Origin of the sequence: Exiguobacterium sp. s6 (genome assembly GCF_018618155.1) — a bacterium.
In the GTDB taxonomy this organism is placed as follows: Bacteria; Bacillota; Bacilli; order Exiguobacteriales; family Exiguobacteriaceae; genus Exiguobacterium; species Exiguobacterium mexicanum_A.
Genome location: NZ_JACSLN010000001.1, coordinates 1,658,937 through 1,716,607, shown reverse-complemented (window position 1 = coordinate 1,716,607; position 57,671 = coordinate 1,658,937). Strand labels below are relative to the sequence as shown.

The following is a 57,671-nucleotide window of genomic DNA, read 5'->3' as shown; positions in this document are numbered from 1 at the left end:
TTCGTCGAATCATCCCACCAATCGGCGGGATGCTCGATATCTCCCCAATCGTCGCTTTATTTGTGCTACGGATGGCACAATTTGGAGTGCGAGCGATTTTCGGTATTTAAATGAGCGTCTTCGATCATTATCGTCCGAATGAGCGCCCGTTTGTCGAGCAAGTGCTCGATTGGGTTCAACAAGTCGAGGACAACTATGTGTTTAAAGTGACGGACTTTTTAGATCCACGCGAGCAACAAATCGTCCGGCAACTCGTCGGGAAGCAGCTCGCGATTTATGAGGACGGCGGATTTGAAGGCGCGGAACGGCGTCGACTCATCCTCGCTCCGGACTATTACGAGCTCGACCCGAACGATTTTGATATCGCGATTCGTCAAATCGACTATCCAACCAAATTTGTCGAATTGACGCATCGTCAAGTGACGGGTACGCTCTTGAACGCTGGTTTGAAGCGTCAAAAATTCGGAGATGTCGTCCTTGACGACGGCGTCGCCCAATTCGCGACGACGCGTGAGGCGGTCGGGTTCATCGAGATGAACGTCGACCGGGTCGGCAAGGCCCGGATTCGCATCTCAGAGGTACCGCCCGAGTCCGTGCTCGTCGTGCCCGAAGTCAAATGGAGCGACGAGTTCGGAATCGTCTCATCGCTCCGGTTTGACACGGTCGTCAGCGAAGTGCTCGGATTATCAAGGCAAAAAGCGCAGGCGCTCGTCAAACATGGAGACTGCAAAGTGAATCATAAACCGATTGACGATGCGAGCTTCATCCTTGAACCAGACGATTTGGTCTCAATCCGAGGGTATGGCCGTGTCAAATTGACGGCGATTCTCGGCTCGACGAAACGTGAGAAAATAAAAATCCAGTATGGCATCATACGTTGAACTTAGGAGGAAAGTCGAATGGCGTTGACACCGATTGATATTCATAATAAAGAGTTCTCGACTCGTTTTCGCGGGTACGATATCGATGAGGTCAATGAATTTCTAGATCAAATCATCAAAGAGTTTGAGCTATTGATTCGTGAGAATAGAAGGTACGAAGAACTCGTCAACGATATGCAAGCCCGTATCGACTACTTCTCCTCGATGGAAGACACGTTGAACAAATCGATTATCGTCGCCCAAGAGGCTGCCGAAGAAGTGAAGACGAACGCGGCGAAAGAAGCGAGTCTCATTTTGAAGCAGGCCGAACGCGAGGCGCTCGCCCGTGAGGAAGAAGCGTCACGTAAAGAACAGCTCGCTGAGCGCGAAGTCATTCAAATGCTCAAAAAAGTCGAGTTGTACCGGACCCGCTTCCGCGTCCTCGTCGATGCTCAGATGGAGCTGTTGAACAGCACGGAATGGGACACGATTGTCGGGGAGCCGCCGGTCCAGACGGTTCTTGACGATACGACCGAACTTGCGTATAATGACGACGAAGTCATACCAACCAAACATCACGGATAATACACAATACGTCGATTAGGACACGTCGATAAAGTCATACCTACGAAGCGACTTAGGGAAGGTGCAAGCCTAAGAGAAAGACTTTATCGGTATCCCCTATGAGTGTCGGGCTGAAGTTAGTAAGCGCGACCGCCTGACCTCGTTATCGGTTACCAAGAGCGGTCTCGGGGTTTTCCCTGAGATTAGTAGGGTGGTACCGCGAGTCGACTAACTCGTCCCTATTAGGGGCGGGTTTTTTTGTTGTCAAAAAAAGATGCAGGAGGAGTTTCAATGAACTACAAAGACACACTATTGATGCCTGAAACAGAATTCGCGATGCGCGGAAATCTGCCGAAACGCGAGCCAGCAATGCACGAGGCTTGGGAACAGATGGACCTATATAACCGCGTCCAAGAAAAAAATGCCGGAAAGCCACAATACATCCTGCACGACGGACCTCCGTATGCGAACGGCGACATCCATATGGGCCATGCGCTCAACAAAGTATTGAAAGACATCATCGTCCGCTTCAAATCATTGAACGGCTACCAGTCACCGATGATCCCGGGCTGGGACACACACGGTCTCCCAATCGAGAACGCGCTTCAAAAAGCAGGCGTCAATCGTAAAGAGATGACCGTCGCCGAATTCCGCGAGAAGTGTGCGGCGTACGCGATGGAACAAGTGAACTCGCAACGCGAGCAGTTCAAACGTCTCGGACTGATGGCTGATTTTGACAACCCATACATCACGCTATTGCCGGAATATGAGGCGGCTCAAATCCGCTTGTTCGGGACGATGGCCGAAAAAGGTTACATCTATAAAGGGAAGAAACCGGTCTACTGGTCACCGTCTTCTGAATCGGCGCTCGCCGAGGCAGAAATCGAATACTATGACAAGAAGTCACCGGCGATCTACGTGGCGTTCCAAGTCGTCGACGGCAAAGACGTCTTAGCGACAACGGACCACTTCGTCATCTGGACGACGACACCATGGACGATCCCGGCCAACCTTGGGATCGCGGTCAGCGACGAGTTGACGTACACGCGCATCGAGCACGACGGCAAAGGGTACATCGTTGCCGAAACGCTCGTCGAAGACGTGACGACGGCACTCGGCTGGACGGATTACACGGTGAGCGGTTCTTGGAACGGGCGCGAGTTCGAACACATGACGGCTCAGCATCCGCTTTATGACCGGACATCGCTCGTCATGATCGGCGATCACGTCACGGCTGACGCGACAGGTCTCGTCCATACAGCACCAGGTCACGGGGAAGACGATTACCGTGTCGGACAAGCTTACGGACTCGACGTCCTCTGCCCGGTCGACGACCGTGGTTATATGACAGAGGAGGCGCCAGGTTTCGAAGGTTTGTTCTATGAAGACGCGAACAAACAAATCGGCATGAAGCTTGAAGAGAACGGCTACCTCCTCAACCTGAAATTCATCAAGCACTCGTACCCGCACGACTGGCGTACGAAAAAACCGGTCATCTTCCGCGCCACACCACAATGGTTCGCGTCAATCAAAGATTTCCGTGCCGACATGCTTCGTGAAATCGAAGAAGTGAACTGGGTACCGGAGTGGGGCATGACGCGCCTTTACAACATGGTCCGTGACCGTGGGGACTGGGTCATCAGCCGTCAACGGGCATGGGGCGTCCCGATTCCGATCTTCTACGCCGAGGACGGCACGGAGATCATCACGAACGAGACAATCGACCACATCGCCAACTTGTTCCATGAGCACGGCTCGAACGTCTGGTATGAGCGTGAAGCGAAAGACTTGTTGCCAGAAGGCTTCACACACCCGAACAGCCCGAACGGCGAGTTCCGGAAAGAACTCGACATCATGGACGTCTGGTTTGACTCAGGTTCGTCTCATGCGGGCGTACTCGAACAGCGCGATAACTTGCGCCGTCCGGCCGACTTGTACCTTGAAGGCTCGGACCAATACCGCGGCTGGTTCAACTCGTCACTCTCGACGGCAGTCGCGACGACGGGCAAAGCGCCGTATCGCAACGTGCTCAGCCACGGCTTCGTCCTCGACGGCGACGGCCGCAAGATGTCGAAGTCACTCGGCAACACGATCGCACCGAACGATCTCGTCAAACAATACGGAGCGGAAATCGTCCGTCTTTGGGTATCGTCGGTCGACTATCAGTCGGATGTCCGCGCATCGCACGATAACTTCAAACAAGTGTCGGAAGTCTACCGGAAGATCCGCAACACGTTGCGCTTCTTGCTCGGTAACTTGAACGGGTTCGACCCATCGATGCGTGTCGCCTTCGAAGACATGCCGGAAGCGGACCGCTTCATGGCGACAAAACTCAAGCAACTTCAGACGAAAGTCGTCAAAGCGTACGACACGTTCGATTTCATGGCTGTCTATCACTTGAGCCATAACTTCTGTGTCAACGAATTGTCGTCGTTCTATCTCGACTTCACGAAAGATATTCTGTATATCGAACGTGAAGACGACGCACGTCGTCGTGCCGTTCAAACGGTCATGTATGATACGGTCGTCACGCTCACGAAATTGCTCGCACCAATCCTCCCGCACACAGCGGACGAAGTGTGGCAAGAAGTGCCGGCGAAGACAGCTGATAGCGTCTTCTTGACAGACCTTGAGGCAGTGGCACCGCTCACAGAAGATGAGACGGCATTGCTTGCTAAATGGTCGAAGTTCCTCACGTTCCGTGACGACGTCTTGAAAGCGATCGAGATCGCCCGTGGCGAGAAGTTGATCGGTAAACCGCTCGAAGCGAAACTACAAGTCGCGCCAAAAGGTGAGACGAAACAGTTGCTCGAGACGATCGATAACGTTCGTCAGTTGCTTCAAGTGTCGCAACTCGATTACGTCGAATCGGCCGATGTCGATTATGCGACGGCCGAAATCAGCGTCATGAAGGCTGACGGTGCCGCTTGTGCCCGTTGCTGGACATACTCGACCGAGCTCGGTCAAAATGCTGAACATCCAGAGCTTTGCCCGCGTTGTACTGAAGTCATCGCATAAGCCGGACCGGAGTGGCGATCGTCCACTCCGGTTTCTTATGACTTGAAAGGAGAATCTGATGAAACGTTATTACGGATTAGCACTTTTCCTCATCTTGCTCGACCAAGTAACGAAATGGATTGTCGTCCAGACGATGACGATTGGGCAGTCAATCGAGCTCATCCCAGAATTGCTCTACTTGACGTCTTACCGCAATAAAGGCGCGGCCTGGGGCATGCTCGAAGGGCAGATGGTGTTCTTCTTCATCGTCACCGCGGTCGTCGTCGTCGGCTTGATTTATTTCTTGCATAAAGAAGTGAACGGGTTTGATTTGCTCGGTTATAGCGTCGGGTTACTGCTCGCCGGTGCGATCGGGAACTTCATCGACCGTCTGTTCCGTGGTGAAGTCGTCGATTTCGTCGACACGTATCCGTTCGGCTACAACTTCCCAATCTTTAACGTCGCCGATATGGCGCTCACGTTCGGGGTCATCTTCATGATCATCGGCGTCTTGTTCGAAGAAAAATTAAACAAAGAAAGGGGACAATCGTAATGGAAACTTACACATTTGTCGCCGAAGAAAAGGCACGTATCGACAAATGGATGAGCGAACAAAGTGACTGGTCACGTTCGCAAATCCAAGACTGGATCAAGGCGGGGGACCTCCTCGTCAACGGCCAGGTCGTCAAGCCGAACTATAAACTGCAAGAAGGCGACGAAATCGTCGTGACGGTCCCGGAGGCCGTCGAACTCGAAGTGTTGCCAGAGAATATCAAGCTCGACGTCGTTTATGAGGACGAGGATGTCATCGTCGTCAACAAGGCACGCGGCATGGTCGTCCATCCGGCGGCTGGTCATACGTCAGGCACGCTCGTCAACGCACTCCTCTATCACTGTGACGATTTGTCAGGCATTAACGGTGTCAAACGACCAGGCATCGTCCACCGCATCGATAAAGACACGACCGGTCTCCTCATGGTCGCGAAAAACGATGTGGCCCACGAATCGCTCGCGAGCCAGTTGAAGGATCGTAAAATCAAGCGTGAATATATCGCTCTCGTCCACGGCGAAGTTGCCCATGAGCTCGGGACGATCGAGGCGCCAATCGGGCGTGACACGAACGACCGTCAGCGGATGACAGTGACGGACAAGAACGCGAAAGAAGCGATCACGCACTTCCGTCTGCTCGAGCGGTATAAAGACTTCACACTCGTCGAGTGTAAGCTCGAGACGGGACGGACACATCAAATCCGCGTTCATATGCGTTATATCGGCCATCCTCTCGCTGGTGACCCGAAATATGGTCCGCGTCGCACGATTCAATTGAACGGACAAGCGCTCCATGCGGCGACGCTCGGCTTCTATCATCCACGCACGGACGAATGGCTCGAATTCGAGGCGCCGCTCCCGGCCGACTTCGAAGCGGAACTTGCAAAATTGGACAAAATCGAGAAAACGCGTTGACTTTCAACCGATTCCGATTTATAGTCTAGGAAGCATAACACCTTTAAACCCAGTCCAGAGAGGCTGTGAAAGGATTGTGGCCGCGGCCACGACACGTCGATTATTTGAGGCAGAGGTCTGCCCTCACATATGAAGACTTCCTTTTCCAGCCGGATGAGGAAGTCTTCTTTTTTGTATAATTTGAGAGAGGGGGGAAACGTTTGAAACGTTCTACCATATTGGATGAAGCGGCCATCCGCCGTGCACTTACCCGAATCGCTCACGAAATCATCGAGCGCAACAAAGGAACGGACAACGTCGTGCTCGTCGGGATTAAAACCCGAGGCGAGACGCTCGCCGACCGACTCGCCCGCCGCATCGAAGAAATCGAAGGCAAACCGATCGCGCTCGGTAACTTAGACATCACGCTGTACCGGGATGACCTGTCTAAGAAGTCACTCGACCCGGAAGTGAAAGCGACTGAACTGCCACACGACATCAACGGCAAGACGGTCGTCTTGATTGACGATGTCCTCTACACGGGCCGGACAGTGCGAGCCGCCATGGACGCACTCGTCGACCACGGTCGCCCGGATTACATCCAGCTCGCTGTCTTGATCGACCGGGGACACCGCGAGCTACCGATTCGCCCCGACTTCGTCGGCAAGAACGTCCCGACCTCGAAGTCAGAACAAGTCGTCGTCCGACTCAGTGAAGTCGACACGACAGACGAAGTGTTTATCAAACAGCAATAATCCAAAACCTTTAAGGTGGTCCAGAGAGGCCAGGAAGGAGAACCACATATGAAACCCATCCTCAACATCCACGAGCGTCCCGCTCACTTACCGCAATGGCTGCTCTTCAGCCTGCAGCACGTCTTCGCCATGTTCGGAGCGACGATTTTAGTCCCGATTTTGACGGGCCTAAGCACGTCCGTCGCCCTCGTCGCTTCCGGTGTGGCCACGCTCTCATTCCTAGCGATTACCCGCTTCAAAGTCCCGACCTATCTCGGGTCAAGTTTCGCCTACATCGCCCCGATCATCGCCGTCAGCCAGCAATGGGGTGTCGAAGCCGCCTTGTTCGGTGGCATCATCGCCGGATCGGTTTACGGTGTCGTCTCGCTCATCATCTATAAGACAGGTGTGAACTGGTTGCTGCGCCTCTTGCCGCCAGTCGTCGTCGGTCCGGTCATCATGGTCATCGGCTTATCGCTCGCACCGGTCGCCATCGACATGTCGATGAACAAAGACGGTGCCTACAATGGAACGTTCATCACCGTCGCGCTTCTCACGCTCGGCATCACGATGTTTGCTATGACGACGCTCAAAGGAGTATGGGGCGCCGTACCGATCTTGTTCGGTATCATCGGTGGTTACATCATCGCTGCTCTGTTCGGCATCATCGACTACTCGGCGCTCGGTCAAGCGAGCTTGTTCCAACTGCCTGACTTCACGATGGTGTTCGTCGACTACATGCCGATGTGGCAAGTCGGAGCACTGCTCGCCATCGTCCCGGTCGCGCTCGTCACGATGACGGAACATATCGGCGACCAAATGGTCACGTCAAAAATCATCGGACGCGAAACGATGAAAGATCCAGGTCTCCATCGGACACTCCTCGGCGACGGGGTCGGGAAAGCGGTCGCCTCGGCGCTCGGTGGTCCACCGTGTACGACTTACGGTGAGAACAACGGGGTCATGGCCATCACGAAAGTGTACAGTGTCTACGTCATCGCCGGAGCAGCGCTCATGGCTATCAGCTTTGGTTTCCTTGGTCACGTCGAAGCGTTCATCTCGACGATCCCGAACCCGGTCAAAGGCGGCATCTCGATCCTCTTGTTCGGAGTCATCGCTTCGAACGGTCTGCGGACGATGGTCGAAAGCAACGTCGACCTCGCTGAGAAACGCAATCTCATCATCGCCTCAGTCATCCTCGTCATCGGACTTGGTGGGGCCATGGTCCAACTTGGAAGCTTCCCGGTTCAAGGGATGGCACTCGCCACAGTCGTCGGGATTCTCTTGAACGCCTTCTTGCCAAAAGAAGAAGCGGTCGACGAAGCTGCTGCCGAAACAACTGAAGATACACGACAAGCAAGTAACTTTTAATTCGATCCCGTGAGGTCGGCAAAGTGAAGGCTCGTTTATTTGGGTGTAGTCTACCCAAATGAAGGCGTCCCTTCACGTAGGTGAAGAGACGCCTTTTCTCTTTGCCTTCACACAAAAGGAGGAGACGAACATGAACTTAATCAAACAACAACCGAAGCATTTTGTCAGTCTGGATACGCTCTCGCTCGACGAGATCATGGGATTGATCGAGGAGTCGCTACGCTACAAACAAGGGGACATGCCACCCTTGTTCGACGGCAAGACGGTCGCGAACTTGTTCTTTGAAAACTCGACGCGAACGAAAAATTCGTTTCAAATGGCCGAACGGCACTTGAAAGTGCAAGAGATTCCGTTCGACGTGGCGACGTCATCGGTGACGAAAGGCGAGACGCTGTACGACACGTGCAAGACGCTCGAGGCAATCGGGGTCGATGCCCTCGTCATCCGCCATCCGGAGTCGGGCTATTACCATGAACTCGTTGAAAAGTTGAACATCCCGGTGTTGAACGGCGGTGACGGGAGCGGGGAGCACCCCTCGCAGTCACTGTTAGACCTCGTCACAATCTTTGAAGAGTTCAAGACGTTCGAAGGGTTGAACATCGCCATCTGCGGCGACCTCGTCCATAGCCGCGTCGCACGTTCGAACGCAAGCGTATTGAAACGCCTGGGGGCGAACGTCGTCGGCTGCAGCCCCGCCTCTTGGTGGGACGAGTCGATGGGGCTCGAGCATCGGGACCTCGACGATGTGTTAGCGGACTGTGACGTCGTCATGCTGCTCCGCGTCCAGCACGAACGCCACATCATGGGCGACATCTTCTCGAAGGAAGATTATCATGCGCGCTACGGGTTGACGCCCGAACGCGTCGACCGAATGAAAGGACGAGCGATCATCATGCATCCGGCACCGGTCAACCGTGACGTCGAGATCGCTGGCAGTTTGATTGAACATCCGAAGTCGAGGATCTTTCCACAGATGACGAACGGCGTTTACGCCCGGATGGCCATTTTAAATCGAGCATTAGGGGGACAATTATGATACTTCAACACGCAACTTGGTATGACGGGAACACGAAACGGACGACGAATCTATTGATCGAGGACGGCGAAATCCGCTCGATCGACTATGACGGCACGACCGAAGGACATGAAGTGATCGATGCGACAGGGAAGCTCCTCATTCCGGGGCTCGTCGATGTCCACGTTCATTTGCGCGAGCCGGGCGGGGAGAAGAAAGAGACGATCAAAACGGGGACCGAGGCGGCTGCGGCCGGCGGGTTCACCACAATCTGCGCCATGCCGAACACACGTCCCGTCCCGGACGACCGGGCGACGATGGACCAGCTCCTGGCTAAAATCGAGCAAGACGCAAGCGTACGCGTCCTTCCATACGCCGCCATCACGAAACGACAGCTCGGCACCGACCAAGTCGACATGGCTTCGCTCGCAGATGCGTTCGCGTTCACCGATGACGGCGTCGGCGTCCAATCGGCGGCGATGATGCGTGAGGCGATGCGGGAAGCGAAACGTCTCGATAAGGCGGTCGTCGCCCACTGCGAGGACAATACGCTCAAGGCCGGTTCGGTCCATGAAGGCCGGTTCAGTGAAGAACACGGCATCCAAGGTATCCCGAGCCTCGCCGAAAGCATCCATATCGCCCGTGACGTCTTGATTGCCGAAGAGACGGGCTGTCACTATCACGTCTGCCACGTCTCGTCACGACAGTCGGTACGTGTCATCCGCGACGCCAAACGAGCCGGCATCCGGGTGACGGCCGAAGTGACACCGCATCACCTCGTCCTCTGTGAAGACGATATCCCGGGCCTCGACCCGAACTTTAAAATGAATCCGCCGCTCCGGAGCCGTGACGACCGTGAGGCGCTCCTTGAAGGCTTGTTCGACGGGACGATTGATATGATCGCGACGGACCACGCCCCGCACACGGCCGAAGAAAAAGCGGCCGGCATGGAACGGGCCCCGTTTGGCATCACCGGATTCGAGACAGCGTTCCCGCTCTTGTACACGACGTTCGTCAAGACGGGTCAGATGGAAGAAGCGGCGCTCATCGACTGGATGACGAAACGTCCGAGCGACGTGTTCGGCTTACCGTACGGTGTGATTGAAGTCGGACGGGCGGCAGACTTTGCCCTCATCGATACGGAGACGGAGCAAGTGGTCGATCCGACGACATTCCGCTCGAAAGGAAAAAACACACCGTTCGCGGGGATGAAACTGGTAGGCTGGCCGGTCATGACGATCGCGGCTGGAAAAATCGTATATAAGGGGAGATTCGATGAAACGAACATTATGGCTTGAGGACGGCACTTCATTTGTAGGAACAGCATTCGGTGCAGACGTCGAGACGATCGGGGAAGTCGTCTTTCAGACCGGGATGACCGGGTATCAGGAGATGTTGTCGGACCCATCGTACTGCGACCAGCTCATCGTGCTGACGAACCCGTTGATCGGCAATTACGGCGTCAACCGGGAAGATTTTGAGACGACTGTGCCGATGGCGAAAGGACTCATCGTGAAAGAAGTGTGCGATTTGCCTTCAAACTTCCGGTCGACCGCAACGCTCAGCGATACGCTTTTCCGCTTCAATATCCCAGGTCTAGCAGGGGTCGACACGCGGATGTTGACGCGTCATCTCCGCTCACGTGGAGTCATGCGCGGCGTCATGGTCGATGGGGAATCGACGTGGGCATCGGTCCAGGATCGCTTTGACGTCCTTCTTCCGACCGATCAAGTCGAGCGCGTCTCGACAAAGCGGGCGTATGTCAGCACGGGCCGCGGGCCGCGTATCGCCCTGATCGACTTCGGTGCGAAGCTCGGCATCATGCGTGAACTCGTGAAGCGCGACTGTGAAGTCGTCGTCTTGCCGCACGACGTGACGGCCGACGAAGTGATGCGCTATGAACCGGACGGCGTCATGCTGTCGAACGGACCGGGGGACCCGAAAGACGTCCCGACGGCGTTGCCGCTCATCGAGCGCCTCATGCCGACACTCCCGATCTTCGGGATCTGTCTCGGCCATCAGTTGATCGCACTCGCGAGCGGGGCCAATACGTTCAAACTCCCGTTCGGCCATCGCGGCGCCAACCATCCGGTGCTCGAACTTGAGACCGGCGCGGTGACGATCACATCCCAAAACCACGGCTACGCGGTCGATGAGGCATCACTCGCGACGACCGGACTCGTCGTCACGCATCGCGCCGTCAACGATGGCACGGTCGAAGGGGTGAAGCACTTGCATCATCCGACGTTCTCGGTCCAATACCATCCGGAAGCGGCACCGGGTCCATATGACGCCAACGACTTATTTGACCGCTTCATGCAGATCGTCCAAGAAAACAAACAGAAAGTAGGAATTTGACATGCCAAAACGACCAGATATTCAGAAAATCCTTGTAATCGGATCCGGCCCGATCGTCATCGGACAGGCGGCAGAATTTGACTATGCTGGTACCCAGGCGTGTCTCGCCTTGAAAGAAGAAGGATACGAGGTCATCCTCGTCAACTCGAACCCGGCCACGATCATGACCGACCCGACGACGGCGGACCGCGTCTACATCGAACCGCTCGAACCGGAGTTCGTCGAGCGGATCATCCGTCAAGAACGTCCGGACGCGCTCCTCGCCACACTCGGCGGGCAGACCGGCCTCAACTTGGCGATGGAACTCGACCGCCGCGGCGTGCTTGAAGATTGCGGCGTCGAATTGCTCGGGACGAAATTATCGGCCATCGAACAGGCTGAGGACCGGGAACAGTTCCGCGACCTCATGTATAAACTCGGGCACGGGGTCCCGGAAAGCGAGATCGTGCAGTCACTCGAGTCGGCTTGGGGCTTTGCGGAACGAATCGGCTACCCGATCATCATCCGTCCGGCGTACACACTCGGAGGAACCGGTGGCGGGATCGCCCATGACCGGAATGAATTTGAGCAGTTCGTCGAATCGGGGCTGAAAGCGAGCCCGGTGACACAAGTGTTACTCGAAAAATCGATCGCTGGCATGAAAGAAGTCGAGTATGAAGTGATGCGCGATTCGAGCGACCAAGCAATCATCGTCTGTGCGATGGAAAACTTTGATCCGGTCGGGGTCCATACGGGCGACTCGATCGTCTTCGCACCGACACAGACACTGTCTGACCGCGACTATCAGATGCTTCGAAGCGTCTCACTCGACATCATCCGCGCCCTCGGCATCGAAGGCGGATGTAACATCCAATTCGCCCTCGACCCGGACAGCTTCACGTATTACGTCATCGAGGTCAATCCGCGTGTCTCGCGCAGTTCGGCGCTCGCCTCGAAAGCGACGGGGTACCCGATCGCCAAGCTGGCTGCGAAAGTGGCGGTCGGATACAAGTTGTCAGAACTGAAGAACCCGGTGACGAAGACGAGTTACGCCTCGTTCGAACCGGCGCTCGACTATGTCGTCGCCAAAATCCCGCGCTTCGCCTTCGATAAGTTCGAGACGGCTGATCGTCGCCTCGGCACGCAGATGAAAGCGACCGGGGAAGTGATGGCGATCGGCCGTAATTTGGAAGAAGCACTCTTGAAGGCCGTCCGTTCGCTCGAACTCGGGACAGAAGACTTGGCGGTGCCACGCCTCGCGCAACTCAGCACCGCGGAGCTCGACCACGAGCTGACGACACCGACGGATGAGCGGTTGTGGATGCTCTATGAGGCGCTCCGCCGCGGCTACTCGACAGAACAGTTGCATGAGCTGACAAAAATCGATCGTTTCTTCTTATCGAAACTCGCTCGGATTTGGCAACAAGAAGAGACGCTTCAGCATGAGCCGCTTTCGAAAGAACGCCTCATCGAGACGAAACGTCTCGGCTTCAGCGATAAGATGATCGCCCGAATCACGAATGAGACTGTGGAGACGGTGACATCGCTTCGGAACGACTGGGGCATCCGTCCGGTGTATAAGATGGTCGACACGTGTGCGGCCGAGTTCGCTTCGGAGACGCCATACTTTTATGGGACGTACGAAGTCGAGAACGAGGCCGTGAAGACGGACAAATCATCGATTCTCGTCCTCGGTTCGGGACCGATCCGGATCGGGCAAGGTGTCGAATTCGACTACGCGACCGTCCACTCGATTCAGACGATCCGTGACGCAGGCTACGAAGCGATCATCATCAACAATAACCCGGAGACGGTGTCGACCGACTTCTCAATCTCGGACCGGCTCTACTTCGAACCGCTCACGACCGAAGACGTGCTCGAGGTCATCCGCAACGAACAGCCGCTCGGCGTCATCGTCCAGTTCGGCGGCCAGACGGCGATCAACTTGGCGGCCTCGCTCGAAGCGGAAGGGGTCCAAATTTTAGGGACGTCGCTGGAAGATATCGACCGCGCCGAAGACCGGAAAGCGTTCGAAGCGACGCTTTCGGCCGAACGACTCGCCCAACCGCCGGGCAAGACGGCGGTCACGGTCGAAGAGGCCGTCGCTTGCGCCGATATGCTCGGTTATCCGGTACTCGTCCGTCCGTCATATGTGCTCGGAGGCCGGGCGATGGAAATCGTTTATGAGCGCTCGGAGCTCGAACGGTATATGCGCCACGCCGTCGTCGCCTCGAAAGACCGTCCCGTCCTCATCGACCGCTACTTGACGGGCATCGAGATTGAAGTCGATGCCATCTGTGACGGGACCGACGTCTATATCCCGGGCATCATGGAACATATCGAACGGGCCGGGGTCCACTCGGGTGACTCGATCGCCGTGTATCCGCCGCAACGATTGAGTGAGGCATTGAAAGAAAAAGTCGTCGACTACACGATTAAACTCGCCAAGGCGTTCCGAATCAAAGGGTTGCTCAATATCCAGTTCGTCTACGCGGACGATTTATACGTCATCGAGGTCAATCCGCGGGCGAGCCGGACCGTCCCATTCATCTCGAAAGTGACGGGCCTGCCGATCGCGCGCATCGCCACGCAGACGATTCTCGGGACGAGTCTTAAAGATTTAGGGTTAGGGACCGGCCTGCATCCAGAAGCGGACGCGATTTCGGTCAAAGTGCCAGTGTTCAGTTTCGCGAAATTAAAAGAAGTCGATCCGTCGCTCGGGCCGGAAATGAAATCGACCGGTGAAGTCATGGCGACAGACCGTACGCTCGAAAAAGCACTGTATAAAGGGCTCGTCGCCGCCGGCATGACGATCGCCTTGAAAGGGAATGTCCTATTGACGGTCGCCGACCAAGACAAGGAAGAGGCGCTCGACATCGCCCGCCGTTTCAATCGACTCGGATTCCGCCTGATGGCCACGTCCGGTACGGCGCAGGCGCTCTCAGCAGACGGCCTACCGGTCCATCCGGTCGGGAAGATCAATGAGTCTGGTGAGACGATGCTGAGCGTCATCGAACGAGGAGAAGTCGACATCGTCTTGAACACGACGACGCGTGACGCCCTCGCGACGAAAGACGGGTTCATCATCCGTCGGGCCGCGGCCGAGCAAGGCGTGCTCTGCCTGACGTCGCTCGATACGGTCAAGGCGCTGCTCCAAGTCATCGAGAGCCTGTCGTTCCAAACAACGAGTTTGCCGGCGTTCACGACATTCGGGGTGACCGTATGAGACAACTCGCGACCATTTTATCGAACCGATTGATCGCGACAGCGACGATGGAGATGAAAGTCGAAATCGCACCGCAAGAAGTCGCGCCGGGCACGTTCTTTCACGTGAAGACGTCAGAGCTGTTGCGCCGGCCGCTCTCGGTCGCGAACGTCGAAGGCAACGTCGTCACGTTCCTGTATAAAGTCATCGGCAGCGGGACGGCAGATTTGGCCGCTCGTCGGACGGGAGACGTCTTGGACGTCCTCGGACCGCTCGGCAACGGTTTCCCGCTCGAGCAAACAGGCAAGCGTGTCGTCCTCGTCGGTGGGGGCATCGGGGTGCCGCCGCTCTACTACACGCGGCGTCTGCTCGCCGCACGCGGGATTGAGACGGTGGCGATTCTCGGGTTTGATACGAAAACGAGCATTTTTTATGAAGACGCGTTCCGTGAACTGGGGGAGACGATCATCACGACGGTCGACGGAACGTATGGGGAAATGGGATTTGTGACCGGCCCGCTCGCGCGGGTCGAGGCCGATGTGTTGTTCAGCTGTGGACCGGAACCGATGTTGAAGGCAGTCGCCGCATCACATATCGAAGAGCGATATATCTCGATCGAGAATCGGATGGGGTGTGGCATTGGAGCTTGTTTCGCTTGCGTGTGCGAAGCGCCAGGCGGTTACGTCAAAGTGTGCAGTGACGGACCGGTATTTCGTGCGGAAGAGGTGACGCTATGAGATTACACGTCGATTTGCCAGGCTTACAGTTGAAAAATCCGATCATGCCGGCGTCAGGCTGTTTCGGATTCGGTGAAGAGTTCGCCAAACTCTATGACTTATCGATATTAGGCGGTATTATGATTAAGGCGGCGACAGGCGAGTCGCGATTCGGCAACGGCACGCCCCGTGTCGCTGAGACGGCGCAAGGGATGCTGAACGCCATCGGCCTTCAAAACCCAGGTGTCGACGCCATCATCGAAGACAAGCTTCCGTTCCTGTCGGGATTTGATACCGAGATCATCGCCAACGTGGCCGGCTCGACGCCAGAAGAGTATATTCACGTCGCCCGCCAGATGAGTGCCGACCCGACCATTAAAGCGCTCGAGCTGAACATTTCATGTCCGAACGTGAAGTGCGGCGGGATGCAGTTCGGGACCGATCCCGAGATGGCGGCCGAATTGACCCGGCTTGTCAAAGCGGCGTCAACGAAACCGGTTTACGTCAAACTGTCACCGAACGTCACGTCGATCACGGCGATGGCCAAGGCGGTCGAAGCGGCCGGTGCCGACGGGATCACGATGATCAATACGCTCGTCGGGATGCGCATCGACGTCACGACCGGGCAACCGATTCTCGCCAATCGAATCGGGGGCTTGTCCGGCCCTGCCGTCAAACCGGTCGCCATTCGGATGGTGTATGAAGTCGCTCAGGCCGTCGATATCCCGATTATCGGGATGGGCGGCGTGCGGACGGTGGACGACGTATTAGAGTTTATCTACGCAGGTGCCTCAGCGGTCGCGGTCGGAACGGCCAATTTTGAGAACCCGTACGTCTGTCAAGAAATCATCGAAGCGTTGCCGGGACGACTTGACGAACTTGGCATCGATCACATTTTAGACATCAGGGGGAAAGCTTATGAACAGACTGTATCTCGCGCTTGATGTCGAGACGGGCGCCGACGCGTTCCGTCTATTGGAACGAATCAATCAGAAACCAGCCGTCAAAGTCGGGATGGAGCTGTTCTATCGGGAAGGGGGGCGTTTTGTCGAGCAACTCGTCGACAATGGATACCCCGTCTTTTTAGACATCAAAGTCCACGACATCCCGGAGACGGCACGGCGGACGCTCCGTCAAATCGGCCGCCTCGGCGTCGAGTTGACGAACGTCCATACACTCGGCGGCGAGACGATGATGCGCTACGCCTTAGACGGCTTACGTGATGTGACCGATACGACGAAATTGATTGGGGTCACCCAGTTGACGTCGACCGATGAACGGATGCTTTCTGAAGAATTAAACATCAAAGGCGGTCTGGAGCAGGCCGTCCTTCGCCAGGCAAGCATGGCCGGTCGGGCCGGACTCGACGGGGTCGTCGCGTCCGTGCATGAGGCCCGCGCGATTCACCAAGCGTTCGGCTCATCGTTTTTGACCGTGACGCCGGGTATCCGGATGAACGAGACAGTAGACGATCAAGTCCGGACCGCCACACCAAAAGCGGCGCGTGAGGCCGGCGTGTCGGCCATCGTCGTCGGCCGGCCGATCACCCGGGCCGAAGACCCGAACGCCGCATATGAATACTACTTACAGGAATGGAGTCGAACTTATGAGACAAATCGCTGAAGCTTTATTACAGATCGAGGCCGTGACCCTTTCTCCCGAGAACCCGTATACATGGTCGAGCGGGATGAAGAGTCCGATTTATTGTGACAACCGTTTGACGCTCAGCTATCCTGATGTCCGCAATCTCATCATCGATGCGCTCGTCGAAGCGATCCGTCCGCTCAACGCCGATGTCATCGCCGGGACAGCGACAGCGGGAATTCCTCATGCGACGCTTGTCGCCGACCGGCTCGGCTTGCCGCTCGTCTACGTCCGTTCGAGTGCGAAAGGACATGGGAAAGGGAATCAAATCGAAGGTCGGTTCGAGCCTGGCGCTCGTGTCGTCGTGATTGAAGATTTGTTGTCGACCGGTTCATCGAGCATCGAGGCCGCCAAAGCGATCCAGAAAGCGGGCGGGGAAGTGATCAAGATTCAAGCGATCTTTTCCTACAGTCTGAGCCGTCTTCACATCAATTTGTTGGACTCCGGTTTCACTGCGCACGCGCTGATCACACTGTTGGATGTGCTCGACGTCGCCGTCAAGAAGCGCATCATCAGTAAAGAAGAGGCTGCTACTTTACGTGACTGGCGGAATGATCCGACAGGTTGGAGCGCTCGTGTCACATCGTAATCTACCTTTCTAAGAATCCACCTCCGGGCGGATTCTTTTTCAATTGGTAACATGGCATACTGAACGTGTTAGAATAGGGAAAGCAGTTAATAAAGGAGATGTGTATGGCGTATTCTAGAATGAAGGGAAAGTCCTTGAAAGCTCGCTTTCAAGCGATCCCGAAACATCGTAAAATCGCGTTCGGACTCGTCCTCACCGTCTTGCCCCTCATTTTTTTCTTGAATTTATTCATATTCAGCCATGTGTTGGCACTCGGGGACACGTACGAGGACCGATACCAGATGAAGAGGCTTCGGCTCGAGACGGCGCATGGCAACGTCGAATTTGTTCGGAGCACGAATGAGAAGGTTCAGATTGACGTGTTGCAGACGAACTCGAAAGAGCGTCGCATCAAAGTCAAGTCGGTCGGCGACACAATCTCGGTCGTCGAGCGGTATGGCCAACTGAGTCAATTCGGCAGCCGGGCGAGCGATGAGCCGTCCCGCTATAAAATTCGCGTCGCCTTGCCGAGCTCGATGACGTCAATCGATGTCGAGGCCGAGCAAGTGACGGGACAAGGATTGATCGCCAAGACGATTGTCTTGGAGGCGAACGCAGTCAATGTAAAGAAACTCGAAAGTGATCGACTTCGTGTCGAGACGCGGAGTGATGCGACACTAGAGACCGTCCGGGTCGTCACCGGAAATATCCGCTCCTATCGGAATGCGGCCGTGGGTGACATCGTCGTCAATCAAAGCTTGACGGTTCAGACCGAGGCTGGGACGCTCGCCTACGAGCCGCGCAATGCGACCGGACAAGTGAACGTCACCACGTCCGGCAACGTGACAGCATCCGAGCGGTTCAAGGAAATCGGGGGCGGCGTGTATCATCTGTCGAACTCGAACCGACCGAATATCGAACTCATTTCCGAGACAGGAAAGGTCGAACTTAAATGATCAACAAACGTTACATCCCTAAAGTCGGACTCCGGACATTAAAGACGGGGATTGCCGTCGCCATCACGATTGCCTTGTCGTGGTACGTGTTTGGCATCTATTCAGGCATGGGGGCCATCGCGGCCGTCGTCGCGATGCAACCGACCGTGAAACGGTCATCAAATATCGTCTTCAGTCGAATCTTCGGGACGATTGTCGGGCTCATGTGCGGTCTCTTGATCGTCTACGCGTTCGGAGTCAACCCGATCTCGATCGGGCTCGCCGTCATCGTGGCGCTCACGCTCAACACGACGTTCGATAAGACACACATGTCGACGTACGCGGCGTTCGCAATCGTGCTCATGCTCGAGAACCCGACGACCGACTTCTTCCATTATGCGTGGACCCGTTCGCTTTTGACGGCCGTCGGTGTTTTCGTCTCGCTCGGAGTGAACTATGCGTTCCTGCCGCCTCGTTATGAAGATCGGTTGCTCAGTGAGATTCGAAAGACATCGGCCTACATGTTTCACCATTGGCGTGAACTTGTCGGATCCCCATCAGAATTGCTCGAGACGCGGGCCCGCATCCTCGGGCATCAGGAGCTGCACATGATGCTCCAAGAAGACATGAAAGTGACGAACGTGACATTGAAGCATTTGACGATCAAACAGTATCGTCTATTGATTCACCTTGAGGACAAGCTCGTCTTGCTGCTCGAGAGTCTCGCCGAACACCGTGAGGCACTATTGTTGATGGGTGAGGAAGAGCGCCGGGCGTTCGAATCCGAGTTTTTATATCTCCTTGCGCATCATCACGACATCCTCTACACGTGTGACAAGCCGTATTCGCTGTTCACGTTGCCACACGAAGATTTATCCGTTTCTGAAATCTTACACGGGCACTTGCTCGACTATCATGAACAGCTCGAAGCGTTCAAACATAATCCGAAATAAAGCAAGGCCCCGTTTTAGCGACGGGGCCTTTACTTGTTGTCAATGTAAGTGGACATGTCATATTTACACATGCCTTTGGCGACACCCTCCGTTCCTGGGGCGATGCGGATGCCTCCGCAGTGCGTGCCGCACTTTACGGGGTCATCCTTGCATCGCTATCCTCTAGGAGTTCGGGTGCCGGCCTTGGCATGTGTCTGCTCGCCTGTCGAACAGACGTGTACCAATCCTTTCGTTCGTCCGCCGGCGCCCCGACTCCTGCAGGAAAGCAACCCAACGGAGACCCAGCAGCGACATTGAGTCGCGATGCGGCTCCGGGGTTGCCTGCGGAAAGCGTGGGCGCCGAGAGGACGAGTGACCATGGACTAACAAGAAAAGACCACGTCATGTGACGTGGCCTGTACTTACTGCTGGAGTGATTTGACGAGTCGCTCATCCGGCGTGACGTACACCGTCTGCTGGTCCGTATAGATCACGAATCCAGGTTTGGCGCCGCTCGGCTTTTTCACGTAGCGCGCTTTCGTGTAATCGACCGGCACACCGCTCGAGGCACGGGCCTTCGAGAAGTAGGCGGCGACTGTCGCGGCTTCGAGCAGCGTCGTCTCGTCAGGCTCGCTCGAACGGATGATGACATGGGATCCAGGAATGTCTTTCACGTGGAGCCAAATCTCGTCGCGGCGGGCGAACTTGAACGTCAAATGATCGTTTTGCGTATTGTTCTTCCCGACGAAGAACTCTGTCCCCGTCGACGACGTATACGCTTCGAGCGTGACTTTTTTCGTCTGCTTTCTCTTTTGGCTTCGTTGTTTCATATAGCCGCCTTCGGCCAACTCTTCCCGAATCTCGACGATATCGGCCGGCGAGGCGACATCGAGTTGGGCGACGAGCGTCTCTAAATAGTGAATCTCGGCGTCGTTCAATTCGATTTGCTTTTGCACTTCGATTTTGGCGACTTTCAACTTGTTGTATTTCTTATAGTAGGCTTGTGCGTTTTCGTTTGGCGTCTTGAGCGGATTGAGCGGAATGTCGATCATACCGCCTTCTTCGTCGTAGTAGTCGACGACGTGAGCGACGGTCATGCCTTTCTCAAGTTGGAACAAGTACGTCGTCAACAGTTCACCGTATTTTTGGAGCTCATCGGACCGTTCCGTCGCCTTCAAGTCGTCGAGCAGACGCTTCCGCTTCAAGATGTTCTTCTCGAGCTCGGACTTGAGCAAACGTTCGACATCATGCGCCTGTTGTTTGACGCGGTCCCGGTTCGCTTTTTCATAGAAGAAGCGGTCGAGGACGTCTTTGCTCGTCTCGTAGCGTTCTTCGGCGGCAATCTCTCCTGACGTGAGCACGATCGGACTGAAACGTTCTTTTCCGGAAGCGAGCTGTTGGAAAACGAACGGTCCTTTGAGGTCGGCCATCACACCGATGAACGCCTCTTCGATGCTCGCCCGGTTCGGGAGTTTGGCCCGGTGGACGATTTCTTGTGCAATCTGCGGGCTCAGACCTGCGAAACTGGCGACAAGTTGTTTATCAAGTTTTCCGGCGTTCCAATCGATTCGCTTCAAGCCGGCCTCACGTTCTGTCAACGGGTCGCACTTGTCTTGGGCCGGCGGCAATAAATAATCGCTGCCCGGCATGATCGTCCGGTACGTGTTCTGTGACGGTGGCAAGTGCTTGATCGCGTCCAAAATTTTGCCGTCCTCGTTCGTCAACACGACGTTCGAGTGCCGTCCCATCAATTCGATATACACTTTCTTGTTCTCTTCGTCGCCGAGCTCGTTTCGTGAACGAATCGACAAGACGATGACACGGTCACGTCCGATTTGTTCGACCGCCGTGATGAAGCCACCTTCGATATGTTTGCGGAGCATCATGCAAAACATCGGGGGTTCTTGCGGGTTCTTGGTCGGATTATCCGTTAATTGGAGCCGCGCGTACATCGCGTTCGCCGAAACGAGCAATTGGACGCTTTGGCGGTTCGATCGGACTTGAATCATCAAGTCGAGGGAATACGGTTGGTGCACGCGATTGATTCGCCCTCCGACAAGAGCTTGTAATTCTGTTACAACACGATATGTCATTAATCCATCATATGCCACTAGTCTCATCACCTTTGTTCTTTTTCTGTCTCTACGTTATCAGATTCATGGAAAATATGGTACGATGAAGTAGGAAATCCGAACTTCTTCTTGCCGGAACAATTGATTGACTGCTATTATAATTAAATGTGATGTTAGAAGATGGAGGTCTTGCAGTGAATTTTAAAGAACGAGGATTATTAATCGTCTTGTCTGGCCCGAGTGGCGTCGGTAAAGGGACAGTGTGCCGCGTGCTCCGTGAGGAAGAGGACAACAACCTTCAATATTCGGTCTCGGCGACGACCCGGAAACCGCGTGAAGGGGAAGTGGAAGGCGTGCATTACTTCTTTAAGACGAGAGAACAATTTGAAGACATGATCGAGCACGATCAATTGCTCGAACACGCTGAATTTGTCGGCAACTATTATGGGACACCGGTCGAATGGGTTCGTGAGACACTCGAGAGCGGAAGAGACGTCATCCTTGAGATTGAAGTCCAAGGTGCTTTCCAAGTGAAAGAGCGTTTCCCGGAAGCGGTCTTTTTATTCTTGGCTCCGCCAAGCTTGCAAGAACTACGCAACCGCTTAGTCGGTCGAGGTACGGAATCGGAAGATGTGATCAAGCAACGCTTGCTCGTCGCCCGGGAAGAAATTGAATTGATGGATGCATACGATTACGTCGTTACGAATGATGAAGTGGACAAAGCGATTGATCGTATCAAAGCGATCGTGACGGCCGAACATTGTAAACGTGAACGTGTCGCATCTCTCTATAAAAAAGCCATGATGGAGGTCATTTAATGTTATACCCTTCGATTGATGCCTTACAACGTATCATCCCGTCGAAATACACGATCGTGACGGTGGCCGCGAAGCGGGCCCGCCAAATCCAGGACGGAAAAGCAGCGAAAATCGCCGTGCCAAAATCGTATAAGCCGGTCGGTCAAGCGCTAGAAGAAATATTCTCGGGTGACACGACAATCATCACGAACGAAAAAAACAACGGATGAATTGTGACCCAAGTCGGATGCGACTTGGGTCTCATTGTCTATAAGGGGGAGAAATGTGAATGTTGAACGATCGGAATATCTTGCTTTGTGTGAGCGGCGGGATCGCGGCGTATAAGGCGTGCGCGCTCACTTCGAAACTCGTCCAGGCCGGTGCGAACGTGCGCGTGGCGATGACCGCCTCAGCCGAGGAGTTCGTCGGGAAAGCGACGTTTCAGGCGCTCAGCCGCAATCCGGTATACACCGACGTGTTCGAGGAACACGACCCGACCAAAATCGCCCACATCGACGTCGTCGACACGAGTGATTTGATCGTCGTCGCACCTGCCACGGCGAACATGATCGCGAAACTCGCGGCCGGTATTGCCGACGACTTCATCACGACCTCGATTTTAGCGGCGAAATGCCCGGTCATCGTCTCACCGGCGATGAACGTCAATATGCTCGAACATCCGGCCACACGCCGCAATATCGAAACGCTCAAAACGTTCGGTTATCAAATCATCGAGCCCGGTGTCGGCAACCTCGCCTGCGGCTGGGTCGGCGGGGGACGTCTGCCGGAACCGGAAGACCTCGTCCGGATTATCGAGAGCCAGTTCGTCCCGAAACATCTGCTCGGGAAGCAAGTATTGATCACGGCGGGGCCGACGGTCGAACGCATCGACCCGGTCCGTTTCTTATCGAACGACTCGTCAGGCAAGATGGGCGTCGCGCTCGCCGAGGCGGCCCGCGATATGGGTGCCTTCGTCACGCTCGTCCATGGTCCGCTGCAAGTACCCGTACCGGACGGTGTGACCGCCATCGCCGTCGAATCCGGGAAAGATATGCTCGAGACGGTGCTCGCACGCTTCGATGACCAAGATCTCGTCATCAAATCGGCAGCCGTCGCCGACTATCGTCCGAAGACGGTCCACACCGAGAAACACAAAAAAGTACACGGGCCGTTGACGATCGAGCTTGAAGAGACGACCGATATCTTGAAGACACTCGGTGAGAAGAAGACGCATCAGCTCCTCGTCGGTTTTGCGGCCGAGACGGAGAACCTCGAGCAACATGCACGCGATAAAATCGCCCGTAAGCGGGTCGACTACCTCGTCGCGAATGATGTGTCGCAGCCGGATATCGGTTTCCGCTCTGACGACAACGAGGTCATGTTGTTCCGGGCGGATGGGGCGCATGTCCGCTTGCCTCGTCAAAGCAAACGCGAGCTCGCCGTCGAGTTGCTCACCCACTTTAAGGAAGATTTACGATGATCGCCCACGTCCACGTCGACGCCCCGGTCATCACGATCGACCGTCCGTTCGATTATGAGGTCCCATCCCAGTTCGAGACATTGATCGAGCCGGGCATGCGCGTCTCGGTCCCGTTCGGCTCACGACGCCTGCTCGGGATTGTGACGGGTGTCTCGGAAGGGACGCGTGAAGGCTTGAAGCCACTTGAAGCCCTGTTAGATGAAGAATCTTCTCTGACGGACGAGTTGCTCGACTTATCGACACACGTGAAAGAGACGACGCTCTGCTTCCGGTCGTCGGCGCTTCTCGCGATGCTGCCGGCGGCGCTGAAAGTGAGCTACGACAAAGAGATTAAAGGCGAGACGCTACCGGACGGCGTCCGGGCCGGTACCCATCTTTCGGAGTACCCGAAAGAGACGCAGTCCATCATCTTGGCGCTCGCCAAAAAAGGGGACATCTTGCTCGCGCCGGTGTTAAAAGAGAAACGGACGGTCAAGACGGACCTCGTCATCGAACTGATTGATGCGACTCTCATCCCGGCCCGTGCGAAGAAACAACAAGAAGCGATTCAGTTGCTAAAGGACGTACCGCGCATGTATTGGTCGTCGTTACGTCAAATCGGGCTATCGCGCGCCCAACTGCAAAAAATGGAGTCGCTCGGTGCCGTCAAAGTGACCGAGGTCGAACTGAATCGCGACCCGTATGCCACGATCGAACAGGTCGTTGAGACGGTCCAATTGAACGAGAGTCAAGCGACGGCCGTTCATGCCATCCGTGACGCGGAAGCCGGGGAGACGTTGCTCCTGCATGGGGTCACCGGCAGTGGGAAGACAGAAGTCTATCTCGAAGCGATTGGTCAAGTCGTCGATGAAGGCAAACAGGCGATTTTGCTCGTGCCAGAGATTTCGCTCACGCCGATGATGGTGAAACGGTTCAAGCGCCGTTTCGGCGACCGGGTCGCTGTGCTTCATAGCGCCTTGTCGCAAGGGGAAAAATATGACGAATGGCGGAAAATCAAACGGCGTGAAGTCGATGTCGTCGTCGGGGCACGCTCGGCCATCTTCGCCCCGCTTGAGAACATCGGCCTGCTCATCTTAGATGAAGAGCATGAGACGACGTACAAGCAAGAAGAGAACCCGCGCTATCATGCGCGTGACGTTGCGATTTGGCGGGCCCGTTACCACGGTTGCCCGGTCGTCCTTGGTAGTGCGACCCCGTCACTCGAGTCTTACGCCCGCGCTCAAAAAGGCGTCTATCGCTATCTGCAATTGAGTGAGCGGTACGGGGGTGAGATGCCGCCGGTCCATATTATCGATATGCGACGTGAACTCGCCAAAGGCAACACGACGATGTTCTCAGAAGATTTATTTGTCGCCATCAACGACCGCATCGCCAAAAAAGAACAGTGTGTCATCTTGCTCAACCGTCGTGGCTTCACGACGTTCGTCATGTGCCGCGACTGCGGGGAAGGACTCACATGTCCGCACTGCGCCGTCAACTTGACGTATCACCAACACGGTGACCGGCTCAAATGCCACTACTGCGGCTATGAGATTGGGATGCCATCAAAATGTCCGACATGTGACAGCAAGAAAATCAAACAGTTCGGCACCGGTACGCAAAAGATTGAGACCGAGCTGTTGAACCGCATTCCCGAGGTGCGGATCATCCGGATGGACCAAGACACGACGTCCCGAAAAGGGTCGCACGAGCAACTGTTGAAACGCTTCGAGGATGGAGAGGCCGACATACTGCTCGGCACCCAAATGATTGCCAAAGGACTCGACTTCCCGAACGTCACGCTCGTCGGGGTGCTCGCGGCGGATGCAACACTCGGCATGCCCGATTTCCGGGCGACCGAGCGCACGTTCCAGCTCGTCACCCAAGTCGCGGGCCGGGCCGGTCGAGGAAGTCTACCAGGTGAGGCATACGTGCAGACATACAATCCCGACCATTACGTCATCGAGACGGCGAGCGAGCACGACTATGAATCCTTTTTCGCTCGTGAGATGCAGTTGCGCCAAGTCGGCAACCATCCACCGTATTGGTACGTCACGCTCGTCACGTTCGCGGCCGAAAGTCCGCTCGTCGCCCAAGCCGAGGCCGAGCTGTTCGCCTCTGATTTCGTCGAGGCGCATGTGGCCCAGTCACGGCTGAATGGACCGATGCCGGCACCGTTGTCTAAACTAAAGAACTTGTTCCGCTATCAGTTGTTCATCAAAACGAAACATCCTGAGGCGCTATATCCGGTCCTCGCCGCGTTGCAACAGGCACGCGCGAAGGCGATCAGTAAAAAAGAGTATCAATTGAGTATCGACGTAAACCCATACGTATTCATGTGAGGTGGAACCAGATGTATAAAGTAGTAGAAATTCCAAATGAAATTTTACGGGTCACGTGTGATCCGGTGACGAAATTTGATAAAAAGTTGCGTCAGACGGTCGACCGACTGTTCGACACGATGTACGAATATGACGGCGTCGGCGTGGCCGCCCCGCAGGTCAACTTGAATCAACGGCTCGCCGTCGTCCATACGGATGATGAGACGGGACCGCTCGTGTTGATCAATCCAGAGATCATCGAGACGTCGGGAAGCGAGGTCGGCCTTGAAGGGTGCTTGAGCATCCCGGGAGAGTTCGGATTCGTCGAACGGCATGAGACGATCGTCGTCAAGACGCAGGATTTGAAGGGCCGCTACCAACAAGTGAAGGCGAGCGGCTTCTTCGCCCGGGCGATTCAACATGAGATCGATCATCTCGACGGGGTGTTGTTCACGGACAAACTCGCCGTGCCGGAAAAAGGGACGGATCAACGCATCGTCTTCATGGGCACTCCGACGTTTGCCGTATCCGTACTTGAGCGCTTGCTCGAAGAAGGATACAATGTCGTAGGTGTCGTCTCGCAACCGGACAAGCCGGTCGGACGAAAACGCGAACTGAAACCGACGCCGGTGAAAGAGTGTGCCCTGCGTCACAACATCCCGGTGTTACAGCCTGAAAAGGTGCGCACCGATTATGCGGACATCTTGGCACTTGAACCGGATTTGATCGTGACGGCGGCGTACGGTCAAATTGTTCCGACCGAACTGTTAGAAGCGCCGAAACATGGAGCCATCAACGTCCATGCCTCGCTCTTGCCGAAACATCGGGGTGGTGCTCCAATCCATCAAGCCATCCTCGACGGAGACAAAGAGACGGGCGTCACGATCATGTACATGGTCGATAAGCTCGATGCCGGCGATATGATTGCCAACACGGTCGTACCAATCGAAGAATTGGACACGGTCGGTACGTTGTTCGACAAGCTCGCGGTCGCAGGGTCTGACTTGTTGATCAAGACGCTTCCTGCTTTCCTTGCTGGTTGGATTGAAGCCGTGCCGCAGGACGAGCGTGACGTCACGTTCGCACCGAACATCAGCCGGGAGCGGGAACAGATTGACTGGACCCGTTCCGGCACAGACATTTATAACCATATCAGAGGGATGAATCCGTTCCCGACGGCGTATACGACGATTGCGGGTGAACGGGTCAAACTGTTCTTCGGGTCGAAGACGTCAGGGACGGGTGAACCGGGAACGATTGTACGGCTTGAAGAGGATGGGTTTGTCGTCGCGACAGGCGACGCGGTCGCTATCAAAGTGATCGATTTGCAACCATCTGGTAAAAAACGAATGGACGGGGCCACATTTATGCGTGGGGCCGGCCAAAAGTTACAAGTCGGCGATCGACTAGGAGGATAATATGAACGTACGAGTTGCAGCGCTTGATACGCTAATCAAAATCGAACAAGGCGGCGCCTATTCGACGATTGCGGTCAACGACCTGTTGAAACAAAAAAAATTAGCGACGAAAGACGTCGGCCTCTACACGGAGCTCGTCTACGGGACGCTCGGTCGGAAACGGACGCTCGATTATATTTTAGAGAAGCGGGTCCAAAACCCGAAAAAATTGGACAAATTTGTCTTGCCGCTCTTGCGTATGAGCGTCTATCAACTGTTTTATCTCGACAAGATCCCGGATCGGGCCGTGTTGCATGAAGCGGTTGAAATCGCGAAAAAACGGGGTCATTCGGGAACCGGCAAGTTCGTCAATGGCGTCTTGCGCAACGTCGTCCGGGATGGGTTCCCGGATTTGAGCACGCTGCCAGACGCTGAACGGATTGCCATCGAACATAGCCATCCTGATTGGCTCGTCGCCGAATGGGTGGAGACGTATGGTGTCGAAGCGACCGAGGCGATGTGTAAATTGAACAACGAACCGGCGCCGGTCACAGTCCGGGTCAACCGCCAACGTGTCACCGTTGACGAGATGATTGAACGGCTCGCTGAAGTCGATGTCGTCGCCACGCGGTCGGAACTGTCAGCGGACGGGCTCGTCATCGAGTCCGGAAACGTTCACGCGACGGCGTTCATCGACATGGGCTTGTTGTCGATTCAAGATGAGAGCTCGATGATCGTCGCCGATGCGCTTCAAGCCGCGAAGACAGAACGCGTGCTCGACGCTTGTGCCGCCCCGGGCGGGAAAGCGATGCATACGGCCGAACGCATGGACGGCGGAACGCTCGTCGCGCTCGACTTGCATCCGCATAAAGCGAAGTTGATTGAACGACAAGCGAAGCGTCTGCATATCGATGGAGTGACCGCACTTGCCCTCGATGCCCGTCAGGCCGGTGACAAGTTTGAACCGGAGAGCTTCGATCGGATTTTGCTCGATGTCCCATGTTCAGGACTCGGCGTCATCCGCCGCAAGCCCGATATCAAATGGACAAAAGACAAATCTGCTCTCGCCGGACTGCCGAAAGTCCAGCGTGAAATCATCGACGCCGTCTTGCCACTCCTCAAACGAGGTGGTACGCTAGTGTACTCGACATGTACGATCGACCCGTCTGAGAATGAGCAGCAGGCCGATTACATTTTGTCGAACGGATTGACGTGGGATGAGACACTCCAAGACCGTCTTCCCCAAGTATTGCGCCCGATGGTGTCATCGGACCGCGCTGAACTCAAATTACTCCCGACGACGTTCGGGACGGACGGTTTCTATATCGCCGCATTCAAGAAAGAGGTATAAACATGAATCCAAAAGCAGTTGAAAAAAATCCATTGGTCGGTGCCAAGCCGTCACTCTATTCCCTCACGTATTCAGAACTCGAACAGTGGCTCATTGAAGCAGGAGAAAAATCGTTCCGCGCGAAACAGTTATATGACTGGATGTACGTCAAGCGTGTGACATCGTTCGACGATATGACGAACGTCTCTAAACCGCTCCGCGAGAAATTAGACGCGGCGTTCCAATTGACGACGTTGAAAGAACTCGTCCGTCAAGAATCACAGGACGGCACGATCAAGTTCTTGTTCGAGCTTCAAGACGGTTATTCGATCGAGACGGTGCTCATGCGTCACGAGTACGGCAACTCGGTCTGTGTCACGACACAAGTCGGCTGCCGGATTGGTTGCACATTCTGTGCCTCGACACTCGGTGGTTTGAAACGTAACTTAGAAGCCGGTGAAATCACGGCGCAAGTCCTCGACGTCCAACGCGCGCTCGACGCGAGCGGAGAGCGAGTCGACTCGATCGTCGTCATGGGTATCGGCGAACCGTTCGATAACTACGACGAATTGATGCGCTTCTTGCGCACGGTCAACCACGATGACGGCTTGAACATCGGTTCACGCCATATTACGGTGTCGACGAGTGGGATCGTACCGAAGATTTACAAGTTCGCCGATGAAGGGATGCGCATCAACTTCGCCATTTCGCTTCACGCGCCGACGACAGAGATTCGGACTCGTCTCATGCCGATCAACCGTGCCTACAACTTGGATAAGTTGATGGAAGCCGTCAACTACTATACAGAGAAGAGTGGTCGCCGCATCACGTTCGAATACGGTTTATTCGGTGGTGTCAACGATACGGAAGAACACGCCCATCAGTTGGCGGACTTGTTGAAAGGCGTCAAATGTCACGTCAACTTGATTCCAGTCAACCACGTGCTCGAGCGCGACTACGTCCGCACACCACGTAAACAAATTTTTGCCTTTGAAAAAGTGCTCAAAGACCGAAAAGTGAACGTGACGATTCGTCGCGAACAAGGTTCGGATATCGATGCGGCTTGTGGGCAGCTTCGAGCGAAGGAGCGCGAACAAGAAACGAGGTAATCAGGAAGATGGAATTAGCATACCGAACCGACCGGGGGCAAGTGAGAGCGCAAAACGAGGATGCCGTCTTGATTTTAGGGGACGAGCACGCCGGGATCGCACTCGTGGCCGACGGTATGGGAGGGCATGAAGCCGGGGAGGTCGCGAGTCAGCTCGTCATCGAGCAGTTTCGTCGTGCCTTCCCGACGCTTCCGGCCTCACCGATGGAGATGGAGAATTGGTTTCGCCACAACGTGGAACTGGCCAATGAGCAAGTGCTCGACTTCTCGAAACAAGCGAACCTGCTCATGATGGGGACGACGATCGCCGGTGTCTGCTGGCACGACGAGACGATCGTCATCGTCCACGTCGGGGATAGTCGTGTGTATGCCTTGCGTGACGATAAACTTCAGCAGTTGACAGAAGACCATTCCTACGTGAACGTGTTGAAGCAGCTCGGGGAGTTGACCGAGGAAGAAATGCGCGTCCACCCGAAACGTAATATCATCACCCGTGCGATCGGCTCGAAAGAGCATGTCGAACCTGATCTGCAAGTGTTTGCCGAACCCGAGTTTGACACGATTTTAATCTGTACGGACGGCTTGACGACGCATTTGACCGATGACGAGATTAAGCAAGTCTTGGAACGTCCCGTCTCGGCGGACGTCAAGGCGGATCAATTGATCGATCGAGCCAACCGTTTGGGTGGGAGTGACAACATCACTGTTGCCCTCGTCCAGTTCACAGATAGAAAGAGAGGATGAATCCGATGCGAAGTGGAGAACGAATCAACGATCGTTATCGGATCGAACAGCAAATCGGCAGCGGCGGCATGGCAAATGTCTACCGGGCTCACGATGAGATTTTAAACCGAACCGTCGCCATCAAGGTGTTGCGATCTGAATTCTCGCATAATGAACAATTTATACGCCGGTTTGAACGAGAAGCCCATGCGGCGACGAGTCTGAACCATCCGAATATCGTCGCCATTTACGACGTCGGAGACGAACGCGACATCTATTACATCGTCATGGAACATGTCGACGGGATGACGCTGAAACAATATTTGCAAGAAGAGTACATATCTGTCGACGAGGCGCTTCGCATCATGGGACAGATTTGTGATGCGATCGACCATGCCCATGCGAATCGAATCATTCATCGGGACATCAAACCGCAAAACATGATGATTGATCAGAGCGGCAACGTCAAAGTGACGGACTTTGGGATTGCGGTGGCCATGTCGAACGCGACGCTGACCCATACGATGTCGGTCCTCGGGTCGGTCCACTACTTTTCCCCGGAGCAAGCGCGCGGAAAGTTCGCCGATGAGAAGTCAGATATTTATTCGCTCGGCGCCGTGCTCTATGAACTCGTGACCGGCCGGGTGCCGTTCATCGGCGAGACGCCGGTCGCCGTCGCGTTGCAGCATCTGCAAGACGACCCGATTCGACCGATGGATTTGAACCCGAACATCCCGCAAGCGCTCGAGAACTGTATTATGCAGGCGCTCGCGAAGTCACCGGGCGCACGTCATGCCTCGGTCGCCGCGTTCAAAAAGGATTGCATGACGTCACTTGATTCAGAACGTGCGAATGAACCGAAGCGGTCGAATGCTGAGCAAGATGCGTTTGATCAGACGCTCGTCATGGCGCCGGTCGTACCGGATGAGCCAAACGTCAAAGAGGCGCCGGAGCAACCGGTCGCAGCAAGTGAACCCGTGAAAGACAAACCGAAACGGAAGAAGAAGTGGTGGCTTTGGCTCTTGCTTGCGCTCCTGTTGATCGGTGGCGGGATTGGGGCTTACGTCATCGCTGACGAGATGTCCCGTGCCGTCGTGCCGGACGTCGTCGGCATGACGAGCGACGAGGCGACGACCGAGCTCGAAACGGCCGGTTTTGTCGTCGAGGCAACTGAACGGGCAAGTGACAACATCGCCGCTGGCGACGTCATCTCGCAGACACCGCAAGCCGGACGGAAGCCGAAACGTGGGACGACCGTGACGATTGTCGTCTCGGCCGGAAAAGAGACGGTCGAGATGCCGGATGTTGAAGGACTGTCCCAGTCGTCGGCCGAGCGGACGCTCAAAGATCTTGAGTTCACGGATATCGAGATTCAGTCGGAGGCATCCGAGACGGTCGATAGCGGGGATGTCATCTCCCAATCGATCGCCCCAGGCAACGAGGTCGTCCCATCTGAAGAGACGGTGACGCTCGTCGTCTCGACCGGCAGCAATAAAATCGAACTCGCCAACTTGGCGGGCTATACGTTCGAGGAAGCGACAACGTATGCCGAACAGAATAGCTTGAAAATCGTCAAACGTGATGAGTATTCAACGAGCGTTCCTGCGAATCAAATCATCCGTCAACTCCCGACGGCCGGTACGGCAGTCGACCCGGGGACGGAACTGACCGTCATCGTGTCACAAGGGGTCGAACCGACGGACGTCTCGATTGAACGGGAAGTCAACGTCGAAATCGAGCCGCCCGCTGAAGGCGAAGAAGCCGAGGCACTCGAAGTCGTCATTCGGACGGTCGACGCCCGTGGCGAAGTCGAGGTGTTGCGTGATAAGATAACGGAGACAACGACTTACTCGTATACGCTCGTCATCGCACCGGACGAAGTCGGAACCGCGACGATTGAAGTCGACGGCGAAGTCGTTCGCACGGATACGGTGACTTACGCACAAGCAAAAGATTCACAATGAAGAGGTGGCGTGCGCGTCGCCTCTTTTTCTAAGGAGGGAATGGAATGAAAGGTACGATTATTCGATTACAAGGCGGGTTTTATGACGTCATGACGGAAGAGAAACAAGAGATCCGTTGTCGCGCCCGCGGCAATTTCCGCAACCGGAACATCTCGCCGGTCGTCGGTGACGATGTCGACATCCAAGACCAAGGGGATGGTACCGGTTATATATTGGCTGTTGACGAGCGGTCGAACCATCTCGTCCGCCCGCCGATCGCCAACATCGATCAAGCGTTCTTGTTATTCTCGGTAAAAGAGCCGGCGTTCTCGTTCCATCTGCTCGACCGTTTCCTCGTCTTGATCGAGTCGAAGCAAGTCCATCCGATTATCGTTTTGACGAAAATGGATTTGTTGACGGAGGCGGAACGGAAAACGATTCACGAAGCAGCGGCTTTATATCGTTCCATCGGCTATGAGGTCATCGAGACGTCGACCGAGGACGGGTCGGGAATCGAAAAAATCCGCGGGTCGTTTAAGGAGAAGACGAGTGTATTCGCCGGACAGACCGGGGTCGGCAAGAGTTCGCTCTTGAACGCGGTCGCACCTGAGCTTGAACTTGCGACCGGGAAAATCTCGAAATCACTCGGGCGCGGTAAGCACACGACGCGTCACGTCACGCTGATCACGCTCGCTGACGGGCTCGTGGCCGATACGCCTGGTTTCTCGAGCCTCGAGTTCCCAGAAGAACTCGAAGTCGAAGAGATGCGCTGGTGTTTCCCTGAGTTCGTCGAGCGGCATGATGACTGTAAATTCCGCGGTTGTGCCCATTTGAACGAACCAGGTTGTGCCGTCAAAGCGGCCGTCGAAGCTGGAGAAATCGCTTCCACCCGCTATGAGAATTATGTTACGTTTATGGCAGAGTTAAACGATAGACAACGGAGGTACTGACATGATTAAAATTGCACCATCGATTTTAGCGGCGGACTTCGCCAATTTAGAGGCAGAAGTGAAGGCGGTCCAAGAGGCCGGAGCGGATTACATCCATTTTGACGTCATGGACGGTCAATTCGTCCCGAACATTTCAATCGGCCTACCGGTGTTAGCGAGCTTACGGAAGAAGTCGGACATGGTGTTAGACGTTCATTTGATGATCGACCAGCCCGAACGGTTCGTCGAAGATTTCATCAAGGCCGGGGCGGATATCGTCACGGTTCACGTTGAAGCGACGAATCATTTGCATCGCGTGTTGCAACAAATCAAAGCGGCCGGCGCCAAGTGTGGTGTCGTCTTGAATCCGCATACGCCGCTGTCATCGATTGAACACGTGCTCGGTGACGTCGACATGGTGCTCCTCATGACGGTGAACCCTGGTTTTGGGGGCCAGGCATTCATCGAATCGGTCGTCCCGAAAATCGCGGCGCTGAGCGAGATGCGCCAAGCGCGTCGTCTCGACTTTGAAATCGAGATTGACGGCGGTGTCAACGCAGAGACGGCGAAATTATGCATCGACGCTGGCGCTGATGTGCTCGTGGCTGGTTCAGCCATCTATAACGAGCCGAGCTATAAAGACGCAATCGATAGCATTCGTCACGCTTCTCGTGTATAATCGTCGATAGAACAACAAATATTGTCGCAAGGGGTGTCACATTCTGTGGCTGAGAGGCATTTGCTAACCCTTTGAACCTGTTCCGTTCACACGGACGTAGGGATGTGGCGAAAATGCACGTTGCTACTGGATAGCAGCATGGCGTTTACGTCATGCTGCTTTTTGTCGTTCGCTCATATAATAAGGAGGGAATAAGATGAAACAACGTTTAAAACTACAGGCGCTCATTGAAATCTCATTGTTCGCCGCACTCGGCTTGATCTTTGATTTGCTCATCCCGTTCCGGATGCCGCAGGGCGGATCGATCAGCCTGGCGATGTTGCCGATCTTTGTGATGGCGTACCGCCATGGATTAAAAGGCGGACTGGCGACAGGAGCGCTCGTCGGAACGCTGCAACTGCTGTTCGGGGCTTACATCTTCACACCGGTCCAGTTCCTGCTCGACTACACGTTCGCTTACGGTGTCGTCGGGATGGCCGGACTGTTCGCTGGTCAAGTGAAACGGGCCGCCAAGGACGAGGCGAAAAAGACGCTCGTCGTCTACTTGGTGCTCGGGGCGCTCCTCGGTTCACTGCTTCGCTACGGCGCCCACGTCTTATCAGGGATCGTCTTCTTCGCCGAGTACGCGGAAGGGCCGGTCGTCGCCTATTCGTTTGCTTATAATATGACGTATATGTTGCCGTCCTTCCTCGTGTCGGCCGTCGTCCTCGTTCTCTTGTTCGTCTCGGCACCACGTTTCGCCACGCTCGCGACCCGGGGTCTCCGCTAATGCGGGTGTTGATTGTGGCGGCCAGCCCGGAACCAATCTCGGGACTCCCGCGTGACGTCGATTACATCATCGGCGTCGACGGGGGGTACGAGACACTGTTGAACCAAGGGCTGAACCCGGATCTCGTCGTCGGCGATTTCGATTCCTTCACGGGCGAAGTGCCGATTGACGCCGTCCGTTACCCATCTGAAAAAGACGTGACCGACCTCGAGATCGCGCTCGAGGCGGCCCGTGGACACGGGGCGACGGAGATGCTTGTGTACGGCGCTCTCGGTGGACGCCTCGACATGACGCTCGGCAATATTGGGCTGCTCGAGGCATATCCAGAGATGCGTTTGTTCACGGCCGGGCAAACCGTTCGTCTTGTTGGAGCTGGGCGTCACGAGCTCCCACGTCAAGCCGATCATTATTTGTCGCTCATCCCGTGGAAGCGGGCGAACGTGTCAATCCGCGGCGTCAAATATCCGCTCGACCGTCACGATGTCGTCAGCCATGAGGCGCTCACGATTTCGAACGAGTGGGCCGGTGAGGCGGCGGATTTGATCGTGCATGAAGGAAAGGTGCTCGTGCTGTATATCAAAAAATGAACACAAAAAAAATCCCATCGGCGAATGCCGCTGGGATTTATTTCGTTCGTGTATAAAAATTATACGCGTTCAACGAGACCTGATTTAAGAGCGCGAGCTGAAACCCAAACTCGTTTAGGTTTACCGTCAACGAGAATACGAACTTTTTGTACGTTTACACCCCAAGTGCGTTTTGTCTTGTTGAGTGCGTGCGAACGGTTGTTACCTGATTTAGGTGATTTACCTGTTACGTAGCATTTACGTGCCATGCGTTTCCCCTCCTTTTTTATGTGGGTTCGTCCTAATAGACACTCGTTTATATTAGCACGGGTTTTTTCACGATGCAACTAGAAAATCATAGGATGACAAGAAAAAAACTTGACATTACTGGAAAGGATTTTAATAATGAATGAGGGTTACGGCTACAATTGACCGAGTTTATGGAGCAGGTTCTTTTAATAACTAGGTACTTATTGTAGAATGTAGTGAAGGAATCATTCCGAATGAAGGAGGCTACTCCATATGGCAATTGAAATGAAGACAACATATGGCAATATTGACATCACGAACGACGTGGTCGCAACACTAGCAGGCGGTGCGGCGATGGAATGTTTCGGCGTTGTGGGAATGGCGTCTCAAGCTCAATTGAAAGACGGGATTGCAGAACTATTGAAGCGTGAAAACTACGCCCGAGGCGTGGTCGTACGTCAAGATGGAGAAGACGTACATATCGACATGCACATCATTGTGAGCTACGGGACGAAAGTGTCGGAAGTCGCATATAACGTGCAAAGCCGTGTAAAATACACGCTCGGTGAAACTTTAGGATTAAACGTTTCGTCGGTAAACATATTCGTACAAGGCGTTCGTCTGACGAATGACTGACGAGAACGAAGGAGGATTTGGTGTGGGTTTAAAACGTTTAGATGGATTGGTGTTCGCGAACATGGTCGCGAACGGTGCAGCCAACTTGAGCCAGAATGCGGATTATGTAGATTCGCTTAACGTCTTCCCGGTGCCGGATGGCGACACGGGGACGAACATGAATTTGACGATGACATCGGGTGCGAAGGAAGTGGCCGCACTCAACACGGCAAATATCGCTGACGTCTCATCGAAGTTTGCACGTGGTCTCTTGATGGGGGCACGCGGGAACTCCGGTGTTATTTTAAGCCAATTGTTCCGTGGCTTCGGTAAAGCGATCGAAGGAAAGACCGAAGTGTCGACAGTCGATTTCGCCGAGGCATTGAAACGTGGTGTCGACACGGCATACAAGGCGGTTATGAAACCGGTTGAAGGAACGATTTTGACGGTTGCTCGTGAAGCGGCCGACGAAGCGCTCCGTGCTTCAGAGTCGACGAGCGACTTCAACGAGTTCATGGAACGTGTGATCGTGGAAGCGAAAGCTTCACTCGAGCGGACGCCGGACTTATTGCCGGTCTTGAAAGAAGTCGGCGTCGTCGATTCGGGCGGCCAAGGCTTGCTCGTCATTTATGAAGGGTTCCTTGCGAGCCTCGAAGGAAAAGAGCTCGAGAAGCCACATGCACCGGTCATGGATGCGCTCATCGAAGCCGAACATCATGCCCACGCCGCGCAAGGATTCATGTCGACCGAAGACATCGAGTTCGGTTATTGCACGGAAATCATGGTTCGTTTCCAAGATGCGAAGTTGAAGGATGCCCCGTTCAACGAGGACGCGTTCCGCAACGAACTGTCTGAACTCGGGGACTCACTCCTCGTCGTCGCAGATGAAGAGTTGCTTAAAGTTCACGTTCACGTCGAGACGCCAGGCGACGTCATCACGAAAGGACAGCGTTACGGTGAACTCGTCGCTGTCAAAATCGAGAATATGCGTCAACAGCACTCGACCATTTTAGAAGAAGAGCACGGCGCGAACCAACATGGCGTCCAACCGACGGCTCCGAAGGCGAAAGCACCGTATGCAATCGTCACGGTCGCCATGGGTGAAGGCGTCAGCGACTTGTTCCGTTCACTCGGTGCGGCTCACGTCATCGAAGGCGGTCAGACGATGAACCCGTCGACGGAAGATATCGTCAAGGCGATCGAAGCGGCCAACGCGGACCATGTCTTCATCTTCCCGAACAACTCGAACATCATCATGGCTGCCGAACAAGCGGCATCGGTCGCACCTTGCGGCGTCTCGGTCATTCCGACGAAGACTGTGCCACAAGGACTTGCGGCAGCGATCGCGTTCAACCCGGAAGCCGATGTGGAGACGAACGAAAGCGTCATGAAGACGGCGGCTAGTACCGTCAAGTCTGGTCAAGTGACGTATGCGGTTCGTGATACGAGCATCGACGGTGTCGAGATTCGTAAAGACGACCACATGGCGATCGCCGAGAAGAAAATCGTCGCCTCATCGGCCTCGAGCCTCGAAGCGGCGAAGAAATTAGTCGACGCCCTCGTCGATGCAGACGACGAGATCATCACGATCTTGACGGGCGAAGGTTCGTCAGCAGAAGACGTGGAGGCACTCTCGGCGTACATCGAGTCGAAGAACGACGAGATCGAAATCGAGGTTCATGACGGGAAACAACCGCTCTACTCCTACATTTTTAGTGTGGAATAAGCTGTAACTCAGCCCTACCTTCTGTATAATGAAGGTAGGGTTTTTTTGAAAGGGGGAAATGCGATGAAATATCGCAGTGTGTTTGATATCATCGGACCGGTCATGGTCGGTCCATCGAGTTCGCATACGGCGGGCGCCGCCCGCATCGGTCTCATGGCCGGAAAACTGTTTGGACGGACACCGCGGCTCGCGCACATCACGTTTTATGGTTCGTTCGCCGATACGTATCGGGGACACGGGACAGATGTGGCCATCGTCGGTGGCATCATGGGCTTCGATACGTTCGACTTACGGATCCCGCAAGCGCTCGATCTCGCGAAAGAACGCGACATCGAGGTCGTCTTTGAGACGAGCGATGCGCTGACGGATCATCCGAACACGGCCCGTGTCCGCCTAGAAGACGAGGACGGCACGTTTGAGATCGTCGGGATTTCAATCGGCGGCGGGACGATCGAGATCACCGAGTTGAACGGATTCCCGCTCAAATTGTCGGGCGGCGGGCCGGCACTCGTCGTCTTGCACCACGATCGCTTCGGGGCAATCGCGGCCGTGACGGGTATTTTGGCCAGACATGAGTTGAACATCGGCCATATGGAAGTGAGCCGTCATGAGAAAGGCAAGCAAGCGCTCATGGCGATCGAGATTGATGATCATTTGTCAAAAGACGTGTTAGCGGAAATCGAGCGGTTACCTCAAATCGAGCGGGTAGCCATCTTTGGGGAATAAGGAGACACCAATATGTTTAAATCAGTAGAAGAATTAGTCAGAACGGCAACGGAACGAGGGATTCCGATCTCAGAAGTGATGATCGAGCAAGAAGTGCACGTCAGACGCTCGACGCGTGAAGACGTCGTCGGCATGATGGAACGCAACCTCGAGGTGATGGAAGAAGCGGTTGCGCGGGCACTCGAAGGCGTGACGTCCGTGACGGGGTTGACGGGGAATGACGCCGTGCTCATGACCGACTATATCCGCTCGGGCAAGTCGCTCGCTGGGGATTTGATTTTAGACGCGGTCGCCAAAGCGATCGGGACGAATGAAGTCAACGCGGCGATGGGACGCATCTGTGCGACCCCGACGGCTGGAAGCGCCGGTGTCGTACCGGGTACGTTGTTTGCGGTCAAAGAACGTCTGGAAATGGACCGCGAGGCAATGGTCCGGTACTTGTTCACGTCTGGTGCGTTCGGGTTCGTCGTCGCCAACAACGCCTCGATTTCAGGGGCGGCCGGTGGTTGTCAGGCGGAAGTCGGTTCGGCGACCGGAATGGCCGCGGCGGCCATCGTCGAAGCAGCCGGTGGGACGCCGGAACAATCGGCGACGGCGTTTGCGATCGCCTTGAAAAACATGCTCGGTCTCGTCTGTGACCCGGTGGCGGGTCTCGTCGAAGTGCCGTGTGTCAAACGGAACGCCATGGGTGGAGCGAACGCGATTGTCGCGGCCGATATGGCCCTCGCTGGTATCACGTCTCGCATCCCTTGTGACGAGGTCATCTCGGCGATGCATGAGATCGGCCAGATGATGCCGACCGCGTTGAAAGAGACAGCCCGCGGCGGACTTGCCAATACGCCGACGGCCCGCCGTCTCGAACGAAACATCTTTGGAGAGAAAGAAAATGTCGAGAAGTGAGGCGCTGACGACGCTCAAAGGGGTCGGGCCAGAGATGGCCAAAAAATTAGAGACGATGGGTCTCGAACGAATCGAGGACGTGCTGGAGCACGTCCCGTTTCGTTATGAAAATTATAATAGCGGCACGGTGACGACGGCCATCCACGGCGACCTCGTCAAATGGAGCGGTACCGTCCAAGCGGAACCGCTCGTCCGTTATTACAGTAAAGGCAAGAACCGGCTCCAATTTCGGCTATTGCTCGAGGAACGCTACGTCGTCCACGTGACGATGTTCAACCGGGCGTTCTATAAAGACAAGCTCACGCTCGGCGCCACCGTGACGGTCAAAGGGAAATGGGACATGAACCGGATGACGATCAGCGCGACCGACCTCGAGTTCGGTGAACTGTCGGACGGGCTGCAACCGATTTATTCGCTTCGGGCCGGGTTGACCCAGAAGAACTTCAGCCGGATCGTCAAGCTTGCGTTTGAACAGACGACCTCGTTCGAGGACCGCCTGCCGGAATTGATTCGGCAACGCTATCGTCTCGAGGACCGGGAGGCGATGTTAAAAGGGATGCATTTCCCTGATTCGGTCGAGACGTACAAACAGGCACGCCGCAGTTACGTCTATGAAGAATGTCTGCTCTATCAATTGAAGCTTCAGGCGTTCCGGAAGATGGAACGGTCGGGTAAAGGCCGTGCCCTCACGCTCGATAAGCCTCAATTGAACGAATTCGTCAAACAACTTGCGTTTCCGTTGACCGGGGCGCAGACGCGTGTCATCCGGGAAATCGTCGGGGATTTAGAAGTGCCAGAACGAATGAATCGGTTGCTACAAGGGGATGTCGGGAGCGGAAAGACAGTCGTTGCCGCGATCGCCTTGTATGCGACGGTGAGCGCCGGCTATCAAGGGGCGCTCATGGTCCCGACCGAAATTTTGGCTGAACAGCATCTCGCCTCGCTTCAAGCGCTGTTTGAGCCGTACGGGATTCGAGTCGGTTTATTGACGAGTTCGGTCAAAGGCAAGGCCCGTACTGAGTTGCTTCAGGCCATCAAAGCGGGGGACGTCGATATCATCGTCGGGACGCACGCCTTGATCCAAGGGCCGGTCGAGTTCTCGCGCCTACATTTAGCCATCACCGACGAGCAACACCGGTTCGGAGTCGAACAGCGCAAGATGCTCCGTGACAAGGCGGAGCTCGCCGACGTGCTCTATATGACGGCGACACCGATTCCACGGACGCTCGCCATCAGTGCTTTCGGCGAGATGGACGTTTCGACGATCGATGAGATGCCGGCCGGCCGGAAACCGATCGAGACGTATTGGGCCAAGACCGACCAAATCGATCGGGTCCACGCGATGGTCGACCGTGAACTGACGCTTGGACGCCAAGCTTACGTGATTGCCCCGCTCATCGAGGAATCGGACACGCTCGAGGTCGAGAGTGCGACTGCGCTCTACGAAGTGTTGCGGGAACGTTTCCCCAACTACGCGGTCGGTCTCATGCACGGAAAACTGTCGAGCACCGAGAAAGATGACGTGATGAAGGCGTTCGCCAGCAATGCCCTCCAAATCCTCGTCTCGACGACGGTTGTCGAGGTCGGCGTGAACGTCCCGAACGCCTCGCTGATCATCATCCATGATGCGGAGCGGTTCGGCTTGGCGCAACTACACCAGTTGCGCGGACGCGTCGGTCGAGGCGCCGACCAATCTTATTGTATATTGGTAGGGGACCCGAAGTCCGATGTCGGCAAACTTCGTTTGAAGACGATGACGGAGACGAACGATGGATTCGTCTTGGCCGAGAAAGACTTGGAATTGCGCGGGGCCGGTGATTTCTTTGGGACGGCCCAAAGCGGTCTTCCGAGCTTCCGCGTCGCCGATCCCGTACTTGATTTAAAAGTGATGGAGGTAGCGATGCAAGACGCGGTTCGTCTGCTCGGCAGCGAGGCGTTTTGGAATGAAGCGACGTATGCGCCGCTCCGTCAATACTTGAAGCGACTCGACTTACTCGTCGGGAGCCGCTTGGAATGAGAAACAACACTTGAAAATACAATCTAAAGAATATATACTGCTATTAGTACCAGGTATTAAGTTCTTTAGCATAGAGTTTAGGAGGGAACTGAATGCGGGTACCTAAGAAAGAGCGGCAACGCTTATTGCAAGAAACGATTGATCGTAACCCGTTCATCAAAGACGAAGAGCTGTCGAAGCAGTTCGCCGTCAGTATTCAAACGATTCGTCTCGATCGGATGGAGTTGAAAATTCCGGAAGTGAGAGAACGGATTAAGCATGTAGCCTCAGAACACCTCGATGAAGTGAAGTCGCTCGCCATGAGCGAGGTCATCGGTGATATGATTGACTTGAAGCTCGATGAATCGGCCATCTCGGTTCTCGACATTGAGAGAGAACACGTCTTTAGCCGCAACGAGATCGCCCGGGGACATGTATTGTTCGCCCAGGCCAACTCGTTAGCGGTGGCGCTCATCAATGATGAATTGGCGTTGACCACTAAAGCGGACATCCGCTTCAGTCGCCAAGTCCATCTTGGAGAGCGAGTCGTTGCCAAGGCTCGTGTGATCAAACTGCGTCGGGACGGAAGAACGGACGTCACAGTGGATAGTTATGTCGGCGAAGAGTGTGTCTTTAGCGGAGACTTCACGATTTATCGTCGCGGTGAGGAGGAACAGGCATGAAATTAGCAATTGATGCAATGGGCGGGGATCACGCCCCGAAAGCGATCGTGGAAGGCGTCAAGCAGTTTGCCGACGCATTCCCGAACGAATCGATGGAACTGTTTTTAGTCGGAGATGAGGTCAAACTCGCTTCGTACGGGTTGACCGACCCGCGAATCAAAATCGTTCCAGCGAGCGAAGTCATCACCGGGGACGACGAACCGGTCCGAGCCGTCCGTCGCAAAAAGGACAGCTCACTCGTCGTGGCGGCCAAACTCGTCAAAGACGGAGAGGCCGACGCACTCGTCTCGGCTGGGAATACCGGTGCTCTCATGGCGGCGTCACTGTTCGTCATCGGACGGATCCCAGGAATCGAGCGCCCCGCGTTGTCACCTACGTTCCCTACATATACGGGTAGCGGTGTCGTCATTTTAGACGTCGGGGCCAACCCGGACGCGAAGGCCGAGCACTTGGTCGACTATGCGATCATGGGCTCGCTCTATGCCGAGCACGTTCGCGGCGTCAAACGTCCGCGGGTCGCGCTACTGAACATCGGGACCGAGGCTGGGAAAGGAAACGCCCTCACGAAAGAGGCGTACCCCCTCCTTGAACAAGCCCCGGTCCACTTTGTCGGCAACGTGGAAGCGCGCGAGGCGATGTCCGGTGATGTCGATGTCATCGTCACGGAAGGGTTCGCCGGAAACATCTTGCTCAAAGGTGTCGAAGGTTCGTCGTCGATGCTCATGAAGATGATGAAAGAGCAGTTCACGAGCGATCTCGTCTCGAAGCTCGCCGCTCTCGTCTTAAAACCGAAGTTGAAGCGATTGAAACAAACATTAGATTATCGGGAACACGGTGGGGCCGGCTTGTTCGGAATCAACGCCCCGGTCATTAAAGCACACGGTTCGAGCGACGCGCTCGCCATCATGAGCGCGCTCAAACAGGCGAAAATCATGGTCGATCACGACGTCGTCGCGAAAATCAAACAAGCAAAAGCCACAAACTAATTCAAAGAAGGTGAGTACATGGGGAAAACAGCATGGGTATTTCCGGGACAAGGGTCACAAGCCGTCGGCATGGGCCAAACGTTCCTCGACAATCCTGAACAACTGCAAGCGATCAACCGTCGCCTCGGATTTGATTTACTCGACGCCATGGCGGCAGGATCAAAAGAAGAGCTTCAACGGACAGAAGTGGCCCAACCGGCCATCGTGGCGCATGCGGCATCACTCGCACAAGCTCACGCCAAAACGGGGGCGACTCCAGACTTGGTGATCGGTCACAGCGTCGGAGAATATGCGGCACTCGTCGTCGCCGGCGTCATCGACTTGGAAGAAGCGAGCGTGCTCGTCCACGAACGCGGCAAGCTCATGTCAGAAGTGAAGGATGGGACGATGGCAGCCGTCATCGGTATGACCGATGTCGACGAAGCGTTCCATGTGACGGAGAAAATCAGTGCTAGCGGGAACCTTGTACAAATCGCCAACTACAACTGTCCGGGTCAGTTCGTCATCTCGGGGCATGTCGATGCGGTCAAACAGGCCGAAACAGACTTGAAAGAAGCGGGCGCGAAACGCGTCTTGCCGCTGAACGTCTCAGGGGCGTTTCACAGCTCCTACATGATGCCGGCCGCGACGCGGTTCAAAGATGTGCTCGCTTCTTCGCCGTTCAAACCGGCGGCGATTGGGATCATTTCCAACGTCGATGCGGATGTCCATACCGACCCGGAAAAATTGAAAGCACTTCTCACCGAGCAATTGTACGCCTCGGTCCGATTCGAAGCGTGTGTCCGCAAAGCGATCGACGCTGGCGTCGACACGTTCATCGAGTTCGGTCCGACGTCACCGCTGTCAGGTCTTATCAAACGGATCGATTCGAAAGTGACGATCAAACAGGCGACGACGCTCGAAGAGGTGGCCGCGTTAGGAGGAGAAGTACGTGCATGACCAAGTAGCAATCGTGACAGGCGCATCTCGAGGAATCGGGGCCGCCATCGCGAAGCGTTTAGGGGAGGACGGCTTTCGGGTCGTCGTGAATTACTCGGGTAGTGTTGAGAAAGCGAACGCCGTCGTCAGCGAGATCGAAGCGAACGGTGGCGAGGCCATCGCCGTCAAAGCCGACGTCTCGAACAGTGATGATGTGAAAGCACTCATCAAGACGGCGGTCGACACGTACGGCCGCATCGATTGTCTCGTCAACAATGCAGGCATCACGCGGGACGGTCTGCTTATGCGCATGAAGGAAGCTGACTTTGACGATGTCCTGTCGACAAACTTGAAAGGTGCGTTCTTGACGTCGCAAGCCGCGACGCGGACGCTCTTGAAATCGAAGGCGGGCCGCATCATCAATATCGCTTCGGTCGTCGGGATCACGGGGAATGCCGGTCAGGCGAACTACGCGGCGGCGAAAGCGGGGCTCATCGGGCTGACGAAGTCGGTCGCGCGTGAACTCGCCGGACGTCACGTGACGGTGAACGCCGTCTGTCCTGGTTTCATCCAGACGGACATGACTGACGCGTTGACAGATGCGCAACGCGAGGCGACGCTCGGTCAAATCCCGTTCAATCGCTTCGGTCAGGTCGAAGATGTGGCGAACCTCGTCTCATTCCTCGCCTCTCACCAAGCGGCTTACGTGACGGGTCAGACGATCGCCGTTGACGGCGGCATGACGATGGCTTAAAATCAGAACTTTACCAATCGAAACACATTTTATATACTTTAATTTGGAGGGATTTTATCATGACAACAGAACAAATCTTAGTAGACGTACAAGCAGCAGTGGCAGAGAAACTCGGGAAAGATGTATCTGAGATCACAGCCGACAAATCATTCAAGGATGACCTCGGTGCGGATTCGCTCGAAGTAATGGAAATGGTCATGGACCTTGAAGACAAGTTCGATATCACAATCGAAGACGAAGATGCTGAGAAGCTCGCGACTGTTGGCGACGTCGTCGCTTACATCGAAACTAAATTGTAATCAAGCCTCCCACCGCTCGTCATGAGCGGTGGGCTTGTGCTTATACACGGAGGGAATTATGACAAAGGACAAGCGACGGTTTGACCGTCAAGGGTCGGCGCAACGGCGTCGGCGAAATGAGCTCGAGCGGTCACGGATTCTCGAGCAGTTTAAAGTACTTGAAGAACGGCTGTCGGTTCGATTCACGAACCAAGACCTATTGATGCAAGCGTTCACCCACTCCTCATACGTCAACGAACAACGCGGTCTGAAAAAAGACAATGAGCGCTTAGAGTTTCTAGGCGACGCGGTGCTCGAGTTGACGGTGTCTCGGTTTTTGTATGAGACGTATCCGGAGCGCTCCGAGGGGGAATTAACGAAGTTGCGGGCGGCCATCGTCTGTGAGCCATCACTCGTCAACTTTGCGGAAGCCTATGCTTTCTCTGATTTTATCTTGCTTGGGAAAGGCGAAGAGTTGACCGGCGGACGCAAGCGTCCGGCGCTACTCGCGGATGTGTTCGAGTCATACATCGGCGCGCTCTATCTGGACCAAGGGATTGAACCAGTCGAACAGTTCCTCGCCGAAGCGGTTTTTCCGAAAGTCTTGGCCGGTGTGTTTGAAGAACAGACCGATTATAAGAGTCAGCTCCAAGAAAGCGTCCAGCGAGAAGGTCTCGGGCCTGTCTCGTACACGATTATCGAAGAGCGTGGTCCGGCCCATAGCCGGGAGTTCGTCGCCCATGCCCGTCTGTCAGACGATATCGTCGGCGAAGGCATCGGCCGATCGAAGAAAGAAGCCGAGCAACTCGCGGCGAAAGAAGCGTTGATTGAATTCAACCGGCAGTACGCCGGCCTATAAGAAAAGGAGTGGACCTCAATGGGTCCACTCCTTTTCTGTCATCTCATCACGTCAATTGTCCGAGTTCTTCGACAATCCCATCCACTTCAGAGATCGACAGCGATGAGCGGTTCATCACGTAGTCGTAAATCTCTTTGACGGCCGAGGCGTCGGCACGGTTATATTCTTCCGCTTTGATGGCGCCGCGGTTGATGATGTTCATTTTGTCGAGAATTTCCTCAATCATTTGTTCGTTAGTCATCGGTCGTACCCCTTTCTACAGTTCTTTTTAGAATAGCATGATTCTAGCATTTTGACGAACTGGCAACTGTGGTAAAATAAACAAATGAATGCTTACTGAGGATAGGATGGTCACGATGCACTTAAAACGAATCGAACTCGCTGGCTTTAAATCGTTTGCCAAGCGGATTGAACTGGATTTTCGTCCCGGCGTCACAGCCGTGGTTGGGCCGAACGGGAGCGGAAAATCAAATATATCGGACGCTGTTCGCTGGGTACTCGGTGAGCAGTCGGCCAAATCGCTCCGCGGAGCGAAAATGGAAGACGTCATCTTTGCCGGCAGTGAAGGTGAGAACCATCGCAACGTCGCCGAAGTGACGCTCGTCCTAGACAACACGGACGCCCATTTGCGGTTGCCGTATGAAGAAGTCAGTGTGACGCGCCGTGTCACGCGGAGCGGCGACAGCGACTATTTCATGAACAAGAAGCCGTGCCGGCTTAAAGATGTGATCGACTTGTTCATGGATACGGGCCTATCACGCGATGCGTTCGCCATCATCGGGCAAGGACGGGTCGAGCAAGTCATCTCCGGGAAACCGGAAGATCGTCGGGCTGTCATCGAAGAAGCGGCCGGGGTGTTGAAGTACCGGCAGCGTAAAAAACAAGCCGAACGGAAGCTCCAAGACACCGAATTGAACTTGTCTCGGGTCGATGACATTTTGTATGAACTCGCCGATCGGGTCGAGCCGCTCCGAGAGCAGGCCGCGCTCGCACGCGAGTATCAAGTCGCCAAAGCGCGCCACGATGAGCTCGAGACGGGTATTCTCGGCGCCGAGATCACAGAACTTGGTACGGGCATCGCTCGTGTGTCCGAGCAACTGCGGACGGCCGAGACGAATCTCGCCGAGCAAGACGGCGCGTTGACCGCGATTTCAGAAGAGCGGACGACGCTTGAGGCGACACTCGCCAAAGATCGAGAAACGCTCGACACGCTCCATCAAGAAGAACGGTCTCAAGCGACCGAGTTGGAACGGTTGACAGGTGAGATCAAGCTCGCGAAAGCCCGTGAAGAGCACGGGGCGGAGACGAAAGAACGCCTCGAGCGCCAACGGGTCGAATTGGCCGAAGAGACCGAACAGTTGACGCAGAAGTTGAACGTGGCAAACGCGGATATGGCGTCAAAAGCTGAGGCGTTACATACCGTGGAAGCGGCACGGGCCGAACTTGACGCGCAATTGACGGCGGCGACGCGTGACTTTAACGCAGAAATCGAACAGCTTCAAGGCGAAGCGTTCGAGTTGGCGACGACACGGGCCACGCTGAGCAACCAACAGAAGCGGGAACGGCGCGATATCGAACAAGCGGAAGAAGCGAAAGCTCGTCTGCTTCGTGAAAACAAGGATCGCCTTGATGTGCGGACCGAACAGACGGCATCACTCGAGGCCGAACAAGCTCGTCTCGACGAGGCTCGGGACACGTGGGAGACGCTTGTGGCGGAAGAAGCCGATTTGACCGAACGGGAAGCGACGCTTCGAGACAAATTGTCGCGGGCCGAACAGTCGTACCACGACCTTGACCGCCGGCGTCAGAAGACCGAGGACCGGATCGAGTTGCTCGAACGGATGAAACAGTCGTACGAAGGCTATTTCCATGCGGTCAAATTTGTCTTGAAAGAACGGGGACCGGGCGTGCTCGGTGCCGTCGCAGAATTGATTCGCGTTCTCCCGTCCTATGAGGCCGCCATCGAGACGGCGCTCGGTCAGACGCAACAACATATCGTCGTCGAGACGGAAGAAGTCGGACGCCGAGAGATTGAACGATTGCGGAAAGCAAGTGCCGGACGAGCCACGTTCGTACCGATGACGAGCGTGAAGGAACGTTACGTCCCGAGTGAAGTCGCACACCGTCTCGAATCAGTCGACGGATTCGTCGGCATCGCCGCCGACCTCGTCGAGACGGACCCGGCCTACGAGAAATTGAAACGGTCGCTCCTCGGCGCCGTGATCGTGGCCAATTCCCTCGAGGTGGCCAACCGGATCGCCAAGACGACGGGGTATCGCTATCGCATCGTCACGCTCGAAGGGGATATCGTCAACGTTGGCGGTTCGATGACCGGGGGTAGCCGGAAGCAAGGTGTCGCCTTGTTCACCCAGTCCCGTGAACTCGATGATTTGAAGCAAGGATTGACGCAAGGGTTGGCCATGCTTCACGAGCAACAGTTGCGGGTGTCGACGTACACCGATGAGATGTCCCGACTGCGTGCGTCGCTCCAGACGCTCAGGCTCAAGAAGCGCGAGGCCGAAGAGACGCTCCGTTCGACGGAACAGGCGTTTAGAAACTTGGAACGGGTGTCGCAAGACGCCAAAGCGCAACTCGAACTGTTCGACCATGAGATGGCGCGTTACGCCCAAACAATCGCATCCGCCACGAATGAGTTGACAAGGCTCGCCGAAGAACTCGAGGCGACGGATGCATTGCAAGCCTCGATTCGGACCGAACTCGAGGCGCTCCGCGGCGAGCAAGCCAAAGGCGCCGAGACGACGGGGCAACTTCAGGCAGCCATTCGTCAAAATGAACTCGATCGTCAACGCAATATGCTCGACCTCGACCGCGTCCGCGCAGAAGTCGAGCGGCTCGAGGCCGAGGTCGCTAAACAGACGGCCCGTCTTGGGCAGATCGAGCGTGAGCTCGAACATGTGGCAAGCGGCCGGGTCGTCTCGTCTGCCGAGCTCGAGCTCGAGCACGTCGAGGCGGTCAAACAGATGGACGGATTGAAAGAGCGGATGGCGTTGCATACGAAACAGCTCCACGCTGAAGAAGAGTCGTATCGCATCCTCAGACAGCGTGAACAACAGGCGTCGGACGTGCGTCGTCGGGTCGAGGCGGATGTCCGCAAGCTCGAGACCGAGGCGAACGAGCTCGAGTTGAAGCGGAAGTGGAAACTCGACGCGCTCGAGGAACGAGGGCTCGTCCTCGATTTGCTTCCGACCCTCACGATTCCGCTCGATGAGGCGAAAGAAGAGTTCAAACTGCTCGTTCGTCAAATCGAAGAAATCGGACCGGTCAACTTGAACGCGATCGAGGAGTTCGACCTCGTCAATGAACGCTTCATGTTCTTGTCCGAGCAACGGGACGACCTCGTCAGCGCCAAAGAGGATTTATACGACATCATCACCGAGATGGACCGTGAAGTGACGCGCTTGTTCAAAGAGACGTACACGCTCGTTCGTGGTCACTTTAAACAGACGTTCAACGAGCTGTTCGGCGGGGGTGAGGCTGATTTGAAACTCGTCGACGAGTCCGACCTGCTCAACACGGGCATCGAGATCGTCGCCAAACCGCCCGGGAAGAAGTTGCAGACGCTCAGTCTGTTATCAGGCGGAGAGCGGGCCTTGACGGCGATCGCGCTTCTGTTCGCCATCCTGAAAACGAGACCCGTCCCGTTCTGTGTGCTCGATGAAGTCGAGGCGGCTCTCGACGAGGCGAACGTCCATCGGTTCGGGGAATATATCCGGACGCTCTCAATCGATACACAATTCGTCATCATCACCCACCGTAAAGGGACGATGGAGGCGGCGGACACGCTCTACGGCGTGACGATGCAACAAAACGGTGTCTCCGAGGTGCTTTCGGTCGAACTATCCGAAGCAAAGCGCGTCGTCGAGACGGAACAAGAGATGGAGGAATTAAGTTGAGTTTTTTTAAGAAGTTAAAAGATAAATTGACGACCTCGACACAAGAGGTGTCGCAAAAGTTTACCGACGGATTGACGAAGACACGAGACGGATTTGCCAGTGCCGTCAACGACCTCGTCTATCGGTTCCGCGAAGTCGATGAGGATTTCTTCGATGAACTCGAGGATTTGCTCATCCAGGCGGATGTCGGCGTGACGACGACGATGGACCTCGTCGAAGATTTGAAAGAGGAAGTGAAACGTCGCAATTTGAAAGACCCGGTCGCTGTCCGTGACGCCCTCGTCGAAGTCGTGGCGAACCGTCTCCAAGAAGACGAGGCGGATCGTGAGTTGAACATGCAGGACGGATTGACGGTCATCTTGTTCGTCGGCGTCAATGGTGTCGGCAAAACGACGACGATCGGCAAACTCGCCCATCAATTGAAGTCGGAAGGGCGTTCGGTCATGCTCGCGGCAGGCGACACGTTCCGGGCCGGTGCCATCGATCAGCTCCAAGTCTGGGGCGAACGCGTCGGAGTCCCGGTCATCCGTCAAGCCGAAGGGTCGGACCCGGCCGCGGTCGTGTTCGACGCTGTGCAGGCAGCGAAATCACGCGGCGTCGACGTCTTGATCTGTGACACGGCCGGACGTTTGCAAAACAAGGTCAACTTGATGAAAGAGCTCGAGAAAGTGAAGCGCGTCATCGAACGTGAAGTACCGAACGGGCCGCACGAGGTATTGCTCGCGTTAGATGCCACAACGGGACAAAACGCGATGGTTCAAGCGAAAGCGTTCAAAGAAGCGACGAACGTGAGCGGGATCGTCCTCACGAAGCTCGACGGGACGGCTAAAGGGGGGATCGTGCTCGCGATTCGAAACGAGCTCGATATCCCGGTCAAATATGTCGGTCTCGGTGAGAAAGTTGATGATTTACAGGCGTTCGACCCGGAACAGTTCGTGTACGGATTATTCGGGGACATCTTCGAAGAAAAACAACAGACAAACGATGACCTCGCCTAACTTTCACTGTTAAGAAAAAAACTTGACAAGAGGTGGGGACGGCTGTACTATTGGTAGTTGTAAAGGGATTTCACTTAACATGTGGAGGTGGAGGTCATGTCGCTCGAAAAGACGAATCGAATGAACTATCTGTTCGATTTTTATCAAGCGCTTCTCACACCGAAACAGCGCAACTATATGTCTCTTTATTACCTAGATGACTACTCGCTCGGAGAGATTGCGGAAGAGTTTGAAGTCAGCCGTCAAGCGGTCTACGATAACATAAAGCGTACCGAAGCGATGCTTGAGCAGTATGAGGAGAAGTTGGCCTTGTTCGAGAAATTCGAACAGCGGCAACAACTGCTTCAAACGCTCAAACGTCAAGTCGAGCACTCGCCCGATTTGACGGAAACGATTTCGGCGCTTGAGAATTTAGAGTAGGGGGCTGAAGCATGGCATTTGAAGGATTATCCGAACGGTTGCAATCGACACTGGCGAAAATGCGGGGGAAAGGTAAAATTTCCGAAGCAGATGTCAAAGAGATGATGAGAGAAGTTCGTCTCGCTCTCCTTGAAGCCGATGTCAACTTCAAAGTGGTCAAACAGTTCGTCAACGACGTGAAAGAACGGGCCATCGGCCAAGACGTCATGAAATCGTTGACACCTGGCCAACAAGTTGTCAAAATCGTTCATGAAGAGCTAACGAACTTGATGGGAAGCGACGTCGTCCCAATCACATTTAACCCAAAACCACCGACAGTCGTCATGATGGTCGGGTTACAAGGTGCGGGGAAAACGACGACGACCGGTAAGCTCGCGAATTTGATTCGCAAAAAGCATAACCGGAGTCCACTTCTCGTCGCGGCAGATATTTATCGGCCTGCGGCCATCAAACAGCTCGAGACACTCGGCAAGCAGCTCGATTTACCGGTGTTCTCACTTGGCGACCAAGTGAAGCCGGAAGAAATCGTCACAAAAGCGCTCGAGTACGCCAAAACCAATCATCACGATTTCGTGTTGATCGATACGGCCGGTCGACTTCATATTGACGAGACGCTCATGGGCGAGCTCGAAAACGTGAAGACGATTGCCAAACCAAATGAAATCTTCCTCGTCGTCGATGCGATGACGGGTCAAGATGCGGTCAACGTGGCCGATAGCTTCAATGAGAAACTCGGAATCACCGGCGTCGTGCTCACGAAGCTCGACGGTGACACACGTGGTGGGGCAGCCCTTTCAATCAAGGCAGTCACGGGAGCGCCGATTAAGTTCGTCGGTCTCGGTGAAAAGTTGGATGCCCTCGAACCTTTCCACCCGGAACGCATGGCGTCACGGATTCTTGGAATGGGTGACGTGCTCACGCTCATTGAAAAAGCCGAGTCACAGATGGACCAAGATGCCGCGAAAGAGCTTGAAAGCAAAATTCGCGACGCATCGTTCACATTCGATGATTTTATCGAGCAATTGGGTCAAGTGAAAAACATGGGCCCGATTGATGAATTGCTCTCGATGTTACCTGGTGCAGGTAAGATGAAAGGGTTGAAGAACGTCCAAATCGACGAGAAGCAACTCGATCATGTCGAGGCGATCATTCGCTCGATGACGAAGCATGAGCGCTCCAATCCTGAAGTGCTCAACGCGAGTCGTCGCAAGCGGATCGCAAAAGGGAGCGGTCGCTCCATCCAGGAAGTGAACCGTCTCATCAAACAGTTCGATGACATGAAGAAGCTCATGAAGCAGATGTCAGGACAAATGAAAGGGAAGAAAAAAGGTCTCGGCCTTCCATTCTTCTAAGAAAACTTTTGTCAGTCGGACAAAAAAGCAGTATACTATTAAAGTTGTCAATTCTTAAACACATGATGGAGGTATATTACCATGGCAGTTAAAATTCGTCTCAAGCGCATGGGCGCAAACAAATCACCTTTCTACCGGATCGTTGTAGCTGATTCACGTTCACCACGTGATGGCCGCTTCATCGAGCAACTCGGTCACTACAACCCGGTTGCAAAACCAGAAGCAGAAGTTCGCATCAACGAAGAACTCGCTCTCAAATGGTTGGCAGACGGCGCGAAGCCATCTGACACAGTACGTAACTTGTTCTCTAAAGCAGGGATCATGGAGAAATTCCACAACGCGAAAAACGCGAAGTAAGGATGTGGCCGACCTTTTATGAGGTCGGCCCATTTTTGTGAGGAGGCATAACAATGGAATGGTTATACGTAGGTAAGATCGCCAACACCCATGGCTTAAAAGGAGAATTGAAGTTGCTCGCCGCGACCGATTTTCCGGCGGAGCGCTTCAAGAAGGGCGAGACGCTCTATTTAGACATCGACGGCAAGAAGGTCCCGTTCGAGGTGACGACGTATCGTCCGCACAAACAGTTCCATCTCGTCACGTTCAAAGGACTCGAGAACATCAATCTCGTCGAGAAATACAAAGGGATGAAGCTATACGTCCACGTCGAGCACGTCCACGAGTTGCCGGAACATGAGTTTTATTACCATGAGATTATCGGCTGTGAGGCTGTCGTCGATGGTGAGGTCATCGGAGTCGTCGATGACATCTTCGAGACCGGCGCGAACGACGTCTGGGTCATCAAACGTCCTGGCAAGTCGGATGCGCTCATCCCGTACATCGAATCGGTCGTGAGCGACATCGATGTCGAGGCGAAACGTGTCGTCATCACCCCGATTCCGGGAATGATCGACGATGAAGATTGATGTCTTAACCTTATTCCCTGAGATGTTCGCCCCGCTCGATCATTCGATCGTCGGACGGGCGCGCACGTTCGGTCACGTCGAGATGGCGTTCACGAACTTCCGTGACTTCTCGACGAACAAGCACCACAAAGTCGACGATTATCCGTACGGGGGCGGGGCGGGCATGCTTCTCACCCCGCAACCGATTTTTGACGCCTTTGACGCGATTGCGAAGACGCGTCCCCGTGTCATCGTCACGACACCGACCGGACGCCGTTTTGACCAACGAATGGCAGAAGAGTGGGCGTCCGAGGAACACCTCATCTTTTTGTGCGGTCATTATGAAGGGTTCGACCAACGGATCCATGACGAGCTCGCGACGGACGAAGTGTCAATCGGCGATTTCGTCATGACCGGCGGTGAGCTCGCGGCGATGGTCATGATCGATGCCACGGTGCGCCTCATCCCGGAAGTGCTCGGCGACCAGGCGAGCCACGAGGACGACTCGTTTTCGACGGGACTCCTCGAATACCCGCACTATACGCGTCCAGCCGACTTCCGGGGCCTCAAGGTACCGGACGTCCTCTTGTCGGGCAATCATGCCAACATCGAGACGTGGCGTCGTGAACGGTCACTTGAACGCACGTATCGACGGCGGCCGGAACTGCTCGAGCAAATCGACCTGTCGAAGGCGGATAAAAAATTCATTGAATCGTTGCGCGATTGACCAAATTATGCTATGTTTGAGCATGTGGGTTAACCCCCACCGATTACCGATGTTCCGCTGTTGGATGCTTGGGCAGATGAAGATATGAACATTGAAGAAAAAGGAGAACAATTCATGAACACACAAAAACTGTTCCGTGAAATCACAGAAGAACAATTCAAATCGGACGTACCTGCTTTCCGTCCTGGTGACACAGTACGTGTCCACGTTAAAGTCGTAGAGGGAACGCGTGAGCGTATCCAGATCTTCGAAGGCGTTGTCATTAAGCGTAAAGGTGGCGGCATCAGCGAAACATTCACAGTCCGTAAGATTTCTTACGGCGTAGGTGTTGAGCGTGCATTCCCGCTTCACTCACCGCGTGTCGCGCAAATCGAAGTCGTTCGTTACGGTAAAGTCCGTCGTGCGAAACTCTACTACCTCCGCAACCTTCGCGGTAAAGCAGCACGTATTAAAGAAATCCGTCGTTAAGATGGGGATTAAGCTTGTCGCTTGCGACAAGCTTCTTTTTTTCTAGTACAATAAGTTCAAACGGACAGAGGAGTGAGGCAAGTTGAAAGAAGTGTTCAGTTGGCTTAAGGCGATCGTCGTGGCGCTCGTCATCGCGTTCGTGATCCAGACGTTCATCTTTGTACCTGTCATCGTCGAGGGAGAGTCAATGATGCCGACGCTCCAAAATGCCGATCGCATGATCGTCAGCAAAATTTCGAACTACGTCGGTGAGCTCGATCGGGGCGATATTATCGTCTTCCACGCGACGGAATCAAAAGACTATATTAAACGCGTCATCGCCATTCCTGGCGACACGCTCGAATATCGGGACGATACGCTTTACTTGAACGGCGAAGCGGTCGAAGAACCGTATTTAGAGGATTTCCAGGCCCAGATGAACGGCTTTCCTCTTACCGAAAACTTCACGCTCGAACAAGTGACGGGCGAAACAGTCGTCCCGGAAGGTTCGTACTTCGTGATGGGTGACAATCGACAAAACTCGAAAGACAGCCGTGAAATCGGCTTTGTCCCGAAAGAGGACGTCGTCGGCAAAACGAACTTCGTGTTCTGGCCCCTCGGCGATTTCGGGACCGTACAAGAATAAGGTGGTGTTTTTTTGGCAATTCAATGGTTCCCTGGCCACATGGCCAAGGCACGAAGACAAGTAACAGAAAAGTTAAAGCTCATCGATGTCGTCATCGAACTCGTCGATGCACGCGTCCCACAATCGAGCCGTAACCCGATGGTCGATGAGATCACAGAAGGCAAACCGCGTCTCATCGTCTTGAATAAAGCCGATATGGCCGATCCCGTCGTCACCGACGCCTGGCTCCGCGCCTTGAAGCGTGACGACGTCGAGGTCGTCGCCGTCGACGCGAAACATAGCAAAGGCTTGAAGCAGCTCATGTCGGGCGCCGAGAAGCTCATGCAAGAAAAGCATGACCGCATGCGTGAGAAAGGCCGGAATCCCGGTCCGATCCGCGCCCTCATCATCGGCATCCCGAACGTCGGGAAATCGACGCTCATCAACCGCCTCGCTGGACGCAATATCGCTGTCACTGGCGACCGTCCGGGTGTCACGAAGCGTCAGCAATGGATCAAGATGAAAGGCGGCGAGATGGAATTGCTCGATACGCCGGGGATTCTGTGGCCGAAGTTCGAGGACCAGATGGTCGGTTATCGCTTGGCGGCGACCGGTGCCATCAAGGACGATATTTTGAACCTTGATGATATTGCGCTCTATGCGGCCCGTGAGCTATCGGCCCGCTATCCGGAACAGGTGAAAGAGCGATTCAAAATCGATCAACTGCCGGAAGACGCCGTCGAACTGCTCGAATTGATCGGGAAGAAACGTGGACTCGTCAGCGGCGGCTACGTCGATTTCGAGAAGGCGAGCGAATTACTATTGAACGAACTACGTCATGAGAAAATCGGACGGGTCTCTCTTGAGACACCGGCCGACCATGAGATGGCGTGAAGTCCTGTGCAAACAGGGCTTTTTTGAATAGGAGGAACAGCATGACGATTCAAGCGATTAAACAACGGCTACAGACGGTCCGATATGAAGAGTGGGAAGCAGTCCGGGCCGAACTGAAGGATGACCCGCGCGCAGGCGTCCAGACGTTGCTCAGGCAGCGTGAGCGCCAGTTCAAGGTCGAACGTGAGCGCCAAGACGATTATGCGGCCCGGAGCGTGTTCGAGGACGAGTTGAAGGCAAACGGCTATGTCCGCATCGGTGGCGTCGATGAGGTCGGTCGAGGACCGCTCGCCGGTCCGGTCGTCGCCGCGGCCGTGATCTTGCCGGAAGGATTTTATCATCCTGGCTTGAACGACTCGAAACTGATGTCGCCATCAGCACGTGAAGTCGCGTATCGGGCCCTCATGGACGAGGCCATGGTCGGCGTCGGCATCGTCGACGCCGACGTGATTGACCGCGTCAACATTTACGAGGCGACGAAACTCGCGATGATGGAGGCGGTCCGGCAACTCGGTGAAGTCGATGCGCTCTTGATTGACGCGATGACGCTCGAGCTCGACGTCCCGCAACAATCGCTCATCAAAGGCGACGCCCGGAGCGTATCGATCGCGGCGGCGAGCGTCGTCGCCAAAGTCGTCCGTGACAACATGATGGAAGACTACGCCGTCCTCTATCCCGGCTACGGTTTCGAACAGAACGCCGGTTACGGGACGAAAGCGCACTTGGCCGGACTAGCGGAACATGGGATCACGCCAATCCACCGAAAATCGTTCGCGCCGATTAAACATATGTAGGAGGGGTCATCATGCGGATCGATCATCAAGGCGTCATGCCGTTCAAGGTCACGGAACAGAATTCGCGGCAATTGCTCATCGGCAATACGGTCGTCGGTCGGGTGCTCCAGCTGCTGCCGGGCGGCGAGGCGGTCATGCAACTGCCGCAAGGCTTGTTCCGGGTCGGGGTGAACGCTGACGTCAAAGAGAATGTCACGTACAAGATGGTCGTCACCGAGCTCGAACCGAAGCTCGTCTTGAAAGTCGTGCCGCAACAAGCAGAAGCCCTTGCGCAAGCAGCACGGTCCCCGCTCGCCCTTTTAAGTTCGGAACTCGGACGGCTCGCCCGTCAGCCGCTCGACACGCCTGAATCGCTTCAGGCGCAAGGGCGTCAACTGCTCGAGAGCGGAGCCGGGTCGGATGTGAAGCAACTCATCGGCGAATTGTTCAAAGCGAAAGGGGACCCGAAGTTCGAGCAGTTCGTCCGGGCACAGGAGACGTTTAATGCCCTT

Annotated in this window: 57 protein-coding genes, 1 pseudogene and 1 riboswitch (2 of these 59 cut by a window edge); of the genes and pseudogenes, 55 read left to right on the top strand and 3 right to left on the bottom strand. The window is 55.0% G+C overall.

What is annotated here, in order from left to right:
* From KNP75_RS08875 to KNP75_RS08790, 18 genes are all read left to right on the top strand, one after another.
* Positions 1-110, top strand: the 3' end of a protein-coding gene (locus KNP75_RS08875) for a YggT family protein (RefSeq protein ID WP_021067051.1). 163 nt of this gene lie to the left of the window's left edge; 110 of the gene's 273 nt are visible here — the last part of the coding sequence; its start codon lies off the left edge, out of view; it ends in the stop codon at positions 108-110.
* Positions 111-881 carry a YlmH family RNA-binding protein gene (locus KNP75_RS08870; RefSeq protein WP_034777088.1) on the top strand — a complete coding sequence of 257 codons (771 nt, stop codon included), beginning with the start codon at positions 111-113 and terminating at the stop codon, positions 879-881. It abuts the gene before it with no gap.
* Between the two features lie 18 nt (positions 882-899).
* Positions 900-1,445, top strand: coding sequence for a DivIVA domain-containing protein (locus tag KNP75_RS08865; protein WP_021067053.1), 546 nt, complete (start codon positions 900-902; stop codon positions 1,443-1,445).
* A 270-nt stretch (positions 1,446-1,715) separates the two neighbouring features.
* On the top strand, positions 1,716-4,442 hold the full coding sequence (gene ileS, locus KNP75_RS08860; RefSeq protein WP_034777090.1) for an isoleucine--tRNA ligase: 2,727 nt from the start codon (positions 1,716-1,718) through the stop codon (positions 4,440-4,442).
* A 58-nt stretch (positions 4,443-4,500) separates the two neighbouring features.
* Positions 4,501-4,974: a signal peptidase II gene (gene lspA, locus KNP75_RS08855; protein ID WP_034777092.1), complete on the top strand. Its 474-nt coding sequence runs from the start codon at positions 4,501-4,503 to the stop codon at positions 4,972-4,974.
* Positions 4,974-5,885, top strand: a complete 912-nt coding sequence (locus KNP75_RS08850; protein WP_215190234.1) for an RluA family pseudouridine synthase — start codon at positions 4,974-4,976, stop codon at positions 5,883-5,885. Before lspA ends, KNP75_RS08850 begins: the two co-directional genes overlap by 1 nt.
* A gap of 200 nt (positions 5,886-6,085) precedes the next feature.
* Positions 6,086-6,619, top strand: coding sequence for a bifunctional pyr operon transcriptional regulator/uracil phosphoribosyltransferase PyrR (gene pyrR, locus KNP75_RS08845; RefSeq protein WP_034777096.1), 534 nt, complete (start codon positions 6,086-6,088; stop codon positions 6,617-6,619).
* A gap of 48 nt (positions 6,620-6,667) precedes the next feature.
* Positions 6,668-7,969 carry a uracil-xanthine permease family protein gene (locus tag KNP75_RS08840; RefSeq protein WP_214752666.1) on the top strand — a complete coding sequence of 434 codons (1,302 nt, stop codon included), beginning with the start codon at positions 6,668-6,670 and terminating at the stop codon, positions 7,967-7,969.
* 130 nt (positions 7,970-8,099) lie between these two features.
* Positions 8,100-9,005 carry an aspartate carbamoyltransferase catalytic subunit gene (locus KNP75_RS08835; protein WP_214710570.1) on the top strand — a complete coding sequence of 302 codons (906 nt, stop codon included), beginning with the start codon at positions 8,100-8,102 and terminating at the stop codon, positions 9,003-9,005.
* Complete coding sequence (locus tag KNP75_RS08830; RefSeq protein ID WP_215190233.1) at positions 9,002-10,282, top strand: dihydroorotase; 1,281 nt, start codon at positions 9,002-9,004, stop codon at positions 10,280-10,282. The genes KNP75_RS08835 and KNP75_RS08830 overlap by 4 nt, the downstream gene beginning before the upstream one ends.
* Positions 10,260-11,342, top strand: coding sequence for a carbamoyl phosphate synthase small subunit (locus KNP75_RS08825; RefSeq protein ID WP_215190232.1), 1,083 nt, complete (start codon positions 10,260-10,262; stop codon positions 11,340-11,342). The genes KNP75_RS08830 and KNP75_RS08825 overlap by 23 nt, the downstream gene beginning before the upstream one ends.
* A 1-nt stretch (position 11,343) precedes the next feature.
* Positions 11,344-14,547, top strand: a complete 3,204-nt coding sequence (carB, locus tag KNP75_RS08820) for a carbamoyl-phosphate synthase large subunit (RefSeq protein WP_215190231.1) — start codon at positions 11,344-11,346, stop codon at positions 14,545-14,547.
* Positions 14,544-15,263 (top strand): dihydroorotate dehydrogenase electron transfer subunit, encoded by a 720-nt coding sequence (locus KNP75_RS08815; RefSeq protein ID WP_034777108.1) that lies wholly within the window; start codon positions 14,544-14,546, stop codon positions 15,261-15,263. The genes carB and KNP75_RS08815 overlap by 4 nt, the downstream gene beginning before the upstream one ends.
* Positions 15,260-16,186, top strand: a complete 927-nt coding sequence (locus KNP75_RS08810; RefSeq protein ID WP_034777110.1) for a dihydroorotate dehydrogenase — start codon at positions 15,260-15,262, stop codon at positions 16,184-16,186. Before KNP75_RS08815 ends, KNP75_RS08810 begins: the two co-directional genes overlap by 4 nt.
* Entirely contained in the window at positions 16,161-16,865 is a 705-nt protein-coding gene (gene pyrF, locus KNP75_RS08805) for an orotidine-5'-phosphate decarboxylase (protein ID WP_215190230.1), read from the top strand. The genes KNP75_RS08810 and pyrF overlap by 26 nt, the downstream gene beginning before the upstream one ends.
* Positions 16,849-17,475, top strand: a complete 627-nt coding sequence (pyrE, locus tag KNP75_RS08800; protein ID WP_034777114.1) for an orotate phosphoribosyltransferase — start codon at positions 16,849-16,851, stop codon at positions 17,473-17,475. The genes pyrF and pyrE overlap by 17 nt, the downstream gene beginning before the upstream one ends.
* 134 nt (positions 17,476-17,609) lie before the next feature.
* Positions 17,610-18,410 carry a hypothetical protein gene (locus KNP75_RS08795; RefSeq protein WP_251128221.1) on the top strand — a complete coding sequence of 267 codons (801 nt, stop codon included), beginning with the start codon at positions 17,610-17,612 and terminating at the stop codon, positions 18,408-18,410.
* Positions 18,407-19,342 (top strand): FUSC family protein, encoded by a 936-nt coding sequence (locus KNP75_RS08790; protein ID WP_034777117.1) that lies wholly within the window; start codon positions 18,407-18,409, stop codon positions 19,340-19,342. Before KNP75_RS08795 ends, KNP75_RS08790 begins: the two co-directional genes overlap by 4 nt.
* Before the next feature lie 401 nt (positions 19,343-19,743).
* Here the strand turns inward: KNP75_RS08790 and KNP75_RS08785 are convergent, their stop codons facing one another.
* On the bottom strand, positions 19,744-21,432 hold the full coding sequence (locus KNP75_RS08785) for an Rqc2 family fibronectin-binding protein (RefSeq protein ID WP_215190229.1): 1,689 nt from the start codon (positions 21,430-21,432) through the stop codon (positions 19,744-19,746).
* A gap of 131 nt (positions 21,433-21,563) precedes the next feature.
* Here KNP75_RS08785 and gmk point away from each other — a divergent pair, with 131 nt between their 5' ends.
* The 14 genes and pseudogenes from gmk (at position 21,564) to KNP75_RS08720 (ending at position 35,435) form a co-directional block, all read left to right on the top strand.
* Complete coding sequence (gmk, locus tag KNP75_RS08780) at positions 21,564-22,211, top strand: guanylate kinase (protein ID WP_052090097.1); 648 nt, start codon at positions 21,564-21,566, stop codon at positions 22,209-22,211.
* The gene (gene rpoZ / locus KNP75_RS08775) at positions 22,211-22,420 is read left to right on the top strand and encodes a DNA-directed RNA polymerase subunit omega (protein ID WP_034777123.1); all 210 of its coding nucleotides are present in this window, start codon (positions 22,211-22,213) and stop codon (positions 22,418-22,420) included. The genes gmk and rpoZ overlap by 1 nt, the downstream gene beginning before the upstream one ends.
* Before the next feature lie 59 nt (positions 22,421-22,479).
* Positions 22,480-23,670 (top strand): bifunctional phosphopantothenoylcysteine decarboxylase/phosphopantothenate--cysteine ligase CoaBC, encoded by a 1,191-nt coding sequence (gene coaBC / locus KNP75_RS08770; protein ID WP_215190228.1) that lies wholly within the window; start codon positions 22,480-22,482, stop codon positions 23,668-23,670.
* Positions 23,667-25,991, top strand: a complete 2,325-nt coding sequence (gene priA / locus KNP75_RS08765) for a primosomal protein N' (RefSeq protein WP_215190227.1) — start codon at positions 23,667-23,669, stop codon at positions 25,989-25,991. The genes coaBC and priA overlap by 4 nt, the downstream gene beginning before the upstream one ends.
* 11 nt (positions 25,992-26,002) lie before the next feature.
* Positions 26,003-26,434: pseudogene (def, locus tag KNP75_RS15830) on the top strand (peptide deformylase); the annotation flags it as partial.
* 39 nt (positions 26,435-26,473) lie between these two features.
* Entirely contained in the window at positions 26,474-27,388 is a 915-nt protein-coding gene (fmt, locus tag KNP75_RS08760; RefSeq protein WP_308162237.1) for a methionyl-tRNA formyltransferase, read from the top strand.
* A gap of 1 nt (position 27,389) precedes the next feature.
* Positions 27,390-28,718, top strand: coding sequence for a 16S rRNA (cytosine(967)-C(5))-methyltransferase RsmB (gene rsmB / locus KNP75_RS08755; protein ID WP_034777128.1), 1,329 nt, complete (start codon positions 27,390-27,392; stop codon positions 28,716-28,718).
* A gap of 2 nt (positions 28,719-28,720) precedes the next feature.
* Positions 28,721-29,806 carry a dual-specificity RNA methyltransferase RlmN gene (gene rlmN / locus KNP75_RS08750; protein ID WP_034777130.1) on the top strand — a complete coding sequence of 362 codons (1,086 nt, stop codon included), beginning with the start codon at positions 28,721-28,723 and terminating at the stop codon, positions 29,804-29,806.
* A gap of 8 nt (positions 29,807-29,814) precedes the next feature.
* Positions 29,815-30,549 carry a Stp1/IreP family PP2C-type Ser/Thr phosphatase gene (locus KNP75_RS08745; RefSeq protein WP_034777132.1) on the top strand — a complete coding sequence of 245 codons (735 nt, stop codon included), beginning with the start codon at positions 29,815-29,817 and terminating at the stop codon, positions 30,547-30,549.
* Between the two features lie 5 nt (positions 30,550-30,554).
* Entirely contained in the window at positions 30,555-32,492 is a 1,938-nt protein-coding gene (pknB, locus tag KNP75_RS08740) for a Stk1 family PASTA domain-containing Ser/Thr kinase (RefSeq protein ID WP_214752682.1), read from the top strand.
* A 44-nt stretch (positions 32,493-32,536) separates the two neighbouring features.
* Positions 32,537-33,421 carry a ribosome small subunit-dependent GTPase A gene (gene rsgA / locus KNP75_RS08735; protein WP_215190226.1) on the top strand — a complete coding sequence of 295 codons (885 nt, stop codon included), beginning with the start codon at positions 32,537-32,539 and terminating at the stop codon, positions 33,419-33,421.
* Position 33,422: 1 nt separating this feature from the next.
* Positions 33,423-34,079, top strand: a complete 657-nt coding sequence (gene rpe, locus KNP75_RS08730; RefSeq protein WP_034777139.1) for a ribulose-phosphate 3-epimerase — start codon at positions 33,423-33,425, stop codon at positions 34,077-34,079.
* Positions 34,080-34,098: 19 nt separating this feature from the next.
* Positions 34,099-34,199, top strand: a riboswitch (TPP riboswitch).
* Positions 34,200-34,275: 76 nt separating this feature from the next.
* On the top strand, positions 34,276-34,848 hold the full coding sequence (thiT, locus tag KNP75_RS08725; protein ID WP_034777141.1) for an energy-coupled thiamine transporter ThiT: 573 nt from the start codon (positions 34,276-34,278) through the stop codon (positions 34,846-34,848).
* On the top strand, positions 34,848-35,435 hold the full coding sequence (locus KNP75_RS08720; protein ID WP_215190225.1) for a thiamine diphosphokinase: 588 nt from the start codon (positions 34,848-34,850) through the stop codon (positions 35,433-35,435). Before thiT ends, KNP75_RS08720 begins: the two co-directional genes overlap by 1 nt.
* Positions 35,436-35,494: 59 nt before the next feature.
* Here KNP75_RS08720 and rpmB read toward each other — a convergent pair whose 3' ends face one another.
* Positions 35,495-35,683, bottom strand: a complete 189-nt coding sequence (rpmB, locus tag KNP75_RS08715) for a 50S ribosomal protein L28 (RefSeq protein WP_015881349.1) — start codon at positions 35,681-35,683, stop codon at positions 35,495-35,497.
* Between the two features lie 253 nt (positions 35,684-35,936).
* Between rpmB and KNP75_RS08710 the strand changes: the two genes are divergently transcribed.
* The 11 genes from KNP75_RS08710 (at position 35,937) to rnc (ending at position 46,104) form a co-directional block, all read left to right on the top strand.
* Positions 35,937-36,299 (top strand): Asp23/Gls24 family envelope stress response protein, encoded by a 363-nt coding sequence (locus tag KNP75_RS08710; protein ID WP_016509701.1) that lies wholly within the window; start codon positions 35,937-35,939, stop codon positions 36,297-36,299.
* Positions 36,300-36,321: 22 nt separating this feature from the next.
* Positions 36,322-38,004: a DAK2 domain-containing protein gene (locus KNP75_RS08705; protein WP_034777143.1), complete on the top strand. Its 1,683-nt coding sequence runs from the start codon at positions 36,322-36,324 to the stop codon at positions 38,002-38,004.
* 63 nt (positions 38,005-38,067) lie between these two features.
* Positions 38,068-38,730 (top strand): L-serine ammonia-lyase, iron-sulfur-dependent subunit beta, encoded by a 663-nt coding sequence (sdaAB, locus tag KNP75_RS08700; protein ID WP_215190224.1) that lies wholly within the window; start codon positions 38,068-38,070, stop codon positions 38,728-38,730.
* Positions 38,731-38,742: 12 nt separating this feature from the next.
* Entirely contained in the window at positions 38,743-39,630 is an 888-nt protein-coding gene (gene sdaAA / locus KNP75_RS08695) for an L-serine ammonia-lyase, iron-sulfur-dependent, subunit alpha (RefSeq protein WP_034777145.1), read from the top strand.
* A complete protein-coding gene (recG, locus tag KNP75_RS08690; RefSeq protein ID WP_138859622.1) occupies positions 39,617-41,647 on the top strand; it encodes an ATP-dependent DNA helicase RecG in 2,031 nt (676 codons plus the stop codon). The genes sdaAA and recG overlap by 14 nt, the downstream gene beginning before the upstream one ends.
* 92 nt (positions 41,648-41,739) lie before the next feature.
* Positions 41,740-42,309: a transcription factor FapR gene (fapR, locus tag KNP75_RS08685; protein ID WP_021067087.1), complete on the top strand. Its 570-nt coding sequence runs from the start codon at positions 41,740-41,742 to the stop codon at positions 42,307-42,309.
* Positions 42,306-43,295 (top strand): phosphate acyltransferase PlsX, encoded by a 990-nt coding sequence (gene plsX / locus KNP75_RS08680; RefSeq protein ID WP_034777147.1) that lies wholly within the window; start codon positions 42,306-42,308, stop codon positions 43,293-43,295. Before fapR ends, plsX begins: the two co-directional genes overlap by 4 nt.
* An 18-nt stretch (positions 43,296-43,313) precedes the next feature.
* Positions 43,314-44,234 carry an ACP S-malonyltransferase gene (gene fabD / locus KNP75_RS08675; protein ID WP_034777148.1) on the top strand — a complete coding sequence of 307 codons (921 nt, stop codon included), beginning with the start codon at positions 43,314-43,316 and terminating at the stop codon, positions 44,232-44,234.
* Positions 44,227-44,967 carry a 3-oxoacyl-[acyl-carrier-protein] reductase gene (gene fabG / locus KNP75_RS08670; protein WP_034777149.1) on the top strand — a complete coding sequence of 247 codons (741 nt, stop codon included), beginning with the start codon at positions 44,227-44,229 and terminating at the stop codon, positions 44,965-44,967. The genes fabD and fabG overlap by 8 nt, the downstream gene beginning before the upstream one ends.
* Positions 44,968-45,026: 59 nt before the next feature.
* Positions 45,027-45,266 carry an acyl carrier protein gene (gene acpP, locus KNP75_RS08665; protein ID WP_021067091.1) on the top strand — a complete coding sequence of 80 codons (240 nt, stop codon included), beginning with the start codon at positions 45,027-45,029 and terminating at the stop codon, positions 45,264-45,266.
* A gap of 58 nt (positions 45,267-45,324) precedes the next feature.
* A complete protein-coding gene (rnc, locus tag KNP75_RS08660) occupies positions 45,325-46,104 on the top strand; it encodes a ribonuclease III (protein ID WP_138859619.1) in 780 nt (259 codons plus the stop codon).
* Between the two features lie 46 nt (positions 46,105-46,150).
* Here the strand turns inward: rnc and KNP75_RS08655 are convergent, their stop codons facing one another.
* Positions 46,151-46,345: a DUF1128 family protein gene (locus KNP75_RS08655; protein WP_021067093.1), complete on the bottom strand. Its 195-nt coding sequence runs from the start codon at positions 46,343-46,345 to the stop codon at positions 46,151-46,153.
* A gap of 115 nt (positions 46,346-46,460) precedes the next feature.
* On the opposite strand from KNP75_RS08655, the gene smc reads away from it, so the two are divergent.
* The 12 genes from smc to KNP75_RS08595 all read left to right on the top strand — a co-directional run.
* The gene (gene smc / locus KNP75_RS08650) at positions 46,461-50,018 is read left to right on the top strand and encodes a chromosome segregation protein SMC (protein WP_215190223.1); all 3,558 of its coding nucleotides are present in this window, start codon (positions 46,461-46,463) and stop codon (positions 50,016-50,018) included.
* Entirely contained in the window at positions 50,015-51,016 is a 1,002-nt protein-coding gene (gene ftsY / locus KNP75_RS08645; RefSeq protein WP_034777152.1) for a signal recognition particle-docking protein FtsY, read from the top strand. Before smc ends, ftsY begins: the two co-directional genes overlap by 4 nt.
* Positions 51,017-51,112: 96 nt before the next feature.
* Positions 51,113-51,436, top strand: coding sequence for a putative DNA-binding protein (locus tag KNP75_RS08640; protein WP_034777154.1), 324 nt, complete (start codon positions 51,113-51,115; stop codon positions 51,434-51,436).
* Between the two features lie 11 nt (positions 51,437-51,447).
* On the top strand, positions 51,448-52,788 hold the full coding sequence (ffh, locus tag KNP75_RS08635) for a signal recognition particle protein (RefSeq protein ID WP_034777156.1): 1,341 nt from the start codon (positions 51,448-51,450) through the stop codon (positions 52,786-52,788).
* An 81-nt stretch (positions 52,789-52,869) separates the two neighbouring features.
* Complete coding sequence (gene rpsP / locus KNP75_RS08630) at positions 52,870-53,145, top strand: 30S ribosomal protein S16 (protein WP_021067098.1); 276 nt, start codon at positions 52,870-52,872, stop codon at positions 53,143-53,145.
* A 53-nt stretch (positions 53,146-53,198) separates the two neighbouring features.
* Positions 53,199-53,714: a ribosome maturation factor RimM gene (rimM, locus tag KNP75_RS08625; RefSeq protein WP_034777158.1), complete on the top strand. Its 516-nt coding sequence runs from the start codon at positions 53,199-53,201 to the stop codon at positions 53,712-53,714.
* Positions 53,704-54,420, top strand: coding sequence for a tRNA (guanosine(37)-N1)-methyltransferase TrmD (trmD, locus tag KNP75_RS08620; protein WP_215190222.1), 717 nt, complete (start codon positions 53,704-53,706; stop codon positions 54,418-54,420). The genes rimM and trmD overlap by 11 nt, the downstream gene beginning before the upstream one ends.
* A gap of 114 nt (positions 54,421-54,534) precedes the next feature.
* Positions 54,535-54,888 carry a 50S ribosomal protein L19 gene (rplS, locus tag KNP75_RS08615; protein WP_015881369.1) on the top strand — a complete coding sequence of 118 codons (354 nt, stop codon included), beginning with the start codon at positions 54,535-54,537 and terminating at the stop codon, positions 54,886-54,888.
* An 82-nt stretch (positions 54,889-54,970) separates the two neighbouring features.
* The gene (gene lepB / locus KNP75_RS08610) at positions 54,971-55,513 is read left to right on the top strand and encodes a signal peptidase I (protein ID WP_215190221.1); all 543 of its coding nucleotides are present in this window, start codon (positions 54,971-54,973) and stop codon (positions 55,511-55,513) included.
* 12 nt (positions 55,514-55,525) lie between these two features.
* Positions 55,526-56,386: a ribosome biogenesis GTPase YlqF gene (gene ylqF, locus KNP75_RS08605; RefSeq protein WP_034777164.1), complete on the top strand. Its 861-nt coding sequence runs from the start codon at positions 55,526-55,528 to the stop codon at positions 56,384-56,386.
* Positions 56,387-56,427: 41 nt separating this feature from the next.
* Positions 56,428-57,180 carry a ribonuclease HII gene (locus KNP75_RS08600; protein WP_214752702.1) on the top strand — a complete coding sequence of 251 codons (753 nt, stop codon included), beginning with the start codon at positions 56,428-56,430 and terminating at the stop codon, positions 57,178-57,180.
* A gap of 11 nt (positions 57,181-57,191) precedes the next feature.
* Positions 57,192-57,671: the 5' portion of a hypothetical protein gene (locus tag KNP75_RS08595; protein ID WP_215190220.1), read on the top strand. 369 nt of this gene lie beyond the right edge of the window; 480 of the gene's 849 nt are visible here — the first part of the coding sequence; it begins with the start codon at positions 57,192-57,194; its stop codon lies beyond the right edge, outside the window.

Bases quoted from the DNA above. Each gene is read 5' to 3' on its own strand.
- thiT (WP_034777141.1), top strand. From the start codon at position 34,276: ATGAAACAACGTTTAAAACTACAGGCGCTCATTGAAATCTCATTGTTC.
- rpsP (WP_021067098.1), top strand. From the start codon at position 52,870: ATGGCAGTTAAAATTCGTCTCAAGCGCATGGGCGCAAACAAATCACCT.
- rsmB (WP_034777128.1), top strand. From the start codon at position 27,390: ATGAACGTACGAGTTGCAGCGCTTGATACGCTAATCAAAATCGAACAA.
- acpP (WP_021067091.1), top strand. From the start codon at position 45,027: ATGACAACAGAACAAATCTTAGTAGACGTACAAGCAGCAGTGGCAGAG.
- fapR (WP_021067087.1), top strand. From the start codon at position 41,740: ATGCGGGTACCTAAGAAAGAGCGGCAACGCTTATTGCAAGAAACGATT.
- sdaAB (WP_215190224.1), top strand. From the start codon at position 38,068: ATGAAATATCGCAGTGTGTTTGATATCATCGGACCGGTCATGGTCGGT.
- KNP75_RS08810 (WP_034777110.1), top strand. From the start codon at position 15,260: ATGAGATTACACGTCGATTTGCCAGGCTTACAGTTGAAAAATCCGATC.
- rpmB (WP_015881349.1), bottom strand. From the start codon at position 35,683: ATGGCACGTAAATGCTACGTAACAGGTAAATCACCTAAATCAGGTAAC.
- rsgA (WP_215190226.1), top strand. From the start codon at position 32,537: ATGAAAGGTACGATTATTCGATTACAAGGCGGGTTTTATGACGTCATG.
- smc (WP_215190223.1), top strand. From the start codon at position 46,461: ATGCACTTAAAACGAATCGAACTCGCTGGCTTTAAATCGTTTGCCAAG.
- KNP75_RS08840 (WP_214752666.1), top strand. From the start codon at position 6,668: ATGAAACCCATCCTCAACATCCACGAGCGTCCCGCTCACTTACCGCAA.
- rpe (WP_034777139.1), top strand. From the start codon at position 33,423: ATGATTAAAATTGCACCATCGATTTTAGCGGCGGACTTCGCCAATTTA.
- ileS (WP_034777090.1), top strand. From the start codon at position 1,716: ATGAACTACAAAGACACACTATTGATGCCTGAAACAGAATTCGCGATG.
- fmt (WP_308162237.1), top strand. From the start codon at position 26,474: ATGGGCACTCCGACGTTTGCCGTATCCGTACTTGAGCGCTTGCTCGAA.
- KNP75_RS08640 (WP_034777154.1), top strand. From the start codon at position 51,113: ATGTCGCTCGAAAAGACGAATCGAATGAACTATCTGTTCGATTTTTAT.
- fabD (WP_034777148.1), top strand. From the start codon at position 43,314: ATGGGGAAAACAGCATGGGTATTTCCGGGACAAGGGTCACAAGCCGTC.
- priA (WP_215190227.1), top strand. From the start codon at position 23,667: ATGATCGCCCACGTCCACGTCGACGCCCCGGTCATCACGATCGACCGT.
- KNP75_RS08870 (WP_034777088.1), top strand. From the start codon at position 111: ATGAGCGTCTTCGATCATTATCGTCCGAATGAGCGCCCGTTTGTCGAG.
- rnc (WP_138859619.1), top strand. From the start codon at position 45,325: ATGACAAAGGACAAGCGACGGTTTGACCGTCAAGGGTCGGCGCAACGG.
- trmD (WP_215190222.1), top strand. From the start codon at position 53,704: ATGAAGATTGATGTCTTAACCTTATTCCCTGAGATGTTCGCCCCGCTC.
- gmk (WP_052090097.1), top strand. From the start codon at position 21,564: ATGTTAGAAGATGGAGGTCTTGCAGTGAATTTTAAAGAACGAGGATTA.
- ffh (WP_034777156.1), top strand. From the start codon at position 51,448: ATGGCATTTGAAGGATTATCCGAACGGTTGCAATCGACACTGGCGAAA.
- rpoZ (WP_034777123.1), top strand. From the start codon at position 22,211: ATGTTATACCCTTCGATTGATGCCTTACAACGTATCATCCCGTCGAAA.
- rimM (WP_034777158.1), top strand. From the start codon at position 53,199: ATGGAATGGTTATACGTAGGTAAGATCGCCAACACCCATGGCTTAAAA.
- KNP75_RS08825 (WP_215190232.1), top strand. From the start codon at position 10,260: ATGAAACGAACATTATGGCTTGAGGACGGCACTTCATTTGTAGGAACA.
- lspA (WP_034777092.1), top strand. From the start codon at position 4,501: ATGAAACGTTATTACGGATTAGCACTTTTCCTCATCTTGCTCGACCAA.
- carB (WP_215190231.1), top strand. From the start codon at position 11,344: ATGCCAAAACGACCAGATATTCAGAAAATCCTTGTAATCGGATCCGGC.
- pyrE (WP_034777114.1), top strand. From the start codon at position 16,849: ATGAGACAAATCGCTGAAGCTTTATTACAGATCGAGGCCGTGACCCTT.
- rlmN (WP_034777130.1), top strand. From the start codon at position 28,721: ATGAATCCAAAAGCAGTTGAAAAAAATCCATTGGTCGGTGCCAAGCCG.
- KNP75_RS08745 (WP_034777132.1), top strand. From the start codon at position 29,815: ATGGAATTAGCATACCGAACCGACCGGGGGCAAGTGAGAGCGCAAAAC.
- sdaAA (WP_034777145.1), top strand. From the start codon at position 38,743: ATGTTTAAATCAGTAGAAGAATTAGTCAGAACGGCAACGGAACGAGGG.
- KNP75_RS08865 (WP_021067053.1), top strand. From the start codon at position 900: ATGGCGTTGACACCGATTGATATTCATAATAAAGAGTTCTCGACTCGT.
- KNP75_RS08720 (WP_215190225.1), top strand. From the start codon at position 34,848: ATGCGGGTGTTGATTGTGGCGGCCAGCCCGGAACCAATCTCGGGACTC.
- KNP75_RS08835 (WP_214710570.1), top strand. From the start codon at position 8,100: ATGAACTTAATCAAACAACAACCGAAGCATTTTGTCAGTCTGGATACG.
- coaBC (WP_215190228.1), top strand. From the start codon at position 22,480: ATGTTGAACGATCGGAATATCTTGCTTTGTGTGAGCGGCGGGATCGCG.
- recG (WP_138859622.1), top strand. From the start codon at position 39,617: ATGTCGAGAAGTGAGGCGCTGACGACGCTCAAAGGGGTCGGGCCAGAG.
- KNP75_RS08815 (WP_034777108.1), top strand. From the start codon at position 14,544: ATGAGACAACTCGCGACCATTTTATCGAACCGATTGATCGCGACAGCG.
- KNP75_RS08830 (WP_215190233.1), top strand. From the start codon at position 9,002: ATGATACTTCAACACGCAACTTGGTATGACGGGAACACGAAACGGACG.
- KNP75_RS08655 (WP_021067093.1), bottom strand. From the start codon at position 46,345: ATGACTAACGAACAAATGATTGAGGAAATTCTCGACAAAATGAACATC.
- rplS (WP_015881369.1), top strand. From the start codon at position 54,535: ATGAACACACAAAAACTGTTCCGTGAAATCACAGAAGAACAATTCAAA.
- pknB (WP_214752682.1), top strand. From the start codon at position 30,555: ATGCGAAGTGGAGAACGAATCAACGATCGTTATCGGATCGAACAGCAA.
- KNP75_RS08850 (WP_215190234.1), top strand. From the start codon at position 4,974: ATGGAAACTTACACATTTGTCGCCGAAGAAAAGGCACGTATCGACAAA.
- plsX (WP_034777147.1), top strand. From the start codon at position 42,306: ATGAAATTAGCAATTGATGCAATGGGCGGGGATCACGCCCCGAAAGCG.
- KNP75_RS08600 (WP_214752702.1), top strand. From the start codon at position 56,428: ATGACGATTCAAGCGATTAAACAACGGCTACAGACGGTCCGATATGAA.
- KNP75_RS08790 (WP_034777117.1), top strand. From the start codon at position 18,407: ATGATCAACAAACGTTACATCCCTAAAGTCGGACTCCGGACATTAAAG.
- pyrF (WP_215190230.1), top strand. From the start codon at position 16,161: ATGAACAGACTGTATCTCGCGCTTGATGTCGAGACGGGCGCCGACGCG.
- KNP75_RS08710 (WP_016509701.1), top strand. From the start codon at position 35,937: ATGGCAATTGAAATGAAGACAACATATGGCAATATTGACATCACGAAC.